Origin of the sequence: Faecalibacterium faecis, from assembly GCF_040096475.1 — a bacterium.
Classification (GTDB): domain Bacteria; phylum Bacillota; class Clostridia; order Oscillospirales; family Ruminococcaceae; genus Faecalibacterium; species Faecalibacterium taiwanense.
The window spans coordinates 1-57,671 of sequence record NZ_JBBMEP010000006.1; the positions used below are offsets into that span (position 1 = coordinate 1).

48 protein-coding genes and 1 CRISPR repeat array (1 of these 49 running past the window's edge) are annotated in these 57,671 nt (G+C 56.5%); of the genes, 17 read left to right on the forward strand and 31 right to left on the reverse strand.

Annotation, left to right across the window (positions count from 1 at the left end; all coding sequences use genetic code 11):
* Positions 1 to 210: 210 nt before the first annotated feature.
* The 10 genes from WMO17_RS04060 to WMO17_RS04105 all read right to left on the reverse strand — a co-directional run bounded on the left by WMO17_RS04060 (position 211) and on the right by WMO17_RS04105 (position 12,981).
* Complete coding sequence (locus tag WMO17_RS04060; protein ID WP_249235590.1) at positions 211 to 588, reverse strand: hypothetical protein; 378 nt, start codon at positions 586 to 588, stop codon at positions 211 to 213.
* A gap of 138 nt (positions 589 to 726) precedes the next feature.
* Positions 727 to 1,602 (reverse strand): ParB N-terminal domain-containing protein, encoded by an 876-nt coding sequence (locus tag WMO17_RS04065; protein WP_349137531.1) that lies wholly within the window; start codon positions 1,600 to 1,602, stop codon positions 727 to 729.
* A gap of 12 nt (positions 1,603 to 1,614) precedes the next feature.
* Positions 1,615 to 3,150 carry a relaxase/mobilization nuclease domain-containing protein gene (locus WMO17_RS04070; RefSeq protein ID WP_349137532.1) on the reverse strand — a complete coding sequence of 512 codons (1,536 nt, stop codon included), beginning with the start codon at positions 3,148 to 3,150 and terminating at the stop codon, positions 1,615 to 1,617.
* A complete protein-coding gene (locus WMO17_RS04075) occupies positions 3,122 to 3,556 on the reverse strand; it encodes a plasmid mobilization protein (protein WP_349137533.1) in 435 nt (144 codons plus the stop codon). The genes WMO17_RS04070 and WMO17_RS04075 overlap by 29 nt, the downstream gene beginning before the upstream one ends.
* A 731-nt stretch (positions 3,557 to 4,287) precedes the next feature.
* Positions 4,288 to 5,979 (reverse strand): sensor histidine kinase, encoded by a 1,692-nt coding sequence (locus tag WMO17_RS04080; RefSeq protein WP_181573340.1) that lies wholly within the window; start codon positions 5,977 to 5,979, stop codon positions 4,288 to 4,290.
* Positions 5,980 to 6,095: 116 nt separating this feature from the next.
* The gene (locus WMO17_RS04085) at positions 6,096 to 8,102 is read right to left on the reverse strand and encodes a glycosyl hydrolase 115 family protein (RefSeq protein WP_349137534.1); all 2,007 of its coding nucleotides are present in this window, start codon (positions 8,100 to 8,102) and stop codon (positions 6,096 to 6,098) included.
* A 64-nt stretch (positions 8,103 to 8,166) separates the two neighbouring features.
* Complete coding sequence (locus WMO17_RS04090) at positions 8,167 to 9,018, reverse strand: carbohydrate ABC transporter permease (protein ID WP_112122121.1); 852 nt, start codon at positions 9,016 to 9,018, stop codon at positions 8,167 to 8,169.
* 12 nt (positions 9,019 to 9,030) lie between these two features.
* Positions 9,031 to 9,942, reverse strand: a complete 912-nt coding sequence (locus WMO17_RS04095; RefSeq protein ID WP_353963377.1) for a carbohydrate ABC transporter permease — start codon at positions 9,940 to 9,942, stop codon at positions 9,031 to 9,033.
* Between the two features lie 66 nt (positions 9,943 to 10,008).
* Positions 10,009 to 11,355: an ABC transporter substrate-binding protein gene (locus WMO17_RS04100; RefSeq protein WP_242983661.1), complete on the reverse strand. Its 1,347-nt coding sequence runs from the start codon at positions 11,353 to 11,355 to the stop codon at positions 10,009 to 10,011.
* A gap of 165 nt (positions 11,356 to 11,520) precedes the next feature.
* A complete protein-coding gene (locus WMO17_RS04105) occupies positions 11,521 to 12,981 on the reverse strand; it encodes a response regulator transcription factor (RefSeq protein ID WP_112122123.1) in 1,461 nt (486 codons plus the stop codon).
* Between the two features lie 353 nt (positions 12,982 to 13,334).
* Between WMO17_RS04105 and WMO17_RS04110 the strand changes: the two genes are divergently transcribed.
* From WMO17_RS04110 to WMO17_RS04140, 7 genes are all read left to right on the forward strand, one after another.
* Complete coding sequence (locus WMO17_RS04110) at positions 13,335 to 14,075, forward strand: sialate O-acetylesterase (protein ID WP_249234042.1); 741 nt, start codon at positions 13,335 to 13,337, stop codon at positions 14,073 to 14,075.
* 11 nt (positions 14,076 to 14,086) lie between these two features.
* Positions 14,087 to 15,616, forward strand: a complete 1,530-nt coding sequence (locus WMO17_RS04115) for a glycosyl hydrolase family 28 protein (protein WP_112122125.1) — start codon at positions 14,087 to 14,089, stop codon at positions 15,614 to 15,616.
* A 101-nt stretch (positions 15,617 to 15,717) separates the two neighbouring features.
* Positions 15,718 to 16,485, forward strand: a complete 768-nt coding sequence (locus WMO17_RS04120) for a DUF624 domain-containing protein (RefSeq protein WP_349137535.1) — start codon at positions 15,718 to 15,720, stop codon at positions 16,483 to 16,485.
* A gap of 64 nt (positions 16,486 to 16,549) precedes the next feature.
* A complete protein-coding gene (gene lacZ / locus WMO17_RS04125; protein WP_112122127.1) occupies positions 16,550 to 19,567 on the forward strand; it encodes a beta-galactosidase, LacZ type in 3,018 nt (1,005 codons plus the stop codon).
* A gap of 173 nt (positions 19,568 to 19,740) precedes the next feature.
* Complete coding sequence (locus WMO17_RS04130; protein ID WP_349137536.1) at positions 19,741 to 21,237, forward strand: recombinase family protein; 1,497 nt, start codon at positions 19,741 to 19,743, stop codon at positions 21,235 to 21,237.
* Positions 21,238 to 21,657: 420 nt separating this feature from the next.
* Positions 21,658 to 23,016, forward strand: coding sequence for a citrate/2-methylcitrate synthase (locus WMO17_RS04135; protein WP_349137537.1), 1,359 nt, complete (start codon positions 21,658 to 21,660; stop codon positions 23,014 to 23,016).
* 12 nt (positions 23,017 to 23,028) lie between these two features.
* Positions 23,029 to 23,478, forward strand: a complete 450-nt coding sequence (locus tag WMO17_RS04140) for a winged helix DNA-binding protein (RefSeq protein ID WP_097774461.1) — start codon at positions 23,029 to 23,031, stop codon at positions 23,476 to 23,478.
* 134 nt (positions 23,479 to 23,612) lie between these two features.
* Here WMO17_RS04140 and WMO17_RS04145 read toward each other — a convergent pair whose 3' ends face one another.
* The 3 genes from WMO17_RS04145 to WMO17_RS04155 all read right to left on the reverse strand — a co-directional run bounded on the left by WMO17_RS04145 (position 23,613) and on the right by WMO17_RS04155 (position 25,296).
* Positions 23,613 to 24,320, reverse strand: coding sequence for an LrgB family protein (locus tag WMO17_RS04145; protein ID WP_097774460.1), 708 nt, complete (start codon positions 24,318 to 24,320; stop codon positions 23,613 to 23,615).
* On the reverse strand, positions 24,301 to 24,633 hold the full coding sequence (locus WMO17_RS04150) for a CidA/LrgA family protein (RefSeq protein WP_242702883.1): 333 nt from the start codon (positions 24,631 to 24,633) through the stop codon (positions 24,301 to 24,303). Before WMO17_RS04150 ends, WMO17_RS04145 begins: the two co-directional genes overlap by 20 nt.
* A 231-nt stretch (positions 24,634 to 24,864) precedes the next feature.
* On the reverse strand, positions 24,865 to 25,296 hold the full coding sequence (locus tag WMO17_RS04155) for an RrF2 family transcriptional regulator (protein ID WP_005942625.1): 432 nt from the start codon (positions 25,294 to 25,296) through the stop codon (positions 24,865 to 24,867).
* Between the two features lie 222 nt (positions 25,297 to 25,518).
* On the opposite strand from WMO17_RS04155, the gene cysK reads away from it, so the two are divergent.
* Both cysK and WMO17_RS04165 read left to right on the forward strand, forming a co-directional pair.
* Positions 25,519 to 26,451: a cysteine synthase A gene (cysK, locus tag WMO17_RS04160; protein WP_349137538.1), complete on the forward strand. Its 933-nt coding sequence runs from the start codon at positions 25,519 to 25,521 to the stop codon at positions 26,449 to 26,451.
* A 93-nt stretch (positions 26,452 to 26,544) separates the two neighbouring features.
* On the forward strand, positions 26,545 to 27,489 hold the full coding sequence (locus WMO17_RS04165; RefSeq protein ID WP_349137539.1) for a tRNA dihydrouridine synthase: 945 nt from the start codon (positions 26,545 to 26,547) through the stop codon (positions 27,487 to 27,489).
* A gap of 198 nt (positions 27,490 to 27,687) precedes the next feature.
* Here the strand turns inward: WMO17_RS04165 and WMO17_RS04170 are convergent, their stop codons facing one another.
* Positions 27,688 to 27,933 carry an IreB family regulatory phosphoprotein gene (locus tag WMO17_RS04170; RefSeq protein WP_097774456.1) on the reverse strand — a complete coding sequence of 82 codons (246 nt, stop codon included), beginning with the start codon at positions 27,931 to 27,933 and terminating at the stop codon, positions 27,688 to 27,690.
* 161 nt (positions 27,934 to 28,094) lie between these two features.
* On the opposite strand from WMO17_RS04170, the gene WMO17_RS04175 reads away from it, so the two are divergent.
* From WMO17_RS04175 to WMO17_RS04190, 4 genes are all read left to right on the forward strand, one after another.
* Positions 28,095 to 28,502: a holo-ACP synthase gene (locus WMO17_RS04175; RefSeq protein WP_097774455.1), complete on the forward strand. Its 408-nt coding sequence runs from the start codon at positions 28,095 to 28,097 to the stop codon at positions 28,500 to 28,502.
* A gap of 136 nt (positions 28,503 to 28,638) precedes the next feature.
* A complete protein-coding gene (locus WMO17_RS04180; protein WP_005942608.1) occupies positions 28,639 to 28,989 on the forward strand; it encodes a type II toxin-antitoxin system PemK/MazF family toxin in 351 nt (116 codons plus the stop codon).
* A gap of 273 nt (positions 28,990 to 29,262) precedes the next feature.
* Entirely contained in the window at positions 29,263 to 30,399 is a 1,137-nt protein-coding gene (gene nagA / locus WMO17_RS04185; protein ID WP_097777211.1) for an N-acetylglucosamine-6-phosphate deacetylase, read from the forward strand.
* Between the two features lie 132 nt (positions 30,400 to 30,531).
* Complete coding sequence (locus WMO17_RS04190; RefSeq protein WP_349137577.1) at positions 30,532 to 31,062, forward strand: LytR/AlgR family response regulator transcription factor; 531 nt, start codon at positions 30,532 to 30,534, stop codon at positions 31,060 to 31,062.
* A gap of 511 nt (positions 31,063 to 31,573) precedes the next feature.
* Positions 31,574 to 32,029: direct repeats of the CRISPR family, unit length 28 nt; unit sequence GGATCACCCCCGCGTATGCGGGGAAAAG.
* A 35-nt stretch (positions 32,030 to 32,064) separates the two neighbouring features.
* Here WMO17_RS04190 and WMO17_RS04195 read toward each other — a convergent pair.
* The 9 genes from WMO17_RS04195 to ppdK form a co-directional block, all read right to left on the reverse strand.
* Positions 32,065 to 32,457: a 3'-5' exonuclease gene (locus WMO17_RS04195; RefSeq protein ID WP_349137540.1), complete on the reverse strand. Its 393-nt coding sequence runs from the start codon at positions 32,455 to 32,457 to the stop codon at positions 32,065 to 32,067.
* Positions 32,458 to 32,504: 47 nt separating this feature from the next.
* Complete coding sequence (cas1e, locus tag WMO17_RS04200) at positions 32,505 to 33,455, reverse strand: type I-E CRISPR-associated endonuclease Cas1e (protein ID WP_349137541.1); 951 nt, start codon at positions 33,453 to 33,455, stop codon at positions 32,505 to 32,507.
* A gap of 1 nt (position 33,456) precedes the next feature.
* Positions 33,457 to 34,089 carry a type I-E CRISPR-associated protein Cas6/Cse3/CasE gene (gene cas6e, locus WMO17_RS04205; RefSeq protein ID WP_349137542.1) on the reverse strand — a complete coding sequence of 211 codons (633 nt, stop codon included), beginning with the start codon at positions 34,087 to 34,089 and terminating at the stop codon, positions 33,457 to 33,459.
* Between the two features lie 15 nt (positions 34,090 to 34,104).
* Positions 34,105 to 34,767: a type I-E CRISPR-associated protein Cas5/CasD gene (gene cas5e / locus WMO17_RS04210; RefSeq protein WP_349137543.1), complete on the reverse strand. Its 663-nt coding sequence runs from the start codon at positions 34,765 to 34,767 to the stop codon at positions 34,105 to 34,107.
* Entirely contained in the window at positions 34,767 to 35,843 is a 1,077-nt protein-coding gene (gene cas7e / locus WMO17_RS04215) for a type I-E CRISPR-associated protein Cas7/Cse4/CasC (protein WP_349137544.1), read from the reverse strand. Before cas7e ends, cas5e begins: the two co-directional genes overlap by 1 nt.
* A gap of 2 nt (positions 35,844 to 35,845) precedes the next feature.
* Complete coding sequence (gene casB / locus WMO17_RS04220) at positions 35,846 to 36,460, reverse strand: type I-E CRISPR-associated protein Cse2/CasB (RefSeq protein WP_005942572.1); 615 nt, start codon at positions 36,458 to 36,460, stop codon at positions 35,846 to 35,848.
* A gap of 12 nt (positions 36,461 to 36,472) precedes the next feature.
* Positions 36,473 to 38,107: a type I-E CRISPR-associated protein Cse1/CasA gene (gene casA, locus WMO17_RS04225; protein WP_349137545.1), complete on the reverse strand. Its 1,635-nt coding sequence runs from the start codon at positions 38,105 to 38,107 to the stop codon at positions 36,473 to 36,475.
* On the reverse strand, positions 38,088 to 40,808 hold the full coding sequence (gene cas3, locus WMO17_RS04230) for a CRISPR-associated helicase Cas3' (RefSeq protein ID WP_349137546.1): 2,721 nt from the start codon (positions 40,806 to 40,808) through the stop codon (positions 38,088 to 38,090). Before cas3 ends, casA begins: the two co-directional genes overlap by 20 nt.
* 353 nt (positions 40,809 to 41,161) lie before the next feature.
* Positions 41,162 to 43,828: a pyruvate, phosphate dikinase gene (ppdK, locus tag WMO17_RS04235; protein ID WP_349137547.1), complete on the reverse strand. Its 2,667-nt coding sequence runs from the start codon at positions 43,826 to 43,828 to the stop codon at positions 41,162 to 41,164.
* A 423-nt stretch (positions 43,829 to 44,251) separates the two neighbouring features.
* Between ppdK and WMO17_RS04240 the strand changes: the two genes are divergently transcribed.
* From WMO17_RS04240 to WMO17_RS04255, 4 genes are all read left to right on the forward strand, one after another.
* On the forward strand, positions 44,252 to 45,010 hold the full coding sequence (locus tag WMO17_RS04240; RefSeq protein ID WP_154256356.1) for a UDP-N-acetylglucosamine diphosphorylase: 759 nt from the start codon (positions 44,252 to 44,254) through the stop codon (positions 45,008 to 45,010).
* Between the two features lie 167 nt (positions 45,011 to 45,177).
* A complete protein-coding gene (pth, locus tag WMO17_RS04245; protein WP_097774427.1) occupies positions 45,178 to 45,756 on the forward strand; it encodes an aminoacyl-tRNA hydrolase in 579 nt (192 codons plus the stop codon).
* A gap of 418 nt (positions 45,757 to 46,174) precedes the next feature.
* Positions 46,175 to 49,648 carry a transcription-repair coupling factor gene (gene mfd / locus WMO17_RS04250; RefSeq protein ID WP_349137548.1) on the forward strand — a complete coding sequence of 1,158 codons (3,474 nt, stop codon included), beginning with the start codon at positions 46,175 to 46,177 and terminating at the stop codon, positions 49,646 to 49,648.
* A 19-nt stretch (positions 49,649 to 49,667) separates the two neighbouring features.
* Positions 49,668 to 50,786 (forward strand): foldase, encoded by a 1,119-nt coding sequence (locus tag WMO17_RS04255; protein WP_097774425.1) that lies wholly within the window; start codon positions 49,668 to 49,670, stop codon positions 50,784 to 50,786.
* A gap of 63 nt (positions 50,787 to 50,849) precedes the next feature.
* Here the strand turns inward: WMO17_RS04255 and WMO17_RS04260 are convergent, their stop codons facing one another.
* The 8 genes from WMO17_RS04260 to WMO17_RS04295 form a co-directional block, all read right to left on the reverse strand.
* Positions 50,850 to 52,619, reverse strand: a complete 1,770-nt coding sequence (locus tag WMO17_RS04260; RefSeq protein WP_349137549.1) for a glycoside hydrolase family 2 protein — start codon at positions 52,617 to 52,619, stop codon at positions 50,850 to 50,852.
* Between the two features lie 284 nt (positions 52,620 to 52,903).
* On the reverse strand, positions 52,904 to 53,707 hold the full coding sequence (gene tatC / locus WMO17_RS04265; RefSeq protein WP_097774423.1) for a twin-arginine translocase subunit TatC: 804 nt from the start codon (positions 53,705 to 53,707) through the stop codon (positions 52,904 to 52,906).
* A 2-nt stretch (positions 53,708 to 53,709) separates the two neighbouring features.
* Positions 53,710 to 53,913 (reverse strand): twin-arginine translocase TatA/TatE family subunit, encoded by a 204-nt coding sequence (tatA, locus tag WMO17_RS04270; protein WP_005937852.1) that lies wholly within the window; start codon positions 53,911 to 53,913, stop codon positions 53,710 to 53,712.
* Positions 53,914 to 54,004: 91 nt separating this feature from the next.
* Positions 54,005 to 54,613 (reverse strand): Sec-independent protein translocase subunit TatA/TatB, encoded by a 609-nt coding sequence (locus WMO17_RS04275; protein ID WP_097781274.1) that lies wholly within the window; start codon positions 54,611 to 54,613, stop codon positions 54,005 to 54,007.
* A gap of 317 nt (positions 54,614 to 54,930) precedes the next feature.
* Positions 54,931 to 55,698 carry a hypothetical protein gene (locus WMO17_RS04280; protein WP_349137550.1) on the reverse strand — a complete coding sequence of 256 codons (768 nt, stop codon included), beginning with the start codon at positions 55,696 to 55,698 and terminating at the stop codon, positions 54,931 to 54,933.
* Positions 55,699 to 55,714: 16 nt separating this feature from the next.
* Positions 55,715 to 56,512 (reverse strand): hypothetical protein, encoded by a 798-nt coding sequence (locus WMO17_RS04285; protein ID WP_349137551.1) that lies wholly within the window; start codon positions 56,510 to 56,512, stop codon positions 55,715 to 55,717.
* Positions 56,513 to 56,652: 140 nt separating this feature from the next.
* Positions 56,653 to 57,096 (reverse strand): Fe-S cluster assembly scaffold protein NifU, encoded by a 444-nt coding sequence (gene nifU, locus WMO17_RS04290; protein ID WP_005937858.1) that lies wholly within the window; start codon positions 57,094 to 57,096, stop codon positions 56,653 to 56,655.
* A 2-nt stretch (positions 57,097 to 57,098) separates the two neighbouring features.
* A protein-coding gene (locus tag WMO17_RS04295) for a cysteine desulfurase family protein (RefSeq protein ID WP_005937861.1) crosses the window boundary here: on the reverse strand, positions 57,099 to 57,671 show its end. It continues 645 nt past the right edge of the window; only the last 573 of its 1,218 coding nucleotides appear in the window; its start codon lies off the right edge, out of view; the stop codon is at positions 57,099 to 57,101.

Consider the following 57,671-nt stretch of genomic DNA (forward strand, 5'->3'; position numbering starts at 1 on the left):
GGAGAGCCCACTACACTTTGCAGACCGCAGGGCTGAAAGCGTCATAGTGGGTTATTACACTTCCGCAGAAGTGCCTTCTCCTCGCCGCAGACAGCCGGGTGTGCCTTTTGTGAGAGCTTTCTGTGCGGCGAATCTACATCGCCCACAGGCGATGTAAGCAGGGATTCCAAAGGGGCGCAGCACCCTTGGCACACGACTTTGGTACAAAGTCTAGTGTGTTACACCTTTCCAGAGGTGTATACGTTCCTGAAATGCAAAAAGCCCCATACCCAACACCTTAACGGTGCGGACATGGGACTTGATGCTTCCTCGGCCTAGCCGGGTACTCCGTAACCAATCCTGACAGGCAGTTGCCGTGTCATTTTTCGAAAACTGTTTTACGGATACCCAGCAGTCGGGAACGCTCTGTTTCTCTTTGCTGGGGGCATGATGAGCCTGCTCCGCCTGCCATGCAGCAAACTCCCGCTGGCCTTCCTCGCTGTTCCAGCAGGCAAGGATGGCCGGGTAGAATGCCCGTGCCAGACGGTCGATGACTTCATCGGGGTAAGGGGAAGTGTTTGTGGACTTTTTCTTTTTGTTCAAACGCACGCTCCTTTGACTGTCCCACCGTGGCAAAGCCGGGCAAGAAAATCAAAGTTCCAATTTCATGTCAGGCGCAAGGGCGCGGATGCTTTCCGCCCTGCTCTTGCGGCTGGTGACTCGTTGATGGCTTACAAGTGCCTGTCGTTATGCGATTTTTTCATCGTTCAGCAGTTCTTCAAACTGTGCCATATATGCCTTATGCTGTTTGAGAATCTTCGTGGTCTCCACTTTCACATAGGCATCATCAGGCACCTTAGGGAGATACTTCATCAGGAAATCAACATCCTGCTGGATTCGCCGGACGGCAGCTTCCAGCGCAGAATAGTTGATTCCGTAGATGCGTTTCTGCGGAGCAGGGCGCTCCTCCGGGTGCAGAATTTCGTGCACGATCTGCTTGCGGTTCGGAAAATCTGCCCTGGCAAGACGGTGCATATCGGCATCACGGACTTTGAACTGCCCGGACAGAATTTTCTCCTGCATACCGGGTATCATCTGATCCATGATTTGAACGCCCCGCATGAACTTTTCCGAGCGGACAACATAGGATTCGCTGACGTTGTTCCGCTCTGCAATCTGCTTGCGGACGCTTGTATCTGTGGCAGTGGGAGGAATTGTGTCAATTTGACACAATTCCTCCGGGGCGGTTTTCTTGGAAGACGTCGTGTGCTGGTTGTTGCCGTTTCCACCGGGCTTTCGATGTTCCACACTGTACTGCTTTCCAATGAGGAACTTCTTCTGCTCCGGTGTAAGGTTGCGCCGCCCCAACTGGTTTTTGCAGATCCATGCGAGGACTTCTTCTCTGCTTTCAAACGGGAGCGGCATCGTGGAGAAGGAGATTTCGGGATGTTCCTGAACGATTTCATAACGGTTGTGACCATCAACAAGGGTGTTATTCCAAACAATCAAAGGAGAGAGCAGCTTGCCCTCTTTCAGGATATTTTCTTCAAGCTGCTTGAATTCATCATCGGTCAGTGGAGGGATCTGGGACTGGAACTCCGGGTCAATTTTCAAGTTGATCATACGCACACTCCTTTATCTCTCCTGCTGCGCCTGTTCTTCCTCCCGGAAAAAGGACGCAACGTTCTGCTTTGCGGTTTTCAGCTTGAGCAGTTCTTCCTTGGCTTCTTTGTACTGCTCATAGAACTTTGCCTTTTCGGATGCCAACTGTGCATACTCGGCTTCCAGCTTTTTCGGGCTGGGCAGCTTTGTGGTGTTGTTTGCCTTGAAATAGGCTGCTGCCGCTCGGTACGCTGTCAGCTCTGCACGATGCTGTTCCTCAAAGGCTGCGGGGCACTTGGCGGTCTTTAACTGCTGGGCGATGTTCTTGGTGCTGGCGTAGGCTGCGACGTGATAGCGCAGCTCTTTGTTGAATTTCATGCGACCTTCGATATCTTTCACCACCGCCAGTGCGTCGTGATACTTGGTTTCCAGTTCGGTGATGCGCTGGTTCAGATCATCCTCGTTGAGCAAATCTTTCTCCTGCAAGAGGATCAGAGTTTGCGACATGGCTTTGAGGTTGAACTTCTTTGCCCAACATTCGTAGCCAATGCCCTTGCCTTCGGTCAGCTTTGCCTGAATATCGATCAGCTTTGCAAGGTTGGTCGGTTTGGACTGTACCTTGGGTTTGCGCTCTGCGTTTGCCTGCAACGTGGCAAGCACTGCCGCCTTATCGAACTTGTCACCGAGATGTTTCGCTCGGATAAACTTGGTTCTGCCAGCAGGCAGATAGCTGAGCCGCCCACGGCTTTCCTTGACGGCAATGCCGTACTGCTGCATGAGCCTGTCAGAAAATTCTTCAAAACTCGTTGTGCGGTACAGCACTGAAGAAATCTGTTTCCGTAAAGTGTCTTTCACGGTTTCAAACTTCTTCTGCTTGGGCGGCTGTCCGGCTGCGGTGAGGGCTGCGTTTGCAAGATCAAGTTTCTGTTGCCCACGCCGCCTTGCCCAATATTCGGCCTCGCTGACACGCTCCTTCGAGCCGTTGAGCAGGTCGATCTGGTACAATCCGGCACCCTCGCACAGCTCCATGACCTCGACACGGAGGTGCCGCATGGTCTGGGCGGTGCTGGAGTGCTTCATGCCCTCGCGCCAATCGCGGGGCTTCTGCATATAGGGCTTGCGCTCCACTTCTCGTGTTCGGATGCTGCCAATCACGATGTGGACATGGATGTTTCCCGAATGGTTGTGCCCATCGGGGTGAGTGCAGACGATGGCGGGATGACCGGGGAAGTTTTCTTCGCAGAATTTCAGGCCAAGGGTCTGTGCCTTTTCCATGGTCAAGCCGTTGTCGGCTGCATCTCGTGGGTCAAAGCTGATGATATATTGATGGCTCTTAATATCACCATGCTGGGTGTTCTTGCCATACCTGCGGTTTGCCAGCAGACAGGCCGTTGCAAACGAGAAATCGCCACACTCAAGGGTGTCGAGCAGGTACGAATCCCGCAGCTTTGGTCTGCCTTGTTCGTCCAGAAGTTGCTTTCCGGTGAACGAATCGTGCTGGTAAATGAGGTACGCTTCGATGGCGGTGTAGTCCGAGTTTTTAGAGGCGATATGCTTGAGCGTTACCATACAGTTCACCCAGAACTTTCTCGGCGTGCAGCCGGAATGCGGTCAGGTCTGCAAGTTCGTCAAGGAGTTTCGCCCGGATCTGCTCGGTGTCTGCACCGCCGGAATTGAAGTGCCTTGCAAGCTGGTTGAGGTTGCCGCCCACCTTGTTGCACTGGGCAAGCAGGGTGGAAACGGCGGTCAGAGTTTCTTCGCCACCACTGGCAACGATGACCGTTTTCTCGATCTTGGCGTTGTGGATGGCACGGCGGATAAAAGTGGAGAGGGAGAGATTCAGGAGTTTGCAAGTGAGTTCCAGTGACGCTTTTTCCTCCGCTGTCACACGGAACTTGATAACGTGCGTTTTGTTGTTCGGCGTGTCGTGGTGCTGGGAATTGCTGGGAATCGGTTGAACATTCGTTTTGGTCATTGTACCTCCTGTCTGTTCGATAACTCCTCGGTGAAGTTATGTAAGCACGACACGCCGTTCCATTCGTGCCGCAAGGCACGAATGATGAGCAGGGTTTGGGGTTGGACCGCGTTTGCGCAGCGCAGCAATGAAAGCCCCAGTGGGGCTTTTAAGCGGCAGCGCGGTCTGCGACAGCAGATGGAGGGGCGTTGCCCCGACAAGCGCTACCCCAACAAGATCACTTCGGAAATGCAGACGCATTGAAGAAGTGAAGTCCCAGTGGAGCACAACATTTTCAAGAATTGAAAATTTGTGGCCACGGGACGGTTCTTGCCCTCTACCGCTGCGCTCAAAACGCATTTTCAACAAATGTTTCCGAATTGTTAAGACGCAAAAAATAAGTAGAGGTTGTGCTGCTCATGTAATGGGGTCGCCGTTTGCTCCGAACGAAGTTCCTGCCCCTGTTTAGGCAGCGGCGTTGACGAAAAGTCGGTATCACGTCCGGTCGGCTCATGAAATTTTCAAGGTGCGTTTCCCATAAAAGAAAAATACCGCCCACGCAGCGCAGCGATGATTTTGTCGGGTGAATCGGCGGCAAAATGAATCGGGTGTGTTGCGGGCGGTACGTTCTTTCTGGGCAATCGTCCACTGAAAGTGGTGGTTATCACGGTGAGAACCACCACTTTTGTCAGCAGGATTTGGAATAAAGGGTATCATGAAAGTGTAGGTGCGTCAATATTGTTTTGCGAAATTTATTGCGGTAAAGCGGTAGAAGTATCACTAATATCTTCCGAAACGGCCAGATTTTCCTGCTTCAGTACAATTTTGACCGTCGTGCCGGATTCATCACTGTCAAAATCAAACCCAAAGGCCTTGTAAAGCATAGACAGCCGCTCGTAGATGTTTTTCAAGCCAATGCCGTGTCCCTGCGGTTTGACTGTGAAGGTTCGTATCTTAGTTAGCTTCTCTGGTTTGACAGGCTTTCCAGTATTGTGAACAATCAATGTCAAGGTATCATCCTCTGCTTGCACGATCACATCGATTTTGCAAACTTCATCACTGTCCTCCACGCCATAATGGATTGCGTTTTCTACAAGCGGCTGCAAGGTAAAGTGCGGCAAGGACCATTGCTCCAGTTCACCGGATGCCGTCAGCGTAAACTCCGCACGGCTCTTATAGCGAAGTTGCTGAATGGCGATGTAACTGCCTGCCAGCTGTACATCTGCTGCCGCGGTAGAATTCTGGCGCGGGCTGAGGGCGGCACGGAGAATGTCGCCCAGACTGACGATCATCTTACAGGCATCTTCCCGGTTGCCTGCTTTGACCAGCCAGTTCAGCGTTCCGAGGGTGTTGTATAAGAAGTGCGGGTTGATCTGTGCCTGCAGCATCTTATACCGGGTTTCCTGCAGGAGAATCTGTTTTTCGTAATTCTCATGGATCAGTGTGTCGATCTTGCCCAGCATGGAATCAAATTCTTTTGTCAATGTGCCAATTTCATCTGCCGAGATGTCTTTCGGCAACAGGGCGCGGGCTGCTGCAAAGTTACCCTCCTGCTGGTCAACCGTCTGCACCGCTTCGCCCAGAGTATGGATTGGCTTTGTGACAAGGCGCGCCATATGCAGAAGCACCCATGCAAACAGAAGCAGAATCGCACATTCACCGAATATCAGGGCATTTCGAGCCGCATTGATTTGGCCATAGATTTCATGGTAGTCAAATACACTGCATAGCCGAAGTCCAGTAAGTGAACTGGTTTGCCAGCAGATGAATTTTTTCTTGCCGCTCAAGGTCTGGATCTTATAACCCTGTGCGCTGTCCGGCAGCACAACGGCATCCGCCGCCTTACCGCTGTGATAAACCAGCGTCTGACAATTGTACAGATACAGTTCAGATGGTTTGCTGGAAAGGCGGTGAATCTCATTGTCCAGCAATTTCCCGACATTCAGTGCTACCACAACGGTGCCCAGTTTTTTCAGGCTCATGTCCTGACTGCGCAAGATTCTCCGCCCACAGAGGATGTACGGATAGTCTGCACTGTCGGATGACACCAGTGTAAAGCCGCCGGGGGTCTGGTTCAGCGACATTTCAAGGGCGGTCAACCGGGCCGCACCGGGGTCGGGCATATCCTGCCCGATGGTCAGTGTATGTCCATACAGATCGGTATATTGCAGGCTGCTGATTTGCCCGTCCTGATAGATTTTTTCCAGCAGGAGCGGGCGGATGCCTGTGAGCAGATAATAGTAATTTGCTGTCTCCGGGTCTGCGTTTGAAAGGGCGTTCATCTGCTGCTGAATCGTGGAATCCACGGCGATGCTGCGGGTCAGGGTGTCAATGCCCTGAATATCATCGTCCACCTTCTGCACGAAAAAATCCAGTTCCTGCAGGGATTTCTCATAGAACTTTTCCTCAAAGACTGAAAGTCCCAAATGCAGTGCGCCGATCATCAGCGCACCGCTGAGCAGGGTCAGTACCGCAAAGATACCGACAAATTTCTGTGCCAGCGGTAAATCAAGAAACTGTTTTTTGGCTCGGTGGAACATGGCCTTTCCTCACATTTCGTTTACTGCCCCCAGTGCTGCTCCATAAGCCGCCAAAGGGTGTCATCATCCGGGTGATTGTCCGTGTTCAGGATCAGCATCACACGGCGGTCCGCTTCGCTGTCGTTAAACTCCCGCATCCATTCGTAAAAATGCGGGCCTTCGCCCATTGTACGTGCAAAGCTCATCAGGTAACCACAAAGCTGTGCCGACTGTTTAACATCAGTTTGACACTCGTTGGCGTAAAAGTCAATCCATTTTCCATGTTCCCGGTTCCGCATGGCAGCATTTGCGGCAGTGTAGGCATTTTTTGCCCGGCCTGCCTGATAGAAGCAATGCTTCCAGTCGCCCACGAAACCGGCCTCCAGTGCTGCGCATACGTCCTCGCCGCCCTCTGCCCAGAATGTGTAGAGCTGTGCCTGCATCAAAAGCGTATCCTGAAAAAGTGTCCGTGCGGCACCAGTCAGAGTGGCAGCAGTAGCTTCGCATTGGCGAAGATACTGCTCATAGTTTTGCATGGCTTCTCGGAATTTTTCACCGCACCATGCTGCCTGCCCGCTCAGAGCCGGACGGTCACATAGCCAGTTCAGGTCCTCGCTGGGCTGGGTGCGGTCACGGAGGAACTGGGTAATAAGCATCCTGGGCACATGGTTGTAAAATTGATCACCTGCATGGTCGTCCGGGTGTTCCCCGTACGATACGGCATGGTCCGCATATCCGGCAAGGCATTTTGCCACGGGCAGGGCATTGGCTTTGCCGTAGTAAGCCTGTGCATAAGCGATGCGGTGACCCTCCGGGTCGGCAGTGCCGCTCTGCCAGAGCTGGGCGATGCAGTCCAGCAGATACGCATGGGGCTTGACGTTGGAGCAGTTGATGAGCCAGTAATCATCCACACCGTGGCGGAGAGCATTGGTCAGCTCCTCGCAGACAAACTCCGTGCTGTTGGGCAGCATGGTAATGTGACTTGCCGCCTGCAAATCATAAAAGGATGCGTGATAATACAGACCGTGTGCGCCGGTATCGCCCTGCGGTGGCAGTGCCTTCACACGTGGATTGCTGTTGCCCTGCCGGCGGCTGACCATCTTGCCGAAGCCATTATCTGCCCAGATTTTGATCACCTCGTCCGGCAGATCAAGGCAGCCCTGCTGGTACAGTTCCATAGTCTCCCCATACAGATTGGTGCAGCAGACGGCATGCGGGTCGCTGTGCTTGACCAGATCATACTGTTCCCGGATGAGGGAGGAAATCAGTGCGCCCCGCTTTTCCGGGGTGTCGTACTGGGGGTCGTCCTCCCAGAAGGGTTTATCGCCCTGCCCCCGGAACCCGATGTTCCAGACGGTGGGTGTATTTTTTTGCCGGTCAATGGCCTGCTGCCAGAGCGCGCGGAACTTTTCCGGGTAGAGACTGAACTTTGGTTCCAGCTCCGGGTACGCCTGCACAAACATTTCGGCTCCCAGCGGCTCGGCATGGTGGTGGGTGATGATGAGGCCCATATCCGCTGCAAGATCATGGTAGCGGTGGCCGTTTTTGCCCGTGCCGGGAATCACCAGATTGCCGCCCAGCCGCAGCAGCGTCTCAAAGACCATCACAAAGGGCATCTCGCTGCGGCGTTCCACCTTCCAGTGGGAAATCAGAGTTTCATCGTTGACGAACCAGCCGCGGTACCGTACCCGTGCGGGCTTGCTTTCATATGTGAAATTCTGCGGCACAGTCACGCCATCGGTCTGGATAAATTTCTGATCGTTCCAGAACCAGAAGGGCTGCACACCCAGAAAACGGCGACTGATTTCAAACAGACCGTATACAAAGCCGAGGGCATCGGCGGCGGTCAGCATCAGTCTGTCCTCATGCACCTGCAGGCAGAAACACTCCGGCGGAAGGTCACTATCCTTTGCAAGAACGATATCGCCGCCGGGCATTCCGGTCTCTGTGAATACAGCTTTCTTATCTCTCTGCAAGGCAGAGATGGCATACTGTACGGGCTTTGGCGGCTCCGTAGCAACGATCTGACTATTCCGGTTGAGAATCATACACAAAAACCTCTCTTTTGAAAAAAGGCACTGTACGCGCCGCACAGTGCCTTGATGAATGAACTTAACCCTTGATGCCGTCAGTGGCGATACCTTCAACGATATATTTCTGGAACAGGATGAACACGATGATGACCGGCAGCAACGACAGCACCGACATAGCGAACAGACCGCCGTAGTTGTTGTAGCTATTGGGGTCGGTGTAGAGCTTCAGTGCCAGCGGGATGGTATAATTCTTCGGGCTGGAAACGAAGATCAGCGGCTGGAAGAAGTCCTGCCAGATCCAGTAGAAGGCGAAGATGGCTGCGGTCACGATGGCGGGCTTGACGATGGGAATCATAATTTTGAACAGGATGCCGGGCTTGGAACAGCCGTCCAGCATGGCAGCCTCGTCCAGATCACGGGGAATGCCGCGCATATACTGGGCGATGAGGAAGATGAAGAAGCCGTAGCCGAACACCCACGGCAGGGTCATAGAAACCAGCGTATCGGAAAGTCCCAGCTTTTTCAGGATGATGTACTGGGGCACTACCATGACCTGCGAAGGAATCATCATAGTCATGACGATGCAGCCGAACCAGAAGTTTGCACCCTTGAATTTCAGGCGGGAAACCGCATAGGCGGCGAGCAGGGAACAGAAGATAGTGCCTGCAACCGAGACCACAGTAACGATGACGCTGTTCAATGTAAACCGCCAGAACGGAATGCCCGCGATACCCTTCCAGCCGGAAAGGTAGTTTGTGAGAATATCCCACTTTTCCGGGATGAGCGACCATGCGTTGTGGAACATGGTGTCGTTGGACTTGAAAGAGCTCATCAGCAGCCACAGCAGCGGATACACCATGATAAAGCCCAGAACACAGGAAAAAATGTGGAAGAACACGGATTGTGCCTTTGTACTTTTCTGACCAACCATTTTTCTTTCTCCTTACCCTTCGTAATGAACCCAGCTGTTCTGGCTCTTGAACAGGATCAGGGTCATAACTCCGATGATGGCAACCAGAATCCATGCCAGTGCGCAGGAGTAACCCATGTGGAAGTTTGCAAATGCCGAGCGGTACAGGTACAGCACATAGGTCAGAGTGCTGTTCATGGGGCCGCCATCCGTGATAACGTAACTCTCGGTAAAGACGCGGAAACCGTTGATGATCTGCTGGATGAGGTTGAAGAAGATAGTCGGGGTCAGCATCGGCATGGTGATTTTCCAGAATTGCTGCATCTTGGAAGCACCATCCAGCGAAGCAGATTCATACAGGGAATTCGGAATCTGCTTCAGCCCGGAGAGGAACACCAGCATACAGGAACCGAACTGCCACACACCCATCAGGACGATGACGAACAGAGCAGTTTTGGGGTTGCCCAGCAGGGAGAATTTCTGTTCGATGCCAATGGCAGACAGCAGGCTCATAAGAACACCCTTGTTGCCGAAAATCTGCTTCCAGACCACGGAAACAGCGATAGAGCCGCCGACGATGGACGGGATGTAATACAGAACACGATAAAACGCCATGCCCATGTGCTTTTTGTTCAGCAACGTTGCCACGAACAGCGCAAAGGCCAGACGGAGCGGCACCATGATAAAGACATAGCTGAACGTAACGACCAACGCCTTGCGAAAGGTCTTATCGGTTGTAAAAATAGTGATATAGTTTTTCAGTCCGACCCAGTTGGGGGCGGACAGCAGGTTATAATCCGTAAAGGAATAGTAGATGGACATCGCAGCCGGGATCACATACATGAAGATGAATCCAAACAGCCACGGAGCCAGCAGCAGATAGCCGACTTTGGTATCATCGCCAAAATTGTGCTTTTTCAGCGCAACAGCTTTTGTGTTTGACACAGCGAGGCCTCCTTTTCACAAAAAGGCGGGAGGGGTCTGTGGAGTGACCCCTCCCGCATGGTTTCATTAGTTGTTGGTGGCGAGGATGTTGTTGGCCTCGTCATAGAACTGCTGTGCAGCCTCGGCGGGAGTGGCCTGACCGTAGAACACGCTGTAGGCAATGTTCTTGAACTGGGTGTTGATCTCGGAAATACCGGAGGGGTCCGGTGCCGGGGTATCGCCGCAGTAATCAGCGGCATCGGAAACGAAGTCGAACATTTCAACCTGCTTCTGGGTCAGCGCGCCGCTGCTGGTCAGATGATCACGGGAGTTGCTTGCGGAGGGAGTGCCGCGCTCGCCCAGCATGATGTCGTTGGCTTCGTCGCTGTTCAGGAACCAGCTGATGAAAGCGGCAGCAGCATCCTTGACCTTGGAAGTCTCGGACACGGAGAAGAACATGCCGGGCTTGTACCAAAGAGCTTTCTCTCCGGCCTTCTTCACCGGGGGAACCAGCAGCTCCAGCGTGTCGTTGCCGGCATTTGCACCGATGGTGCCAAAGTTGTTCCAGGACTGGTGGAATGCTGCATCGCCGGTGATGACCGGGCTTGCGTCATTGCCCAGGGTCGCGATCTGCTCGTACTCATCGGGGTTCGGTGCGGCACCGGCATCGATCAGTTCTTTCCAAAGCTGGAAGTAATCGGTCAGGATCTGCACATCATCAAAGCCCAGGCTCTTGTTGTCCTCTGCGAACAGGGAGACACCATGCTCACGCACCCAGTAGTTCAGCAGGTTGGTGTCGATGAACGCAGAGCCGCCGAAGCCGTACTTGCCGGTCTTTTCCTTGACGGTCTTGCAGATGGAAACAAAGTCGTCCCAGGTCCAGCCGTTCTGAGGAGCGGTGACACCGGCCTCTTCCAGCACAGAGGGGTTGTAGATGAAGGAGACCAGCGAGGTGGACAGCGGGATACCCACCATCTTGCCGCCAATGGTGCCTGCATCGATCAGGGCATCGTCCACGTTGGAAATATCCAGCGTGCCGTCCGAAGCATAAGAGGACAGGTCTGCCAGAGAGCCGTTCTTGGCGTAGGTGGAGATGTACATATAGTCCATCTGGACGATATCAGCCATGCCGCCGGTGGCTGTGTCGGTAGCCAGCTTCTCAAAGTAGCCATCCCAGCCGGAGGGGGTGGTCTCAAAATGCACATTGGGGTTCAGCTCGGTGTACTTGTCCAGCACTTTCTGGGTCAGGTCGTGACGGGTCTGGCCGCCCCACCATGTAAAGCGAATGGTCACATCGCCGTTTACGGCAGATGCGCTGCCGGATGCGGCAGAAGAAGCAGCGGTGGAGCTGGATGCGCCGCCGCAGGCGGCCAGTGCGGATGCCACACCGGCAGCACCGGCGACCTTCAGAAAGTTTCTGCGAGAGATCTTCATGAGAATTTCCTCCATTTTCCTTCGTGTTTTCTGTTACGGGGGAGCCGTCGCTCCCTGTATGGTACGCACCCTTTTGTTGCTTTTATTGTATCGCTTTTTTTCAAAAACAAAATGGAAAATGTCGGTCTTTCTCTTGGAAAAAACCGACATTCAAAAGCAGCCTGTTCAATGATGGTTCCGGTATTCCGTCGGTGTCACGCCGCAGATCTTACGGAATACTTTGGAAAAATACTGTCCGTCCAGCGGGTAGCCCACCAGTTCCGCCAGACGGCTGATCTTCATATCCGGCTGAAATTCCAGCAGCCGCCGGGCCTGTGTGATGCGGCAGTGTTCCAGATACGCCGAGAACCGGTTGCCGGTCATCTGGGAGAAGATGCGCCGCAGGTGATCTTCGCTCATGAAAAGCCGCTGCTGTGCAATGGTCTGCAAGCTGAACTCCGGCTCCGGGAGGTTTTCGTAGATGGCAAGAAAGATCTCCCGGCTCCGAGCATCGGGCTGGGGGTGGTTCCATGCGGCGGTCAGAGCATCTGCCCATGCCGGGAGCGAATCCTCCGGGGCAGCCTTGTCCTCGAACAGCAGCTTCCACGCCAGCTCGCAGAGCTTTTGCCGCTGCTGCGGGCGATAGTCCTTTGCCTCCATTTTGGCAAAGGAAAACGCAAGCTCCTGCAAAAGCTCCTCATAGCTGCCGGTCTGCCGCAGTGCTTCCAGATCAAAGATCTCGTTCACCGTTTCCGGCAATGCCGCATTCCGGGAAGGGCGCAGAAGGGCGGGCTCGTTTTCATCCATGTTCAGCTGCAAAAGCTCCTGCGCCTGCCGGAACAGCACGGAAAGCTCTGCAAGCGTTCCTGTCCGGCTGGCAGAAGAAAGCATTGGAAGCGTTTCAAACCGCTTGAATTCTTTTTTGAGCACCTGAACCGCTGTTTCCACACTGGATTCCGCCATAGCATCTGCCAGAACCAGAACATCCCGGTCCACACCGGTGGTCATGAGCAGGGTGCCGTCCGGCAAAAGGTCGCCCAGCATATTGCCCACGACATACCGTTCCAGCGAGTCGAATCCGCATTTGAGGCGGAAATCCAACAGCAGGACCATGCGCTGTTCGCCGCCCAGTTCGTCCACAAGCTGCCGTGCGCCGGAAGATGCCTGCGCCTTTCCCAACAGCAGATCCCGGAACAGCTGCTCCCGTGCATAGGGCTTCAGCAGCCGGGCTTCGGTCTCCAGCTTTTCGGAGCGTGCATTCTTTTTGCGGGCTTCTTCCAGTTCCGCAAACGCCTTGTTCAGCACCGGGATCATTTTGGATTCATCGCAGGGCTTGAGGATGTAATGCCGCACCCCCAGCTCCATGGCCTGACTGGTAAATTCGTAGTCACCATAGCCGGAAAGCACCACAAAGGTCATATCCGGGTACTGCTCCTTTGCCTGCCGGATCATCTCAATGCCGTTCATCACCGGCATCTTGATGTCCACGATGGCGAGGTCAGGCCGGAATTTTGCGATTTTTTCCAACCCCTCGGCACCGTTCCGAGCGGTGGAAACGACCTTTATCTCATAGGAATCCCACGGTATGAACTGTGCCATTCCTTCACGCTCGATCTCCTCATCGTCCACGATCAACAGTGTATACAAGTTGCTCTCTCCTTCACCATTTTCTCCTGCCTATAAAATAATATACTTTATTATAATTTGCAAGATTTGCCCGCAGAATGTCGCTCCGGTTCAAGAAGAATGCCGGATTTGTACAGGCAGAACCGGGCAGAATGTGATATTCTGAAGCCACAGGAAATCCGCATCGTGCAACCTGCATCCATTGATTGCCACCGGCATCTGCCGCCGATGGAGGTGGGAGCGGTATTCCTCCCAAGACTTTTTGCTTGGTTTTCTCCTTCTTCATCATTTTCACAGCATAGAAGCAGCCGTTCGTGAATGTCGGCTGCTTTTGTGCTATACTGAGTTAAAAAACACGCAGGAGGCGTTTTGTTATGGCATTATGGATCAACGATGGGCTGCATGAAGCGGCAGCAGATATCCATTCTTTTCTGCTGGTGGGGCAGTCTAACATGGCCGGGCGCGGCGACCTGACAAAGGAAAACGCCATCACTGCACCGGACTGCTTTATGCTGCGGATGGGCCGCTGGCAGGAGATGAGCGAACCAATCAATGTGGACCGGGCCGTGGTGGAAGGGGCAGTTCCCCGCAGCGGGGCAAACCTTGCAGCCAGCTTTGCGGCGCAGCTGCAAAAAGAGACCGGAGCAAAAATCGGCCTGATTCCATGTGCAGACGGCGGCACCCGCATTTCCCAGTGGCAGCCGGGCGAGGTGCTGTTTGACCATGCCGTGTTTCAGGCAAGGCTGGCACAGCGTACTTCTGCGCTTACGGCGATTTTATGGCATCAGGGTGAGAGCGACTGCCTTGCACCGGAACAGCTGGAAGCCTACCCCGAACAGTTTCAGCGCACGATGCAGGCGTTCCGGAAAGAACTCGGCGATCTGCCCATCGTGGTGGGCGAACTGGGCTGGCCGGAAAACGGCTTTCACGGAACACCCGCAGAACTGCTGCACGAATTCAACCGTCGTCTGCCGGAGTGGGCAGCGCAGCTGCCCCGGTGTGCCGTAGTCTCGGCAAAAGGCCTGACAGCACGCCCGGATGGACTGCACTTTACCACCGAAGCCCTGCGCACATTGGGGCTGCGGTATCTGGAAGCTTATCAGAGTCTGTTATAAGGAGAGCTTTTATGCCGAACCATTTCTTTTCACAGAACGGCCTGACCGCCTGCTGCACCGATACAAGCATTACCTTGTTCTGGGATAAGCCCGCCGCTGCCGGTGCGGTCGAAACCTATACCGTCCTGCTGGACGATGCCGCTGCTGCTCATACCCAAAAGACCCACTGTACATTGGAGAATCTGCGTCCGGAAACGACCTATTCGCTGTTCGTTCAGTGGCGGAGCGGCAGCATTGGGGAATTGACTATCCGGACAACACCGACCAAACGCTGTTTGGATGTGACTGCATCTCCTTATTCTGCTGTGGGCGATGGAAAGGCCATGAATACTGCCGCCCTGCAAAAAGCCATCGACGACTGCGGCGAGCGTGAACAAATCTATTTTCCGGCAGGTGTTTACTGCACAGGCACATTGCGTCTGCACAGCAATATGGAACTTTACCTTGAAGAAGGAGCTGTGCTGCAAGGCACAGCAGACCCAGAGGATTATCTGCCGCGCATTTCCAGCCGCTTTGAGGGCACTGAGATGGAGTGCTACAGCAGCCTGTTGAACCTCGGTACGCTTGACCATACTGCCGGGCCAAACTGTGAAAACGTAATTCTGCGCGGCAAGGGAACGATTGCATCCGGCGGAAAACTGCTGGCAGAGCGCATCATTGCAAGCGAGCGGGAAAGGCTGAAGGACTACCTTGCCCAAAATGCCACTCTTGTTTCTACCTGCGAAAATGCCGATACGATTCCGGGGCGCGTCCGGCCGAGACTTGTCAACATGAGCAACTGCCGGAACATCTGGATGGAAGGGCTGACATTTGCAAACGGCGCAAGCTGGAATCTGCATATGGTCTACTCCGACCAAATCGTGACCGACCACTGTACCATCCGGTCGGATGGTGTCTGGAACGGGGACGGCTGGGACCCGGATTCTTCCACAAACTGTACGATCTTCGCCTGCGAGTTTTTTACCGGAGACGATGCCGTTGCCATCAAGTCCGGCAAGAACCCGGAGGGGAATATCATCGACCGCCCGACGAAACACATCCGCGTGTTCGACTGCCACAGCGGTTTCGGACACGGTATCTGCATCGGAAGCGAGATGAGCGGCGGTGTGGAGGATGTGAAGATCTGGGACTGTGATATGGCAGTATCCACCTCCGGGCTGGAGATCAAGGTTACGAAAAAGCGGGGCGGCTATGTCCGGAATGTGGAAGTACGGGACTGCACCCTCTCTCATGTCATGGTGCATTCGGTCGGGTACAACGATGACGGCATCGGTGCACCTGTGCCGCCTGTGCTGGAAGATTTCCGCTATAATCGGGTGACGCTGCTTGGACGATACATTGACCACGACCATGTATGGCACACCTGTCCTGCCATCGAGCTGAAGGGCTTTGATGTGCCGGGCTATGAGGTGAAGAACATTTGCTTCAAGGATGTGGTGTTAGAGGACAACGGCGGCCCGGAGCAAAACATCCGGATGCAGTACTGCCGGAATGTCAGTTTTGAAAATATTACCGTCCGGTCAGGGGTGCAGCCGGAATGATGCCGTTTTTCTCCAAAAAAGCAGCCTCTTTTCTACAACCCGTTTTCTCTCTGACTGTGGTACAATAAAACTGTAAAACGAACCGCAATGGAGGAAGCAGAATGATGTTTGAACAGAACTTTATGCCGGAAGGTGCAGAAATCAACCCGGATACGCCCCGCAAAAAAGGGCTGGCGCGGTTGTTTGAAATTCTGAGCCGGGATCTGGACGGCATTTTCCTGTCCGGGGCACTGGCGATGTTAGTCTGCGTCCCGGCAGCAATTCTGGCAGGCATTGCCCTCTGGCTGGGCAGCCTGCCGCTGTGCCTGCTGGCGGCGGTCGCCGCCGGGTGGCTGGTGGGTCCGGCTCTGACCGGACTGTACGATACCATCCTGCGTGCCTTGCGGGATGAGCCGGGATTCTGGTGGCACACCTACAAGCGGGCATGGAAGCAGAACTTCCGAAGCAGTCTTGTTCCCGGCATCGTGTTTACCGTGTTGTGGGCACTGCTTGCATGGTCGGCATTCGTGCTGCCGCAGATTACAGAAATCTCCCTGAGCTTTGCGCTGATTCTGCTGCTGGATGCCGTTCTTCTCTTGACGCTGGGCAACTACTTCTGGATGCAGAACGCACTGTTTTATGGCTCGATTTTTCAAAAGTCGTCCAATTGCATCCGGATGTTCTTCGGCTTCCTACCGCAGACTGCCCTCTCTGCAATCGTGCAGGTTGGATACTGGCTGCTGATAGCATTCTTGATTCCACGATGTGCGTTTATGTTTCTGCTCACTGGATTATGGGTCCCCAGTCTGTTAGCAGCATTCTCTGTGTATTCCACAATGGAAAAGAATCTGCATCTGGAAGAACGGATTCAGGATATCAAAAATTATTGAATATTTTCCCGCAGCGTAACTCAAGGTTCGTCTGTGTCATTTTCTCCCTTGGAGGTAACATATCATGCCATTGAATCATCCTATGATCCCGGCACTGTTGGCTGACCCGGAGATCTTCCAGCAGAATCGCCTGCCGCCCCATGCGTATTTTTCCGACCAGACCAGCCCGGCCATGCCGTTGACGGTCAGTTTGAATGGTGAGTGGGCGTTCCGCTACGCAGAGAATCTGACAGCACCTTTTTCAAACTGGGATACCCTGACCGTGCCGGGGATTATCCAGATGCAGAGCCTGCAAAAGCCGGGCCGGCCCTACGGCACGCCCCATTATGTCAACACCCAGTACCCCTGGGACGGCCACGAAAAACTGCACCCCGGGCAGATCCCGCAGGAGTATAACCCCATCGGGGAATACAAGCGCAGCTTCACCCTGCCGGAAGAGTGGGCAAACTGCTATCTGCGCCTGAACGGGGCTGACAGTGCCGCCGCTGTCTGGTGCAACGGGGTCTATATCGGCTATACCGAGGATACCTTTACCCCGGCAGAATTTGATATGACGGAAGCCGTCCAGCCCGGCGAAAATGAGGTGACGATTCAGGTTTACCGTTTCTGCTCCGGCAGCTGGCTGGAAGATCAGGATTTCTGGCGGATGAGCGGTCTGTTCCGCTCGGTGGAGTTGTTCACAAAACCTGAGATTCATCTGGAAGATGTGTTCGTCAGGCAGAACTTTGCGCCGGACTTTTCCAGCGTGAAAGTGACGTTCGACTGCAAGGTCAGCGGCGCGGGCCGGGTGTCGGTGGTGTTCAACGGGCAACAGCAGTCCGCTGAGGTGGGCGAGCCGGTCGAATACGGCAGCGGCGTGGTCTTTGGCAAGGGCGAAGCCGACCCGGATGTGGAACCGGACGTGCAGGATGTTTCCTTTGCCTTTAAGGTAGAACAACCGGAATTGTGGAGCGCAGAACAGCCGACCCTTTATGAGGCAGAGATCGCCCTATTGAATGGGAAAACACTGGTGGAGCGCACCGGACTGAAAGTCGGTCTGCGCAGGTTTGAACTGAAAGACCGCCAGATACTGCTGAACGGCAAGCGCATCGTGTTCAAAGGGGTCAACCGCCACGAGTGGAGCTGCAAGACCGGCCGCACTGTCAGCCGGGAAGAAATGCTCTGGGATGTGAAAAATCTCAAGGCGCACAACGTCAACGCTGTGCGCACCAGCCATTACCCCAACGATTCGTATTTCCTCTCTTTGTGCGATGAGTACGGCCTGTATGTCATCGAGGAAACGAATCTGGAAACGCATGGTACCTGGCAGAAGCTGGGGGCCGACGGCTCGGACGAATGGACTTTGCCCGGCGACCGCCCGGAGTGGCGGGAAAATGTGCTTGCCCGTGCCGAAGCCATGCTGGAACGGGACAAAAATCACCCGGCCATCCTGATCTGGTCCTGCGGCAACGAGAGCCACGGCGGGAAAACGCTGTGGGAGATGAGCGAGTATTTTCGCCGCACCGACCCCGGCCGCCTTGTGCACTACGAGGGCATTTTCTGGAACCGGGAATACCCCGCCACCTCCGACATGGAGAGCCAGATGTACACCCCGGTGGTGGACATCAAAAAGTTCCTCACTGAACACCCGGAAAAGCCCTTTATCATGTGCGAGTACAGCCACGCCATGGGCAACAGCTGCGGCGGCATCACGGATTACACCGAGTACGCCTACGAAGAGCCGCTCTATCAGGGTGGGTTCATCTGGGAGTACATCGACCACGGCATTGCAGTCACCGGCCCGGACGGCAAACTGAGCTTTGCCTACGGCGGCGACTTCGGCGACCGCCCCACCGACCGGGAATTCTGCATCGATGGCCTTGTTCTGCCCGACCGCCGCAACACCCCCAAGATGGATGCGGTCAAGGTGGCCTATACGCCGTTCAAGATCACCCTGACCGAGACCGAAGCCGTGGTGGAAAACCGTACCCTCTTCACCGATCTGAACGCCTATGATCTGGTGTTCGCATCTTCCATCAACGGCAAACCGGAGCGCCGGGCTGTCTTGCGGGCAGACTGTGCCCCCGGTGAAAGCGTCCGTATTCCGTTCCCGTTTGCAATGCCGGAAACGGGCCTTGCCTGCATGACGGTAACAGTCATCCTGCGCAGCGCCCTGCCGGGTCTACCTGCCGGGTATGAAGCGGCGTTCGGACAGATCTGGAAGAAACACGCCGAAGCCCGGTTGACCGTCCCGGCTCCGCAGCTGGTGGAGATGGACTGCAACATCGGCGTAAGGGGCGAAGGCTATGAATACATTTTCAGCCGGGGCAAGGGGCTGACCTCCATCCGTTTTGACGGGGTGCAGCTGCTGGATGATACGGTGCGCCCCAGCTTCTGGCGCGCGCCCACCAACAACGATGACGGCTGCGCCGAGCCATTCGAGTTTGCCTTCTGGAAAACGGCGGGCCTGTATGCCCGGTGCGACAACCTGACCGTAGAAGCCGGAACGGAGACCGTGACCGTACACGCCGTTTACACCCTGCCGGATGGACGGACCCTGCCCATTGATTTTACAGTGGACGGCACAGGCCGGTGTGAGGTGGCCATGACATGGCAGGGCGAAAGAGCGGAATTGCCGGAGTTCGGCCTGTTGCTGCCGCTGCGGCGGGAGCTGACAGGCGTTTCCTATCTGGGCCTTGGCCCCCGTGAAACCGTAGCCGACCGCACCGTGGGCGGAAAAATGGGCGCATGGAACTATAATATCCGGGAAGATTTTGCCCAGAACAGCCCGGTCTATCCGCAGGAATGCGGAAGCCGCACCGGGGTATACTGCGCCGAAGTGACCGGTAGCATTCCGGGCATCTGCTTTGAGAGTGATCCCGGCATGGTCTTCTCCGCCTTGCCTTATACACCCCATGAGCTGGAAAACGCCCGGCACCTCTACGAACTGCCCCGGGACGACTGCAAAACCATCGTGCGGTGCGCAGCCTTCCAACGTGGTGTGGGTGGCGACAGCAGCTGGGGCGCAAAGCCCCATGAAAATGTCTGCTTTGCGGCAGAAAAGGGTATGCAGTTCAAATTTACGCTGAACAAGCTGAATTGAGCGATTCACAAGCGACAGAAGAGGTGGTGTCCAAAATGAACACCACCTCTTCTGCCTATAATAGTGTAAATATATCTTGCAATCCATCGTATATTATGGTATATACATTATACGAAACAATTTTTGAATGAACGCTTTAGCGTGCAACGATGTATAAAAGTGAGGTGCTTGCCATGAATGCTGTGATCTACGCTCGCTATTCCAGTGATAACCAGCGTGAAGAATCCATCGAGGGTCAGATTCGTGAATGCACAGCCTATGCCGAAAGAAACGGCATCACAGTGGTCAGGCACTACATTGACCGTGCACTTTCTGCCAAAACGGATAATCGACCGGATTTCCAGCAAATGATTCGGGACAGTAATAAGAAGCTGTTTGAAATTGTGCTGGTCTGGAAGTTTGACCGCTTTGCCCGGAATCGTTTTGACAGTGCAAACTACAAGATGATTCTGAAAAAGAATAATGTCCACTTGATTTCGGTCATGGAACCAATTGCTGAAGGTTCGCAGGGCATTCTGGTGGAAACGTTGCTGGAGGGCATGGCAGAATACTATTCGGCTGAACTTTCCGAAAAGGTCATTCGAGGTCAGACCGAAAACGCCCTGAAAGGGAAATGCACAGGCGGCACCGGAACGATTGGATATAAAATCGACGAAGAAAAGTTCTATCGCATCGACCCGCTTGTTGCTCCATTTGTATTAGAGGCTTTTCAGCGGTACGACAATGGTGAAAAAATCGTTGAGATTCTGAACTATCTCAACGAAAAAGGCGTTCGTAATATGCTGGGTGGAAAACTGACGTGCAGCAGCATGAACACCATGTTGAAGAATCGCCGTTACATTGGAGAGCTTTCTTTCCGAGATACCGTTGTGCCAGATGCGATTCCTGCCATCGTCCCGAAAGACCTGTTTGACCGTGTTCAGAAGCGTCTGGAGAAAAACAAGCGCGCACCAGCTCGCGGAAAGGCAGATGAGGAATACTTATTGACCACCAAGCTGTTCTGTGGCAAGTGTGGAGCATTGATGTTTGGCGAAAGCGGAACAAGTGCCACCGGACGAACCTACTATTACTATAAATGTGCTACTGCCAAGCGGCGCAAAGGCTGCAATAAGAAAACCGTACAGAAAGACTGGCTCGAAAGTTTGGTCGTCCAAGAGACGATGAAGCTGATTCAGGATGATGCCATGATTGAACGGATCGTTCAACTGGTTATGGATTTTCAGAACCAAGAGAACACCACGATTCCGCTCTTGGAAAAGCAGCTCCGAGAGGTGGACAGGAAACTGGACAACCTGATGAAAGCAATCGAGGAGGGCTTATTTACCCGGACGACCAAGGAGCGTCTGGATGCCTTGGAAGCTCAGAAGGATGAACTGACTGCCAAAATTGCTGACGAGAAGTTAAGAAAGCCATCCTTCAATGCCGATTTCATCCGGTTCTGGCTGATGAAATTCAGAAAGTTCGATATATCGCAGCAAAAACAGCGCAAAGCACTGATTGAGATTTTTGTGAACGCGATTTTCCTGTATGATGACCGGATGCTGATTACGTTCAACTACAAGGATGGTTCTCAAACCATCCGCTTTGAGGATGCCTTGACTGCTGCTGAAGCAGTGGGAAATAGTTCGGATTTGTCCAGCTCTGCTCGATATGACAAAAAGCCACGATGAACCGTTTACAAATGCGGTTTCGTCGTGGCTTTATTTGTTGCCAGTCCCCTGAGATCCGGCTGGAAGATGCCTTATTTGTGCGTTACCGTCTCAAAAACTGTCCCTGCGCTAAAGGGCAAATGCGCACCCGGCAGCTTTCCGATTTTGTTCTTTTTTTATTTACAAACAGTACCTTGACACCGAAATATCCTTTTTGTAATCTTAAAGAGTATTCTGAATGTAAGTGAATGCCGTCCCGAATCAATACGGTTTTTTCGGGCAGGACGGCAGGAAGTTTCTCCAGCGAATGTCCTGGGGGTGGTACCCTGCTGCCACAGGCAGTAGGGCGGGACCGAAGTTCCGGGCTGTTCGCAGAGAAAACTTCCTGATGGCCTGCCAAGTGAGCGCAAGCTGACGGCAATGGGAAAGGAGCAACTACCAATGGATCATCTGCAGAACGTAATGGGATACTTCGACCAGCAGCAGCCGCTGTGCGCCGAACACGACCGCATCAGCAAGGACCTGTACAAGGAGTTTGGCGTTAAAGCGGGCCTGCGCGACGAAAACGGCAAGGGCGTGCTGGCGGGCCTGACCAATATCTCCGATATCCGCGCCTTCCAGTATGTGGATGGGGTGAAAAAGCCTGCCGACGGTCAGCTGCTCTACCGCGGCTACGACGTGAAAGACCTGATCCGCGGGTCGTCCGGCAGCCGCTTTGCCTTTGAGGAAGCGGGCTATCTGCTACTGTTTGGTGAGCTGCCCACGCAGGAAAAGCTGGAAGAGTTCTGCCGCGTGCTGGGCGAGTGCCGCACCATGCCCACCAACTTTACCCGTGATGTGATCATGAAGGCCCCCAGCCACGATATCATGAACTCCATGGCCCGCAGCGTGCTCACACTGGCATCCTACGACCCCAAGGCCGGTGATCTGGAAATTTCCAATGTGCTGCGCCAGAGCATCCAGCTGGCCGGCATCTTCCCCATGCTGGCCGTGTACAGCTACCATGCCTATAACCACTACGAAAAAGACGGCAGCATGTACATCCACCGGCCGGACCCGGAGCTTTCCACCTCAGAGAACTTTTTGCGGATGCTGCGCCCGGATATGAAGTACACCGAACTGGAAGCCCGCGTACTGGATGTGGCATTGCTGCTGCACGCCGAGCACGGCGGCGGCAACAACTCCACCTTTACCACCCGCGTGGTCACTTCGTCTGGCACCGATACCTACTCGGCCATGGCGGCTGCCCTGTGCTCCCTCAAAGGCCCGCGCCACGGCGGTGCCAACCTGATGGTGATGCAGATGATGCAGAACATCCGCGAAAACCTGCACGACACCGAGGACGATGAAGAGCTGGAAGCCTACCTGAAAAAGCTGCTGCACGGCGAAGCATTTGACCGCAAAGGCCTGATCTACGGCATGGGCCACGCGGTGTACTCCCTCAGTGACCCCCGTGAGGTGGTATTCAAGGGCTATGTGGAACAGCTGGCCCACGAGAAGGGCCGCGACAAGGACCTCGCCCTTTACAACAAGATCGAGCACATGGCCCCGCAGCTGATCGCGGAGGAGCGCAAAATTTTTAAGGGTGTCAGCCCCAATGTGGACTTCTACAGCGGCTTTGTGTACGATATGCTGGGCATCCCCATGGAGCTGTACACGCCGCTGTTCGCCGTGGCCCGCGTGATGGGCTGGAGCGCCCACCGCATTGAAGAGCTGCTCAGCGCAAACAAGATCATCCGCCCGGCCTACAAGAGCCTTGGCGGCACCCACGAATATATCCGCCGCAATGAGCGGGAATAACAGGGAGGATGCATGATGAGCGTGGAACTGAAACATCACCCGGAAGAATGGTTCTTCCTGCACAATTTTGATATCGACAAGGTGTTCAGCACCATCCAACGGGCGGATTACCTGATCTTATATTACATTAAGATGCAGGCCGAACAGCACCCGGACAGTAAGGTTTATCTGGCTGACCTTGCTGCCGTGATGGGCCTGAAGGTGACAGAGCTTTCCAAGGCCGTTGAAAAGCTGCAGGACAAGGGTTTTGTGGCATGGAAGACCGACCGTGAAGCGGGCCGCACCTATGTGGAGCTTTCCAGCAAGGCTGTGGAGCTGATGGCGGAGGAGCGCGCGTTCATGCAGCGCTGTTACGCCCGCCTGCGTGCAGAGCTTGGCGACGAAGAACTGCATCGTGCAGTAAGCACCATGCAGAGCGTGACGGCCATCCTGAAGGATGAACGGGAACACAGCGGCGTATAAAAACAGCCTCAACGAAAAAATGAGATAGACTTCCCCGAAAGGGGTTGCCTATCTCATTTTTTGTTGTAAACTGAGGTTCCCGGATCAGCAAATAAATTCTACTGAAAAAAGCCAGAGCGGCTATTTTAAATCGTTTACCGGATCAGGTTTACAAACACCGGGCAGAGCACTGCGGTCAGCACACCGGCCACCGCAATGGAAAGGCCGCTCATGGCACCTTCTACCTCGCCCATCTGCAGGGCTTTGCTGGTGCCCACGGCATGGGCCGAAGTTCCGATGCCCACGCCCTTGGCGATGGGGTCGGTGATGTGGAACATCTTGCACACCGTCTCAGCCAGCAGCGCTCCCACGATGCCGGTAACAATGACGATCGCACCGGTCAGGGCAGCAATGCCGCCCAGCTCAGCGGCCACATCCATGCTGATGGCGGTGGTCACGGACTTGGGCAGCAGGGTGGCATACTGCTCACGGGTCAGGTCCAGCGCCAGTGCCAGCGCCAGTGCGCTGCCAAGGCTCACCAGCGTGCCCACCGAGATACCAGCAATGATGGCGGCGGCATTCTCTTTCAGCAGGTCGATCTTTTCATACAGCGGAATGGCCAGTGCCACGGTGGCGGGCAGCAGCAGATAGTTCACCGGTGCCGCGCTGGCCTTGTAGTCCGCATACGGGATGCTGCACACCGACAGAAAGATGATCACAAAGATGCTGCCCAGCAGCAGCGGGTTAAAAATGGCTTTGCCTGTCACCTTATTGATAAGGGTGCCCAGTGCAAACGCGGCCAGCGTAAGCAGAACGCCCCATGCTGCGGAGCCGGACAAAAAATCATTCAGCAGCTGCGTCATTGTCAGCCTCCTTTTTCTTGCGGCCGGTCAGGGCCTGCGTGGTCTTGCCTGCACTCACCATCACCAGCACAGTGACCGGGATAATGGCAACGAGGATGGGCAGCAGCATCTCGCCCATCTCTGCCCACAGTTCCATCACACCGGCGGCAGCGGGCACGAACAACAGCGGGAAGATGCCTGTGAGATAGGTTCCCACCTCTTTCACATCGTCCAGCTTTACCAGCTTGAAGTTCAGCGCTGCCAGCAGCAGCACCAGACCGTAGACGCTGGCCGGGACCGGCAGCGGCAGCACTACATGAAGGATCTCGCCCAAAAAACAAAACGCAAGAATGCGCGCAAACTGAAAAATATATTTCGTAGTAAAGTTCCCCTTTCCTCGATCAAAAGCGTAAATGGACACATCAAGGGTAAAGTATACCGCAGGAGCCCCAATCCATCAACCGTGATTCTGGATAAGAAAAATTGCACATTTCGCCGAGAACTGTGCAAAAAAAGGCGCACCGGTCAAGCCGGTGCGCCTTTTTGCATGTTATCAGAAATACCGTCAGATCACATAATCATTCCCAGCCTGATCAGGCCGGGCGAGATCGGCCAGTGTGATATTGCCGAAATAATTGGAGATCAGATCGTCCAGCCCCTTCCACATCTCGTAGGTGCGGCAGTTTGCCATGCGGGAGCAGGGGGTCGCATTGGGGGTCAGGCAGCTCACCGGCGCAAGGCTGCCCTCGGTCAGCATCAGGATCTCGCCCACGGTGTACTGATCCGGGCTGCGGGTGAGCCGGTAGCCGCCGCCCTTGCCGCGCAAGCCCTCCAGAAAGCCGTTCTGCACCAGCACCTTAAGGATGTTTTCCAGATATTTTTCCGAGATCTCCTGCCGGGCAGCGATCTCCTTGAGAGGGACATATTTTTCAGACTGATGCTCGGAAAGGTCGATCATCACGCGCAGTGCATAGCGCCCTTTGGTGGACACGATCATAATAGTGTACTTCCTTTGTTGGTTATAGATTGAGTTTTTAACCTATTATACAACAGGGTAAATAATATTTCAATCCCACTTTTTTCAAAAAATCCATTGACAACCGCACAGAACGGGTCTATAATACCATCAAACCCACAAATGATGTTGGTATAAAGGTTTTAGAATCGGGTCGTCCAGCAGGGCACATGTGCCCATAACTGTATCAGAGAGGAAACTACAATGAGCAAGATTTATACTGCCGCAGATCAGCTGATCGGTCATACTCCGTTGCTGGAGCTGACCCACATTGAAAAGGAGCAGGAGCTGCCTGCCCACATCATTGCCAAGCTGGAATACTTCAATCCGGCCGGTTCTGTCAAGGATCGCATCGCCAAAAAGATGATCGATGATGCCGAGGAAAAGGGCCTGCTGAAGGAAGGTTCCGTGATCATTGAGCCTACCTCCGGCAATACTGGCATCGGTCTGGCCGCTGTGGCAGCCGCCAAGGGCTACCGCATCATCATCGTGATGCCCGAGACCATGAGCGTGGAGCGCCGCCAGCTGATGAAGGCTTACGGTGCAGAGCTGGTGCTGAGCGAGGGTGCCAAAGGCATGAAGGGTGCCATTGCCAAGGCCGACGAGCTGGCAAAGGAGATCCCGAATTCCTTCATCCCCGGCCAGTTCGTGAACCCGGCCAACCCTCAGGCCCACATCGAGACCACCGGCCCCGAGATCTGGGAGGACACCGACGGCAAGGTGGATATCTTTGTGGCAGGCGTGGGCACCGGCGGCACCGTGACCGGCGTGGGCCAGTACCTGAAGAGCAAGGATCCGAACGTCAAGGTGGTGGCTGTAGAGCCTGCTTCCTCTCCTGTGCTGAGCAAGGGCACCGCAGGCGCACACAAGATCCAGGGCATCGGCGCGGGCTTTGTGCCGGACGTACTGGACACCAAGGTGTATGACGAAATCATCGCCGTGGAGAACGACGATGCCTTTGCCACCGGCCGTCTGATCGGCCACAAGGAAGGCGTGCTGGTGGGTATCTCCTCCGGTGCTGCTGTTTATGCTGCCCTGCAGCTGGCAAAGCGCCCGGAGAATGCCGGTAAGAACATCGTGGTCCTGCTGCCCGATACCGGTGACCGCTACCTGTCCACCCCGCTGTTTGCAGACTGATCTTTCAAAAAGCTCACTTCTCCCGTTCTGTGACTTCACAGGATGGGAGTTTTTTGTTACAATATCCCTATCAAACACTTTGGAGATTTGCCCATGAATTACTATGCTGCCCCCATGGAGGGCCTGACCGACCGGGTGTGGCGGCAGGCACACCAGAAATGGTTCGGCCCTGCTGGCAATGCCGACCGCTACTATGCCCCTTTCATCTCCCCGCCGGAGAACCGGGTTCTCATTAAAAAGAAGATGGCCGAGCTTGCCCCTGCGGCAAACCCCGGCGCACCGGTGATCCCGCAGCTGCTGGCAAAGGACGGCGAACTTGCCGCATGGATGATCGGCGAGCTGCGCGGCCTTGGCTACACCGAGGTGAACCTGAACCTCGGCTGTCCTTCCGGCACCGTCACCGCCAAAGGCAAGGGTTCCGGGATGCTGCGCGACCCCGTCAAGCTGGACGCTTTTCTTGCCGCCGTATTTGCCAATGCGGAAGGGCCTATCTCGGTCAAGACCCGGCTGGGCGTGGAAAAGCCGGCAGAATTTGCTGCCATTCTGGACATCTATAACCGGTATCCCATCTGTGAGCTGACCATCCACCCGCGTGTGATGCGCCAGCTCTACCGCGGGCAGGCCGACCGTGCCGCTTTTGCTGCCTCCCTGCCCGGGTGCCGGATGCCCGTGTGCTACAACGGCGATGTGACCACCGCTGCGGACCTGCACACGTTGGAAGCGCAGTATCCGCAGCTGTCCGGCATCATGGTGGGGCGCGGCATCATTGCGGACCCGGCGCTCTTCCGTGAAGCACGCGGCGGCGCACCGGCCGCACGGGAAGAGCTGCGCGGATACCTTGACGACCTCTACCACGGATACTCCGAACTGTTCGGCAGCGCCGGGTGCGCGGTGAGCCGCATGAAGGGACACTGGTTCTACCTCATCCACAAGTTTGAGGGGGCCGAAAAGCTGGAAAAGCAGCTGCGCAAGGCGCGGGAACCGTGGGAATATGAGGTCGTCGTAAACCAGATCTTTACGCTGCCGTTCCGGCCGTGACGGTTGGAATGGCCTCCGTTTCGCTCTGGCCATCTTCAGCGAAAATTTTATTTTATATAGTTGCAATTCAGAAAGATCTGCGGATTTTTCTGAATTGCGTTTTCACCGGAGGGGCTGTAACGGTAAACGGCATCTGCATTCTATTATGAAAAAGCCCCGCCATCATAGCGACGGCGGGGCATGAGCAGACAAGCGATATCAGACGTTCAGATAACTGCGCAGCATGGCCTGCAGCAGATCGTCACGATCCACCTTGCGGATCATGGAACGGGCATTTTTATAGGTCGTGATGTAGGTGGGGTCTTCGGACAAGATATAGCCCACCAGCTGATTGACCGGATTATAGCCTTTTTCCTTTAAAGCATCGTACACCTGCTGTACGATCTCATGGATCTCATAGTCCTTTTTGTCGTGGATCGAAAAAATAGCGGTCTCGCCACTCACGGAATACACCCCCTTAGGAAGAACTACATTCATTGTACACGAATTGCGAGGAAACTTCAAGCTAAACAGACCGGATTTGCACAGTTTGCATAAAATTTCCGGTCCTGATTTTGCAGGCTGACGGCCTGCACCGCCGCAAATGCGGCAGAAGGAGGGCCTTTATGCTGTATGGCATCGGCTGCGACCTGTGCGAGATCGCGCATCTGGAAAAAAGCCTTACCGGCGCACACGCTGCAGCCTTTATCCGCCGGGTGTACGGCGAGGCCGAACGCGCTGCGCTGAGCCTTGACGAACCACTGCCCGCCGGGCGCAGCGCCGCCCACCGGCTTGCCAGCGCCGCAGCCAACTTTGCCGCCAAGGAAGCCTTTTTAAAGGCGGCAGGCACCGGCCTGCGGGAGCCGTTCTCCCTGTGTGAGATCGAGGCTGTCCGGCTGGAAAGCGGTGCACCTGCCTATCATTTTTCCGGCCAAACGGCGGAATGGATGCAGGCCCATGGCCTTGCCGCCCGGCTTTCTCTGAGCCACGAGGGCGGCATGGCGCTGGCCTTCTGCATACTGGAAACTCTATAAGCCTTTGTGCATACAATGGAATATCCCCTGCGCTGCATAACCGGCGCGCAGCCGGCTCATACTGAGATCAGACGAAGATGCGCCGGACGCATCACATAAGCGGGGCGCATCCTCCAAATGCAGGGAGGGAGATTCCATGGAGGTACACAGAGGAGAAGTTTTTTACGCAGATCTTTCGCCGGTGGTGGGGTCGGAGCAGGGCGGCGTGCGCCCGGTACTGATCGTGCAGAACGAGATCGGCAACCGGCACAGCCCTACCGTGATCGCTGCGGCCATTACATCCCGGCTGGACAAGGCCCGCCTGCCCACCCACATCAATATCCGGGCAGCGGATACCGGCCTTGCCAAGGACAGCGTGGTGCTGCTGGAGCAGATCCGCACGCTGGATAAACACCGCCTGCGGGAGCGGGCCGGGCAGATCACGCCGGAAGATCAGAAACGTGTGGATCAGGCTTTGGATGTAAGCCTGGGGCTTACTTCATATTAAGGGGCTGTTGCAAAACAGCTCTCTGAAAAGATCATGCACAAAACCCGGAACCTTTTTTCGGCCAAAACGGCTCAAAAAGGCTCCGGGTTTCTGATTTTACGCTGTTTCTTTGTGCAAGCTGCGATCGTTTTTTCATTTTCCAGCTTAATTTTTTTGAAAAGGCGCGCGAAGGCTGGTTATTCCCGCCAGAAAATGCTATACTTTTCTGTAGAATGGTTATGCTGTCGTGTGCAGCATATGCAGGTTTTATGATGATATCGGAGGGCTGATTATATGATCATCCAGAGCAAAAAAGTATGGATCGCCGACCAGTTCATTTCTGCCGCAGTCGAGCTGGAGCAGGGCAAGATCACCGGCATCTTCCCCTATGGTGAAAAGCAGGCCGATGTGGACTATGGCTCCAAGCGCATCGTGCCCGGTTTTATGGATATCCACTGCCATGGTGCCTACGAATTCGACACCAACGACGCAAAGCCGGAGGGCCTGCGCTACTGGGCAAAGCATATCGTCTCTGAGGGTGTGACCAGCTTTCTGGCCACTACCGTCACCCAGAGCGTGGAGGTGCTGACCAACGCCGTGGCCAATGTGGCCGACGTGATGGAGGGCAGCTACGAAGGTGCCGAGATCCTTGGCATCCACTTTGAAGGCCCCTACCTCGATATGAAGTACAAGGGCGCACAGCCTCCGGAGTACATCGCAAAGCCCAGCGTGGAGCAGTTCAAGCACTACCAGCAGGCAGCACGCGGCCACATCCGCTATGTGACCCTTGCACCGGAACACGACGAAGGGTTTGCACTGACCCATTACCTGACCGAGCACGGCGTGGTGGTCAGCATCGGCCATAGTGCCGCCACCTATGAGCAGGCCGTGATGGCCTATGCCAACGGTGCCCGCTCCATGACCCACGTGTACAACGGCATGTCCCCCTTCGCCCACCGCGCCAACGGTCTGGTGGGCGCAGCCTACCGCATCCGCACCATGTACGGCGAGATCATCTGCGACGGCTGCCACTCCACCCCTGCTGCCCTGAACAACTACTTCATGAGCAAAGGCCCGGATTACGCCATCATGATCTCGGATGCACTGATGGCCAAGGGCACCCCCATTGGCAGCGAGTACATCTTTGGCGGCAACCATATCACCATCTACCCGGACGGCAGTGCCCATCTGGACAACGGCACGCTGGCCGGTTCCACTTTGAACATCAACAAGGGCCTGCGCATTCTGGTGGAGGAGGCCATGGTGCCCTTCAACTATGCACTGAACGCCTGCACCATCAACCCGGCACGCTGCCTGCATCTGGACGACCGCAAGGGTTCCATCCAGATCGGCAAGGATGCCGACCTTGTGGTGCTGGACGACAACTACGATGTGCTGCAGACCTACTGCATGGGCAAGGCCCAGCTGTAATTTCTGGCTGACGCGAACAAAGGATGTGTTAAACCCGTTATGATCCAGATCGCCTTCTGCGACGATGACTAAACAGTTCTGGACCAGCTCTCTGCCCTGCTGGAAAAATATCGCGCCCAGCGCTGTGTCCAGATCCAGTGCACAGCCTTTCGCAGCCCGCTGGATCTGCTGGCCGAGATCGAAAAGGGCACCCGGTACGATATCCTGTTTCTGGATGTCATCATGCCGGCCGAAAACGGCATTACCGCCGCCAAGGAGATCCGGCAGTACGATAACGTCGTCAAGATCATCTTTCTTACTTCTTCCGCCGAGTTTGCAGTGGAATCCTATGTGGTGGGTGCCTATTTCTACCAGCTCAAGCCCATCTGGGAGGACAGCTTTTTCCGTCTGACGGATTCGGTGATCGCCGAGTGCCGCCGCGCCGACCAGCGCAGCCTGATCCTGCGCTGCAAGACCGGCATCTCCCGCATCGATCTGGACCAGCTGCTCTACTGTGAAGTGCTGGGCCGCGCTGCAGGATGCCACCGAGCTGGTCGTCACCCTGCCGCTGCTGCTGGCACTGGTGCACTGGATCGCGCCTTCGGTGCGCGCGCTGTCGCACTCTTCGCTCAAGCTGCAGCTGCAGTTCGGCGTGGACGGCAGCGCAGGTTTTTACCGCATTGAAAAGTCCGGCACCTTGCTCCGCCTGAAGGCAGAATAAAATCACAGTGCGCATTCGTTCCACCCTTAATACGCAAAATACCCCTCGGCTCCCGCAGCAGGAAACCGAGGGGTATTTGTTATGCTTTATTTGTGTTATTTGTGTCGGTTCAAGCCCTTACGCGATCACTTGCGGGGATTCTTGATCGCAGCCTGGGCGGGCGATAAAATTGCAGAGTTCTCCTTTCCAGAAATATCATTTCACTTTCCGTTGCGCCCGTGGTTCTTTTTTGTAAGCCCCGCGTATGCGGGGAAAAGGCGCACCATTCCGCGCCGGCGCTCTGCCGCTCCGGATCACCCCCGCGTATGCGGGGAAAAGTTATATCCCATCTGCTCTAGCATAGATCTCTGGGGATCACCCCCGCGTATGCGGGGAAAAGCAAAAGAAGAGCCCTACCGGCCTTGTCACCCGGGGATCACCCCCCGCATGTGCGGGGAAAAGAGCGCAGTACCGCTTGCAACGCCGGTGCGGGTGGGATCACCCCCGCATGTGCGGGGAAAAGCACCGTTCGGTGGGTTTGCCAAAGTCCCGGGTGGGATCACCCCCGCGTATGCGGGGGAAAAGATCGGCAAAGCCGCTGCACTCGTATAACTCCTGGGATCACCCCCGCGTATGCGGGGAAAAGGGGGATGGCAGCAGCGCAGCGGCTGCTGAACCAGGATCACCCCCGCGTATGCGGGGAAAAGTGCTGTTGAGCCCATTCTTTCAGCCCATGCCCGGGATCACCCCCGCGTATGCGGGGAAAAGAGTTTTTGCATCCACTCGCTTGTGTAATAGCCGGGATCACCCCCGCATGTGCGGGGAAAAGAAAAACTGCTTGGAAAGGGGAGGGGAAAAAGCAGGATCACCCCCGCATGTGCGGGGAAAAGCAAATCAAAGGCTTTAAGCATGATGGACACATGGGATCACCCCCGCATGTGCGGGGAAAAGACTAAAAAGATCCCGTAGCACCGTGTCTCCTGTTGCTATTGTACCGCTGTTTCCTTCAGTTTGCAATAAACCTGTTGTATCAGACGGCAGTCCGGCAGGGCGCGATGCTCCACTTTTTCTGCCAGCTGAAAATGCTGTGCCAGCGTCACCAGCTTATAATTTGCGATCCTTGTAAGGTTTCGGCGGGCAAGTTGTGCAAGGTCGATCTGGCGGTTGGTCGGTGCCGGAAAGCCATATCGTTTGCAGGTCATGCGCAGAAACTCCAGATCAAAGGCAATATTATGTCCCACCAGTGGGGCTTTGCCAATAAACAACAAAAAGCTATTCAGCGCTTCCCGTGGTTCTGTTCCCTGCTGCAATTCCGCAGCGCTGAGTCCTGTCAGGGCTGTGATCTCTGCCGGAACGTTTTCTTCCACGCGGACCAGCATGGACAGATCCCCGCGCAGTTTTGGCGGGCAGTTCGTCATGGTGAGAACTACGATGTTTCATCACCCTCTTCTTCAAAATAATTGATGCCGTTGGCCACAGTGCCCACTTTGTTGTCCCACAGATAAACAGCTTCCGGCTCCTGTTCCCGCTCATCCGCATTCAGGAGCAGATACCGGATATCGTGCACCATGCGCTCCAAAATATGATGCTCTACCATGGCATCCCGCACCCGGCGGCGCACTACGGCCGGCAGGTCGTCCGGAGCCTGTGCCGCCACTTCAAAGGCGATGGGAATGGTCACCTCGGCCTTGTACAGGTCGGCAATATCGTACACAAAGGAGCACTCGTGCCCCACATGAACAAAGCCAAGACCCGGGGCGCAGCCCAATGCCACGATCACCGCGTGCGCCAGACCGTACAAACAGGCGTGCCCGGCAGAAAGCGCCTGATTGACGGCATCTCCCGATGCAAAATCCTCCGGGCGGTACAGTCGGCCGCTCCACGGAACACCGGTATCCTTGGAAGCTTTGCGGTATACCTGCCGCACACGGCTGCCCTCGCGTCCCCGCAGCTGCTGCATCGTCAGCCGGGAGATATCTTCGTCCGGGAAACGGAGCTGATACATCCTGCGTACCACATCCAGGTGCTTGCGGGTGTTGCTGACAAGCTCTGCCTGCCGCAGCAACAGCTGCGAGTGGGTGGTCAGGGGACGGCCATGGGCGTAATACCGCACACCGTGCTCACCTACCCAGACAGCACCCACGCCCGTGTCACCCATAAGTTCCATGGCACGGTGGGTCACCCGTGTACCCGGTCCCAGCAGCAGCACCGAGATGCCAGCCGCCGGGATCTGAACGATTCCTTTTTCGTCTGTAACGGTGATTGCGCCGTCCTGTCGGCCAAGGGTGCAGTGTTCCAGATACAGAAAGGTCATCCGGTCTTTCACCTGCGGCAGCGCCTGCAGGTCCGGCCGGATCATGCCCGGCATCTCGTCCATCTCAGTTTTCTCCGCGCATAACGGTCATCAGTCCAAGGCCATAGGCCTTGCCGCGCCCCATGCCCTGACACAGCAGTGCCCGGAACTGCTCTGCATCGGTCACCTGCAAAATGCCCTCATAGGTCACTGCCAACAGGGTCACCGGCCGGGTGCCGTGCTTGGCAAAGTGCTGCCACTGCACCCGGGTCACGGTAAATTCCTCCTCCCGCAGGGCAAAGCCGTGCTTTGCGGCGCGCTCCAACAGCCACTGCTTCTGGTACTGTGTCGTGCAATGTGCGGCTACAGTTCCCCGCGCTGCGGGGTTTTGGGGGTCTTTGCAGCTTTTGGTGGGGTTTGCGGTCAGCCGAAACTGCCAGCAGCTGCCCGGCTCCACCCGCTGCAAAAGCGGGTCGTAGCTGCGGGTCTCCGCAGCCGCTCCGGTGCCAAACTGCTCCACCACGCCGGACAGCTCTGGCGCATCTTCGCTGAGCAGCAGCAGATACAACCGCTCTCCCAGACGATCCAACCGCCACAGTCTGCGGCGGCGCTCCCCTGCAAAAGCGCTTTCCACTGCGCCATGCAGTTTTTGCGGTGCCGACAGCGCAGCCATGGTGCTGCGGCGGGTGGGATCTAGTTCTACCCGTGATAAATACATTCTCTCGCCCCCTTTTTACACTTCCCGGAACGGATCGTGCTCCGTAGTCTCCGGGCTGTCCGGCACTTTCTGCCAAAGCTCCCGTACCGAGCGGTAACCGTACTGCCGATGATGCGGGTCAAAGCTCACCGGCACATCCCGCTGCGGAGCCGTGCCCGGCTCCAGCGGGTCGGCGTCCAACAAGATCCGGCTCTGCCGTCCCGGACACAGGGGCGGTTCCGCTTGCAGCACCTCCTGCAAGCTGCCCGGGCGTACTCCCAGACAGAGCGGCAGGGTAGGCGGGCAGCAGCGGCGGCCGAGATACAGCGGAAACGCCGGGTGCAGCAGCGCCTGCTGCAGCTGCTGCAAAAGGGCGGTATCTTCGCTTTCGATCCCAGCCAGAAACACGGCGTCCTGCAAATAATGGCGGTAGGTCACATAAGAGGTCTTTTCATCCTGCGTCTTTGCCGTGTGGTAGTCCACCAGCAGCTGCCCTTCCCGCTCCACGCGGACGCCGAACCGCAGCCCGGTCAATCGGAGCAGTGCTTCGCGCTCGTCCCGCCGCAGCCCAAGAGCTGCCGCCAAAAGGCCGACCACGCCGCTCTTGGTGGGTTCACGGCCCGTCTTGCGGGTCTCAAATTTGGAGTCCGCGCCCCACGCCTGTAAAGGCGCTGCCAGCCGAAGCAACAGCGTTGCCATTACCCCACCTCATTTCCGGCAAGTGCATCCCGGACAGCCTTTTCCAGTGCGTCCAGCATAGCCTTTGCCGTCTGCGCCGGAGCCAGTTCCTCCAGCCCGCTGCCCACGGTAAAGCTTTGCGCCGGAGCCTCGGCAAAGCTGCTGTACATCTGCTGCGCATACTGTGCCAGTGCCGCCTTGGAAGGCGCGGCATACCCCTGCGCACTGCGGGGCACGGCACGCTCGAATGCGCCGCACAGGTTCACCGGCTGATCCTCCCGCAGGGTCACATATACCGCATCCGGCAGAGTGCGGTTTGCAAAGGTGTTCTGCTTGCCGGTGGGCATGGAGAACAAAAACGCCTCACCAAAGGCCCGCACCGTTTCCGCGGTCTGCGCTGCACCCAGCTGCCCGGCCAGCTCCATCACGTTCACTGTGGCATAGCGGTACAGGGTGGAGGAGTTGTACTCCACCGTGCCCAGATGGCCTGCACCGGCGTTGTCCTCTGCTTGACAGTCATCCACGGCGGTAAAGTAATCGTACTCGTTCTGCACAGCATGAGTGGAGATGCTGTGCGCCACCTGCGCAGCGGCGTCATAGTTCAGAGAAGGGTCATCTGCCACCATGCGGCCAAACAGCGCCATGTCCATCGAGGGCGCTGCTTTCAGGGCATCCCGATACTGCTTTTTATCCGCAGAGCCCTCCACAGCCAGCTCTGCCAACGCCTTTGCCTGCGCAGTGCTCATGAAGAACAGCGCCTTGGTGACCGTATCATCCTTCTTGCTCTTTTCATCGAACTTGATGCCCGCATTCTCCAGCGCTTTCTTTGCCAGCTTGTCCGCATCCGCATCCGGAGCCAGTGGAAGGATCTGCTCCTTCACCAGATCGGCAACCTTTTTGGTGCGCTTGCCCACGTCCAGCTGAGCATTCTCCGCAAAGGCTGCGCGCATGGCATGCTTCCATGCCTGCGAGGATACCCGGGCGCGGAGCACACCGCCGTACACTGCCGTTTTTGGGCTGCCGGTATCATCCCGGTTGATGCAGCTGGGCGGGACGGTCTGCAAAATGTGGAAATCAACATACAGGCGCTTATTCATGATCAATTCTCCTTTTCTTTCTCATCCGGTGCAGGCTTCGGGTCGCGGTACAGGTCCTGTCCCCACCGCAGACGGACATTGGCGGGGGTCTGCGCATACCGCGGGTCGGTGCATTGCAATTCATACAGGTCTGCCGCAAGCTGCGGATAGTCCAGCGGAATGCCGCCATCCTTTGCCGCACTCAACAGCTGGATCATGCCCCGCAGATGGTGGCTGATCTCGGTGATTTCTTCTGCGGTGGCCAGCGCGTTGAACCGCCGGAGCACGCTAGCCTCGGTCCAGTCCTGTCCGGCACTGTTCCGCTCTGCCAGCTGCCGCACCGCACGCCCCAGCGTGTTGCCGGGGCAGTTCATAAGGCGGTCGTTCCCCTGCTGATGCATAGCATACAGGGTCAGGGCGAGGTAGACCGCCCACTCTGCCGCCGAGGGAGCACTGCGGCCCTGAAAGCTTTCCGGCATTTCCAGCAAAAAGCTTCCCCACAGTTCCGGCAGATCGCCGGGTGCGTGGCCGATGCCCCGACGCAGCTTTGCCAGTTCTGCCCGCCGCTGGTTGTCCGGCAGAGCCTGAAGCCTGTGCAGCTGCTGCGCCGCATACAGTTTGACGTCCTGTGTTTTCATACAATTCCCCCTTTATGGTTCTGTTTTGGGATAGATCTCCCAAAGCCTTGTGCGGAAACGATTATAGGCCTTTGGCGAGGTATACAGGATGGTGCACTCGGTCTTTTTATCCTTATCCACCACAATGCGGTGTCCCTTCAGGGCGGCATTTCCGGCCTCCATCACCATCTGTTTTCCCAGCTTTTCCGCGATGTTTCGCGCCTGCGCCTGCCAGCGCAGCGCTGCCTCATCCGGGTCGTCCTGCTCCGGGTCGATCGCCTGCAGCCACTGCCGGAAAGGCTGATCCACTGCAAAGTAGAATTGTGCACGGGCGTCCTCCGTTACCTTTTGCTTATCCTTGAACCCTTTCACTTTATTGTAGTCCAATCCCCCGGCAAGCTTCAGTTCCACGCACAGTGTGCCAATGTTTTTGGCAGTTTCTTCACAGCGCTGTACTTCCCGGTTTATCCGCACCGTCCATTTTCGGCCAAGATCATTTAGCGTAGCAAGTTGCATTTCCAACTGGTCAGTATACACATCCTTAACAGATGCTCCCTGATCGTCATATCGTATTCCGACCACACTAATCACGATCTGTTCTTTTTTGCTCAGAATTCGCAGACTTTGCAGCTTTTGATTCCATATCAGAACACCCGGTTTACGGCCCTCCGGGTCTAGCATGGCGGGAAGTTCTCGCCACAGCTGCTTTCCCATCTCATGCTGTTGCGGTTCATAGGTCACCTTTTCATTTTCCTTCGATGTTCTGCGCCAAAGAGTCATTTGCTCGCCAAACGCATTTTCGCTGTCCCAATAGTCTCCGCCCAACACCTCATACCCGACTACACCGGGCATTTCTTCTGAGCGTATCAGCAAAATGCGTCTGGATTGCAGGGTCAAAAGTTCTGCCTGATTTTTCGGCATCACAATCTCAACGCTCTGTTCCGTTCTGGCGTGCTCCCGCTCCCAGCAAGGCAGTTGCTTTTCCCGTAGAGCATCCTGCTCTGTCGAAAACGCCATATTCCGCAGCAGCGTTTCGTACAGATTTTTCCCCTTAACAGCCACAAACCCAATCTGCCCCAGCCAACCAACACCATGCCTTGGCTTATTGCCAGCCTTCGGGCGGCCGCCGCGTTCATCGTATCCATTTTGATAAATCAGCCATCGAGCTGCCTGTGCATAGGTGAGTACCGCACATTCTGCTTTTGAAATGTTCTGAAATAGCGGCGTTTTATTACCGCTTTCCGCTCGTTCCCCGTTCAACTTTTTTCCGTCAAACGCAATGCCATTGCTAAGGGTCGGCACCTGCCAGAAGGGGTGTGTCGGGTGGAACAGCCAGAAGCGGTCCTTCCACTGCTCCAGGTAGTCCCGGACAGGCTCTGCCGGGAAATGCCCAAGCTGCCACAGCTCGCTCCAGCGCTCCAGTGCATCATCGCTCTGTGCCAGCGGTTGGGGTTTTCCCTTTGCATCCACCCGGGAGAACACGGTGAACAGCACCGCCAGCAGCAGCCGCAGCACGGCGGCATCCTGCGTGGGCATTTCGCCTGCCAGATCCACATAATCCTGCGCATGGAGCAGTGCGTCCGTCAAAGAAACTTCCTGCACCGTATTGTCTGGCCGACGAACCCGGACCCACGGCTCCGTCAACAGGTTAAATTCGATTTCCTTCATCCGTTTCCTCCTTTTGGTAGGTCAGGCCGTTTTCACGGTCATAACAAAGCTCCATGCCCGCAAGATGGGCGGTCAGGTTTTCGTCCAGTAGCAACACCAGCTCTCCGTGCAGCAGCGGAGACAGCTGCCACGCCGCAAGGCGGCTGCGGTTATCCGCTTCCAACTCCCGGATGACCCTATCCACCTTCCACGCTTTGCCGAACACCGCCGGGAGCCGCAGCTTCTGCCGGGCAATCTTCAGTGCCGTTTCCGGCGGGGGCGGGCTGTCAGCAGCTACGGCGCTGCCACCCTCCTGCCACGGCAGAAAGTGGATGCTGCCGTCTGCCCGACACTGCATTACAAGCACCTCTACCGAGGGGTCGCCGTCCCGCACTGCTGCCCGCGCCGCCGGGTCGGAGCGGGCACCCTCGTTCTGCATCCAGTCGTCCAGCGTATTCAACTGCGCCAGCCGGTGCGTTTCCGGCTGCGGCACAAGGTACGCCTCGGCGCGCGCTTTCTTTTTCTCCTGCGTCTGCTCATATACGCAGCGCATTTCCTCCCCCTGCGCTCCACCGGGAGCTTCCCGCTCCCAGCCGTAGACCTGCTGCACCAGCGGAGAGATTTCCTCCGGCAGCCGGATGCTCCGGGGCAGAAACTTCCGGGTGCGCCAGAGCAACCACTGTCCATATACCGCCTCGCTGCCCGCATCAAAGGCATTTTCCCCGGTGTCCAGCACCGCGCAGCAGGCCTGCTGCAATGGGGCGGGGCGGCTGCGGCGGTGACGGTGCAACCGTCCGATGCGCTGCAACAGCAGATCCATGGGGCAAAGCTCTGTAACAAGAACATCCAGATCAATGTCCAGCGACTGCTCCATTACCTGCGTGCCCACCACGATCAGGTCGTTCCGGCGCTCCGGTGCAGAGCCCTTGCCAATGCGTGCCATCAGCTGGTTTTCCCGCGCTGCGCGGTCCGGCATCAGGAACTGCGCATGGAACAGCTGCACCTCTTTGTCCGGCAGGCTTTCCCGCAGCAGCTGCGCGATCTTCTGCGCTTTTTTGACTGTGTTGACGATCACTCCCGCGCAGCCGCCCTCTGCCAGCTTCCGGCGCAGCAGCGCGGGCAGCTCCGGCTCTGTGAGCGTGGTCAGCTGCACCGTTTTACCGGGTGCGTCTGGTGGGATGGCCGTCTGCTTTACCTCTGCGCCGTCCGTCCATGTCAACAGCGGATAACCGCAGCTGGTCTTCCATGGGGCGTCCGGGACAGCCTTTTTCTGCTGGTAAGCCTCGACCAGTTCCGCGCGCCGCCGGGCAGGCAGGGTGGCTGACAGCAGGATGACCGGCACCTTGTACCAGCCCAGCCATTCCAGTGCCCGGTCCAGGTAGCAGTTCATGTAGGTATCGTAGGCGTGGCACTCGTCAATAATTACCACCTTGCCTGCAAGCCCCAGATGCCGCAGCATAACGTGCTTCTGGGCAAGTGCCGCCAGCAGCAACTGATCCACTGTGCCAATCACAAAGTTTGCCAGCAGTGCCTGCTTGTTTCCCCGAAACCACTGGTGTACCTGCACCTGAAGCGCTTCCTGCGCGTCCTCCTCCAACTGCACCCCGCGCCCCTGCAGCCGCAGATAGCACTCGTTCAGTTCTGCCATGCCGTGTGCCAGCTTTATAGCCTGCGGCAGCGTCTCCTCAGACTGTGTGTCTGCCCAGCCAAGCAGCCGGGGAAAGATGCCGTTTGCCGTGGCCTGTGTGGGCAGCCCGAAAAAGACACCACCCAGCCCGAACCGGCTGGCCATGACCTCCGCAGCGGCCAGCGCTGCCTCGGTTTTACCCACGCCCATCTGTGCTTCCAAAATCAGGATGCCCGGTTCCGCTGCGGTATCCACAGCCTCCAGAACAGCCCTCTGCACCGCATTGGGCGCAAAGCCGAACCGCACCGCAAACTCCTGCGGGTCTGCGATGCCCGGCTGTGCCTCCCACGGGAAGGGCAGCGCCAGTTTTTCCCAAGCCCTGTCCACCCGCGCCGGGTAATCCTCCATGCTGCCCAACTTCTCTACCGGGATCAGGGGAAAGTATTCCGTATTGCTGGCGATCCAGTCTGCCATGATCAGAAGCCCGGTCAGAAGCACTTCCTCCTGCGGATTCAGATCATCCAACTCCGCTGTGTCGTCAAAGCCACAGTCCTGCAAAACAGTCATGAGCAGTTCTGTCCAGAAGTCCTCCCAGACCTTTTTCTGTCCCTTGGGGTAGTAGTTGCTCTCCCAACCCTCTAACTGATCATCGACCGCCGCGCAGCTCTGTGGCTTGCCGTGGTGCGCCCCCACAATGGAGGCGATCCCGCCGGGGCAGTCATCCCACAGCAGGACTGCCTCGCCCGCCCGGGCATGCGGCGACTCCCGGCGGTTCTGTTCAGGACAGTCCAGCGGCGTCAACGTTTCCAGCCGCTGCCGCGCCTCCGGCAGGGTGCGCAGGATATTTGCCTGAAAGGCTACCGTAGCCTTGCCTATATCATGGATTCCACCCAAAAACCGGGCATGCGCGAGCAACGCTTCCTCGCACTCAAAGCCCATGGCCCGTTTTACGCTTTCGGGGAGCCACTGCCGGACTAGCCGCTCCATGATGCCCGCCGTATCCCACAGATGCATCCAGAGCGGCAGCCACAGGCTGGTATTTTCTGGGTCCGTTTTACCGGCCAAAAACCTTGTTTTATTCAACGTCCTTCGCATTTTTGCTCCTTTTCCGGTGTGTGCCTTCCATGTACCGAGCATAACAGATAATGTGTACTATAATCCGTACTTTTTGTATTTTATCTCCGCAAATGAAAAAAGCGGCACACCGGGTCGTGCCTCATCACAACGAAAGTGTCCTCGCAAGGTAAAGAAACATGCTATTTATAGCCCGGTTCCGTTTTCTGTTTCAAAGATACGCTTCTGCCCTTCTGCTGTCAATGACTCTGCGCCAATTCATCAAAGCTACAAAAAAACGATTTCTTTTTTGTATAAAAAACCGCCCCGGCTTCCATTGCGGAAACCGGGGCGGTTCGTTTGTTTTATTGGTGCTTTTTCAAGCGCTCACGCAATCACTTGCGGGGATTCTTGATCGCAGCCTGAGCGGCGGCCAGACGTGCGATGGGCACACGGAAGGGAGAGCAGCTGACGTAGTCCAGGCCGACGTTGTGGCAGAACTCCACGCTCGTGGGGTCGCCGCCGTGCTCGCCGCAGATACCCAGACCCAGATCGGGACGGGTCTCGCGGCCGTCGTGGGCAGCCATCTTGACCAGCTTGCCAACGCCGATCTGGTCCAGATGCTGGAACGGATCGCTCTCGTAGATCTTGTTCTCGTAGTATGCGCCCAGGAACTTGGCGGCATCATCACGGCTGAAGCCGAAGGTCATCTGGGTCAGGTCGTTGGTGCCGAAGCTGAAGAACTCGGCTTCCTTGGCGATCTCGCCGGCAGTCAGGGCTGCACGGGGGATCTCGATCATGGTACCGACCTGATACTTCATCTCAACGCCTGCAGCAGCGATCAGCTCGTCTGCGACCTTGACCACAACGTCCTTGACGAACTTCAGCTCCTTGACCTCGCCGACCAGCGGGATCATGATGTGCGGGGTGATCATATGGCCGGTCTCAGCAGAGACGTTCAGAGCAGCCTTGATCACAGCGCGGGTCTGCATCGCAGCGATCTCAGGGTAGGTAACAGCCAGACGGCAGCCACGGTGACCCATCATGGGGTTGAACTCGTGCAGAGAAGTAACCACGTTCTTCAGATCATCGAAGGTCATGCCCATATCGGCAGCCAGCTCCTTGATGTCCTCGTCCTTGGTGGGCAGGAACTCGTGCAGAGGCGGATCCAGATAACGAATGGTCATCGGGCGCTCACCCATGATGCGGTACATGGCCTCGAAGTCACCCTGCTGGAACGGCTCGACCTTGGCCAGAGCAGCTTCGCGCTCTTCCACGGTACGTGCGCAGATCATCTCACGCACAGCCTTGATGCGATCCTCTGCGAAGAACATGTGCTCGGTACGGCACAGGCCGATGCCCTCAGCACCCAAATCCACTGCCTGCTGTGCGTCGCGCGGGTTATCAGCGTTGGTCATGACCAGCAGCTGACGAGCAGCGTCTGCCCAGCCCATGAAGCGGTTGAAGTTCTTATTGCCGGTAGCGGCCACGGTAGCGACCTGCTCGCCGTAGATGTTGCCGGTAGAGCCGTCGATGGAGATCCAGTCGCCCTCGACGAACTTGTGGCCATTGATCTCGAAGGTCTTTGCTTCCTCGTCGATCTTGACCTCGTTGTCATTGCCGCAGCCGGAGACACAGCAGGTGCCCATACCACGGGCAACAACAGCTGCGTGGCTGGTCATGCCGCCGCGGACGGTCAGGATGCCCTGAGAAACCTGCATGCCCACGATATCCTCGGGGCTGGTCTCCAGACGGACCAGAACGACCTTCTTCATCTTGCCGGACTTGACCATCTCCTCTGCCTCTTCAGCAGTAAAGACGATCTGGCCGCAGGCAGAACCGGGAGAAGCTGCCAGACCCTTGCCGACGACCTCGGCGGCCTTCAGGGCAGCGGCATCGAACTGGGGATGCAGCAGGGTATCCAGCTGCTTGGGCTCCACGCGCAGGACAGCTTCCTGCTCGGTAATCATGCCCTCGTCCACCAGATCACATGCGATCTGCAGAGCAGCCTGAGCGGTACGCTTGCCGTTACGGGTCTGCAGCATGTACAGATGGCCGTCCTCGATGGTGAACTCCATATCCTGCATATCGCGGAAGTAGTTCTCCAGACGGGTCGCGATCTCAACGAACTGATCGTACACCTCAGGCATCTGATCCTTCAGATGGCTGATGGGAGAAGGAGTGCGCACGCCGGCCACAACGTCCTCGCCCTGTGCATTGATCAGGTACTCGCCCATCAGCTTCTTAGCGCCGGTGGCGGGGTCACGGGTGAATGCAACGCCGGTGCCGGAGCGGTCGCCAGAGTTGCCGAATGCCATCTGCTGAACGTTGACAGCGGTGCCCCACTCGTAGGGGATCTCGTTCATCTTACGATAGACATTTGCGCGGGGGTTGTCCCAGCTGCGGAAGACGGCCTTGACAGCCTCGATCAGCTGATCACGGGGATCCTGCGGGAAGGGACGGCCTTCGTTCTCCTCGTAGATCTTCTTGAAGGTGCCGACCAGTTCCTTCAGGTCATCAGCAGTCAGGTCCACGTCGTTCTTGACGCCCTTGGCTTCCTTCATCTTGTCGATCTCGACCTCGAACAGGCTCTTCGGGACCATCATAACGACGTCCGCGAACATCTGCACAAAGCGGCGGTAGCAGTCGTATGCAAAACGGGCGTTGCCGGTCTTCTTTGCCAGACCTTCAACAGCCTCGTCGTTCAGGCCCAGGTTCAGGATGGTGTCCATCATGCCGGGCATGGACTGACGTGCGCCGGAACGGACGGAGACCAGCAGGGGGTTCTGGTTATCGCCGAACTTCTTGCCGGTGATCTCTTCCAGACCCTTGAGGTGCTCAAAGATATCAGCAGTGATCTCGTCATTGATCTGACGGCCGTCTGCATAATACTGGGTGCAGGCGTCGGTGGTGATGGTGAAACCCTGCGGCACCGGCATACCGGCTGCGGTCATTTCTGCCAGACCAGCACCCTTGCCGCCCAGAGTATTCTTCATGGTGACTTTGTCGCCGCCGAAAGCATCATTGCCTTCGCTGAAGTAGTACAGATACTTTTTGCTCATGCGTTGTTTACCTCCCATTCGTGACTGCAGCACAGCCGCACCGCAGTCTCATCGTTTGCCTTGTCTTAAAAACTCGACCGATGAACATTGTTTGTGAATGCTAAACTATTATACCAGAAAATCCATTCCTTTCCACCATGCAAAATCCCGAATTTGTCTGTTATTTTTTATGCAAATCCCTTGAAATTTGCCAAGTTTTAAGGTAGTATAGAATGGGAGAAAGTTCGAGAGGTTTTTCGTTTTCTGATGCGGATTATCCGTCTGTTGGATACAACTTTCTATCCCTGTAATTTCAGCTTTTTCTTTTTTGTCGGCGCAAAGCTTCTGTTGTATCCATCTTTGGATATGGATGCATCATTTTTCCGGGTCGGGCCTTATCATCCACCCGCCGGGAGCCGCCGTGCCGGAAGGGAGATCTATCGTATGGAAAATTCTGTTTCTTCTGCTGCGCTGAATGCAGCGCGTGAGCAGCTGGATGCCGCCGAAGCCGCCCGCGAGGTCATTCTGCTGCAGCACATCGCAAACGGCGTGATCATCGACAGCCGCACCGTGCAGATCGCACCGGACGTGGTCATCGCCCCGGGTGCCGTCATTCTGGCCGGTACCATCCTGCGCGGCAGAACGGTCATCGGTGCGGGCTGCATCATCGGTCCCAACACCCTCATTGAGGACAGCATCGTAGACGAGGGCAGCACCGTCAACGCCAGTCAGGTATACAGCAGCCACATCGGCCCTCACAACAACATCGGCCCCTTCACCCATGTGCGGGTGAACACCGTCACCGACTACGGCGTGCATCTGGGTGCATACGTGGAGACCAAGAACTCCAACTTTGCCCGGGGCAACACGGTGAGCCACCTGACCTATATCGGCGACAGCGATGTGGGCAAGTACTGCAACTTCGGCTGCGGCACCGTCACCTGCAACTACGACGGCAAGGATAAGTTCCGCACCCAGATCGGCGATTACTGCTTCATCGGCTGCAACACGAACCTTGTGGCCCCCGTGAAGGTGGGCAATGGTGCCTATACCGCCGCCGGCAGCACCATCACCAAGGACGTGCCCGCACAGGCACTGGGCATCGCCCGGGAGCGCCAGACCAATCTGGAGGGCTGGGCAGAGCCCAAGATGGAAGCCTACATTGCCAAAAAAAAGAAGCTGGAAGACGAGCAGAGCAAGTAAGCTGTCCGTTTTTCGCGTACAGACCGCTGCACAGGATGGCCCTGCGCGGCGGTTTTTGTTTGCAGGTGCATCTTTTTCGCTTATAATGTATATCTTTTTACACGCGCGTATGTTATACTTAGGACTTGCATCGGACAATTTATCACAAAAAGGAAAATATAACACTCATGAATACAAATGACATCTGGCTGATTGCCGGTCTTGGCAACCCGGAAACAAAATACGACGGCACCCGCCACAATGCGGGCTATGCCGCGCTGGACTATCTGGCCGACAAGTGGGGCATTTCTGTCAGCAAAACCAAATTTGAAGGCCTGTGGGGTCAGGGCGAAGTGGACGGCCACAAGGTGGTGCTGCTCAAGCCCCTGACCTACATGAACCTTTCGGGCGACTCCATCGCCCCCACGGCGGGCTTTTTCAAGATTCCTGCCGACCACGTCATCGTTCTGTGCGACGATATCACCCAGAACCCCGGCAAGCTGCGCATCCGGCCCTCCGGCTCCGCAGGCGGACATAACGGCCTGAAGAGCATCATCGCCCGCTTGGGCGGGGAGAACTTCCCCCGCATCCGCATCGGCGTGGGTGCCAAGCCCCACCCGGACTACGACCTTGCCGCGTGGGTGCTGGGCAAGTTCCCGGCAGAGGATGCCAAGGCTCTGAGCGGCCGCTACCCTGATCTGGAAGCCGCCGCAAAGCTCATCATGGACGGCAAGCTGAGTCTGGCACAGAGCAAATATAACGGGTAAGAGCCCCATTTAAAACGCCCTCCGCTTGCGCTCTGGGCATTTTCAGCGGAATTTTATTTTTATTGTTTGTGTTTGTCGCGGCCTGCGGGCCGCTCCAAACACATTTTCACCGAGTGGGGCAGCACTGGCGAACTGCATTTATGTTCTTTGATGCATTTTGAGGTCACGCCCCCTCTCGTGAGAAAGCAGCAGAGAAAAGCCCGCAGGCTTTTCTCTGCTGCAAATAAAAAATAATCATCGCCATTGCCAAAGCGCAACAGCGACGACCGCCGCCAGTGGCGGAAACAGGGAGGAGTTGTTGGGGCAGCGGCCAGCAAGATGCGAGCGCCGCTCAAGGCGTGAAGCAGATGCTGGGTGCCGCAACCCGTCTGCGGCGGCAATTTCAAATCGTCATTCCAGTAGGAAAGGAGGTTTTTCCATGTACGAAGCCTTACTCAAGGCCACACCGGAATATCAAAAGATCGCGGCCAGCTTTGCGCAGCCCGGTCCTGCCGCGCTGTTCGGTCTGCCGCCCGCAGGCCGTGCCCTGCTGTACGCCGCGCTGCAAAAAGACCTTGGCCGGGTGCTGTGCATCGTGACCCCCGGCGAGGCCGAGGCCACCCACTTTGCGGACGACCTCAAGGCACTGGGGCTTGCCGCTGCGGTGTTCCCGCCCCGGGACTTTATGCTGCGCCCAGTGGAGGGCGCGGGCCGCGAGTACGAGTACCGCCGCCTTTCGGTGCTGGGCTCCCTTGCAGGCGGGCGGCTGAACGCGGTCTGCGTGCCCGCCGAAGCGCTTTTGCAATATACCGTGCCCCGGGATGAATTTTTAAAGAACACTCTTACCCTCAAACCCGGCATGGTGTACAACCGCGAGGGTCTTGTGGCCCGGCTGTTCGCCGCCGGGTATGTGCGGCGCAGTCAGGTAGACGGCCCGGGACAGTTCAGTGTGCGCGGCGATATTGTGGATATCTATGCGCCGGATATGCGCCAGCCTGCCCGCGTGGAGTACTGGGACGACGAGATCGATTCCATTTCTTCCTTCGACCTGCTCACCCAGCGGCGGGACAGCGCACTGGAAAAGATCTATCTTTCCCCTGCCCGCGAGGTGCTGTTCGGCGATACCGCCGAGACTGCCGAGGCCTTGCGTGCCGCCATCAAAAAGGCACGCGGCCGGCACCGCACCGCACTGGAAAAGGCCACGGAAGCCGACCTTGCTCAGCTGGACTCCGGCCTGATGCCGGAAGCCATGGATAAATACTACGGCCTGCGCTATCCGAGCCCGGCCACCCTGCTGGATCATCTGGACACACCGCTGTTCATTCTGGACGAGGTGGGCGGCATCCGGGATGCCCAGAAAGCCACCGAGTTCCGTCGCAGCGAAGAGCTGACCGGCCTGTTGGAAGAGGGTGTGCTCTGCCCCGGGCTGGATGTACTCTACCAGACCATGGACGACCTTGCCGCTGCCGCCCAGAAGCAGAGCACCCTGCTGTGCGAGAACTTCCTGCGCGGCATGAACGAATTTAAGCTGAAAGACCTCATCAACGCCGAGGCCTTTGCCGCCCCCAACTGGAACGGCGACCTTGCATCCCTGCGGGAGGATCTGGACCCCCTCATTGCGCAGGGCTATGCCGTCACCCTGTTTTCCGGAACGCCCAAGGGTGCCGCCGCCCTCACCCGCGACCTTGCCGACAAGGGCTACTCCGTGAGCATGAGCCGGGATGTGCGGCCCACAAAAGGCATCGTACAGGTGCTGCCGGGCCATCTGACCGCCGGGTGCACCTTTCCCTTTGCCCATGCGGCAGTGCTGTCCAGCCGCAGGCACGGTCTGGAGGAAGAGACCTCCGCCGAGACCAAAAAGCGCAAAAAGAACAAGAACGCCCTTTCCAGCCTTTCGGACATCAAGCCCGGGGACTATGTGGTGCACCAGAGCCACGGCATTGGCATGTATGCGGGCATCCAGCGGCTGGAAGTGCAGGGTGCCACGAAAGATTACCTCAAGGTACAGTATTCCGGCTCGGATGTGCTGTATGTTCCGGTGACCCAGCTGGACCTGCTGAGCCGCTACACCGCCCCCGGCGACGAGGAAAAGGTAAAGCTGGCAAAGCTGGGCGGTGCCGAGTGGCAGCGCACCCGCGCCAAGGTAAAAAAAGCCACCGAGGAAATGGCGCAGGAACTGATCGAGCTCTACGCCCGCCGCCGTCAGGCCACGGGCTACGCCTTCCCGCCGGACGGCGACTGGCAGCGGGACTTTGAGACCCGCTTTGACTACGACGAGACCGACGACCAGCTGAACGCCACCGCCGAGATCAAGCAGGACATGGAAAAGGGCTGGCCCATGGACCGCCTGCTGTGCGGCGACGTGGGCGTGGGCAAAACCGAAGTGGCCCTGCGCGCCGCCTTCAAGTGCGTGATGGGCGGCAAGCAGTGCGCCATCCTTGCCCCCACCACCCTGCTGGCGTGGCAGCACTACAACACCATTCTTTCCCGCATGGAAGCTTTTCCCGTAAAGGTGGAGATGATGTCCCGCTTCCGCACCGCAAAACAGCAGAAGGAGACCCTCCGGGGCCTGCAGTCGGGCAGTGTGGACATCGTGGTGGGCACCCACCGGCTGCTGTCCAAGGACGTGAAGTTCCATGACCTCGGCCTTGTCATCATCGACGAAGAGCAGCGCTTCGGTGTGAAGCACAAGGAAAAGCTCAAGGAGAACTTCATCGGGGTGGACATGCTCACCCTTTCGGCCACTCCCATTCCCCGCACGCTGAACATGGCCATGAGCGGAATCCGGGACCTTTCCACCATCGAGCAGCCGCCCATCGAGCGGCAGCCCGTGGAGACCTTTGTGCTGGAATACAACGACGTGATCCTTGCCGAAGCCATGAAGAAGGAGCTTGCCCGGGGCGGGCAGGTGTACTACCTGCACAACCGGGTGGACAACATCGAAGCCTGCGCCGCCCATGTGAGCAAGCTGGTGCCCGGCGCACGCATCGGCATTGCCCACGGCAAGATGACCGAGGAAGAGCTGAACCCCGTGTGGCAGCATCTGCTGAACGGCGAGATCGATATTCTGGTGTGCACCACTCTCATCGAGACCGGCATCGACGTGCGCAACTGCAACACCCTCATCATCGAGGATGCCGACCGCATGGGCCTTGCCCAGCTGTACCAGATCAGAGGCCGGGTGGGCCGCTCCGGCCGCAAGGCCTATGCCTACTTCACCTTCCGGCGGGACAAGACCCTGACCGATATCGCCCAGAAGCGGCTCTCCGCTATCCGGGAGTTCACGGCCTTCGGCTCCGGCTTCCGCATCGCCATGCGGGATCTGCAAATTCGCGGTGCAGGCAGTCTTCTGGGCCACAGCCAGCACGGCCACATGGAGGCCGTGGGCTACGACCTCTACGTGAAGATGCTGGGGCAGGCCATCGCCCGGGCCAAGGGCGAACCTGTCCGGCGGGACAAGAGCGAATGCCTTGTGGACCTGCGGGTGGATGCCTTCATCCCGGAGAAATATATCGCAGACGGCCCGGGCCGCATTGAAGCTTATAAGCGCATTGCCGCCATCCAGACGGCAGAGGATGCCGCCGATGTGCTGGACGAGCTCATCGACCGCTACGGCGACCCGCCGCCCTCGGTGAGCGATCTGGTGAACGTGTCGCTGGTACGCGTGCAGGCCAGCACTGTGGGCGTGACCGAAGTGACCCAGAAAAAGGACACCCTCACCCTGCAGCTGGAAAGTCTGGAGCTGCCCATGATCCGGGGCCTGCTGGTGGCCTTCAATGGCCGCGTCACCGCCGGTGCAGGCAACCGGCCCTATCTCTCGGTCACGCTTCAGCCCGACGAAAAGCCGCTGGAGCTGCTGCAAAGCATCCTCAAGGCGATGGCAGAGATCCTTGCCTCCGCCGAGCAAAAATAAACATCATAGGAGCATTACCATGAAAAAGAAACTTCTCGCGCTGATCTGCGCACTTGCACTGGTGTTCAGCCTTGTGGGCTGCACCATTTCCGCCCCGGACACCGTGGGCAGCATCGGTGATTTTGAGATCACCTCCGGCATGTATCTGCTGGCACAGTACGGTGCTTACCAGCAGGCCGCCCAGCTTGCCGGCACCGATCAGGACACCACCGACGTAAAAGCCTTCCTGAAAGAGACCATCACCACCGACTCTGACAGCGGCGAGACCGCAGTTGTGAGCGACTATGTGGCCCAGAAAACGCAGGAAACGTTGGAAACGCTGGCCGCTGTGGATGCCCGCTTCAAGGCGCTGGGCGGTGAGCTGACTGCAGAGCAGCTTTCCACTGCCGACCGTTATGCCCAGCAGATGATGGACCAGTACGGCGACACCTACACCGCCAACGGCATTGGTCTGGAGACCGTCAAGGCATATGAACGTCTGCAGGTGGAGCACACCGCCCTGCTGGATATGGTCTACGGCCCGGACGGCGAGACCCCAGTGGAGGACGACGAGCTGACCAGCCATCTGGACGACAGCATGTATGAGATCTGCTACATCAGCATCCCGCTGTACAATACCAGCACCTACGCCTTTGCGGACGATGACCAGAAGGCCGAGATGCTCAAGCTGGCACAGGCCGCTGCCGACAGCGTCAACGCTGCAGGCGGCGAGACGGTCTCGGATCAGGTAAGTGCCCTGCATGAGGCCGCACAGAATGCCCTGCCGGACATCTACGCTGTGCTGGATGGCAAAACTTCCGACGACAGCGCCAGCGTCCAGACCGAGCTGCTGACCGAGAGCGATGTTGCTTCGGCCTTTACGCAGGATGGCGCAGCCGATGCTCTGCGCAGCCTTTCCTACGGCGAAGCCGCTGCCGTGCAGATCAACAGCAACACCCTGCTCCTGATGGTGCGTGTAGACCCGCTGAGCGTTTCTTCGCTGGACGACCTGCGCAGCCAGATCCTGAGCGATATGAAGGGCGGCGAGCTGGACGACGCACTGGCCGCAGGCGGTGCAGAGCTGGCACACGATCTGGACAGCTCTGCCATGAACAAGCTGCCCGCCAAAAAGATCGTGAACAACAGCGCCAACAGCTGAGAGCTGCTGTAACATAAAACTCCCTCAGTCATCGCTGCGCGATGACTGAGGGAGTTTTTTCTTTCACCGCGTCACTTTTGCGAACTCTGCGGCAAGGGCAGCATTCACCGAGCGGACGGCATTGGCATCCGGCTTGATCTCGGCCCGGTCATAGGTGAACAGACCATTCACCTCATCTTCCACATCCGTCAGCTGGGTGTACACCAGCGCCGAGAGTCCTTTTTTGAGCTGCGGCAGCACCGTGCCCAATTGCAGCTTTTTGCAGCGGGCGGTCAGGTCTGCGCGGCTCTTGGCCGTGCCGTAGCCGTAGGTTTTGCCCGGTGCTTCGTGCCCCGGCATGGGCCATGCAATGCCGCCGTATTCACTCAGGGCCACAGTGCGCTTTCCGGGCTTTACATGCAGCGGATAGAAATAGTTGTGGATGGAGCACACATCTCCGCCGCCCTGATCATACCAACCGCTGGCCTCGTCCACAAGGCGGGTATCGTCCAGCGTGCGGATGGCCTGCACTGCCCCGGCCGCATCAAACTGACCCCAGCCTTCATTGAAGGGCACCCAGCAGCCGATGCACGGATGGCAGCGCAGGGCTTCCACGGTGGCTTGCAGCTCTTTGCGGTATGTTTCCCGGCTGGATGCTTTTCCGCGGCTCAGCAGGCCCCAGAGCGGCTCTGCGTCGGGCAGGCGGCGCACAAGGGGCTGCAGCACATTGGTCAGGTAGGTGACGAACCACAGGTTGTATCTGCTGCCGCCGTTCACCATGTCCTGCCAGACCACAAGGCCGAGCCTGTCGCAGTGGTAGTACCAGCGCTGCGGCTCGATCTTGGCGTGCTTGCGCAGCAGATTGAATCCCAGCGCTTTCACCTCGCTCAGCTCCCGCTCCACCGCCGCATCGGAAGGCGGGGTATACAGGCCCTGCGGCCAGTAGCCCTGGTCCAGCAGGCCGTTGAGCAGGATGGGCTTTCCGTTCAGGCAGAAGCGCAGCACGCCCCGCGCATCCGGCTCACAGCTCCACTTGCGCAGGGCAAAGTAGCTGTGCACGGTGTCGAACTGCTCCTCCCCTCCCTGCGTGGTGCCCACGGTCAGGTCATACAAAAACGGGGTATCCGGGCTCCACGGAAAGAAATGTTCCTCCGGGATGTTCAGCGTCACCTCGCCGTCCTGGTCCGCTTCGTCGCTGCCCCAGTCCTCGGCAATGGTCACGCCCCCGGCCCGCACCACGGCCCTCAGGTTCACTGCACCTCCGGGCATGGAAGTATGGGCTTTCACGGTCACGGTGCGGGCATCGTAGTCCGGCGTGACCGTGAGCGACTGGATATAGTTTTCCGGCACACGCTCCATCCAGACCGTCTGCCAGATGCCGCTCTGGGCCGGATAGAACATGCCGCCGGGCTTCAGGGTCTGCTTGCCCCGTGCCTGCGTGCCGCCGTCCGTGGGGTCCTGCACGGCCACCCACAGGCTGTTGCGGCCCGTATCGTTGAGCTGGGCGGTGACATCCAGTGTGAAGGGCCAGTAGCCGCCCCGATGGCCGCCCACCAGATGGCCGTTCACCTGCACCGCACAGGCATCGTCCACCGCGCCGAAGTGCAGCAGCACCCGACCCCCTTCTCCCGGAGGGGGAGCAAAGGTGCAGTGGTAGTGCAGCCACTGGCCGGGCTGCAGGGTGCGGCCCACGCCGGAGGCCTTTGTTTCCGGAGAGTAGGGCACCAGAATTCTGCCGTCCCACGCAGCGGGGTATTCTGCTGTCTGAGTAATGGCGTACTTCCACAGGCCGTTCAGGTTCTCATAGCTGTCCCGGCGCATAGCCGGGCGAGGATATTCCGGGAGTGGGTGCATGGTCTCACCGCCTTTGATTTGTTGGTTTCATTCTAGCACAGGGCGGGTGGCTTGTATAGACTGAGCAGCAACGATTTGGAACTGCCGCCGCGTTCGCTTTGGACGAGTTGTGGCACCCAGCGTCTGCTGCGGCCCTTGAGCGGGCCTTGCATCCTGCTGGCCACGGCCCCACGCGATTACGCTCTGCACCGGAAGCATTTTCCACATACAAAAAGGCTGCTGCACCAAATGGCGCAGCAGCCTTTGCTTTTGCAATGATAAAACAGAAAACCTGAAGTCAGAGCTTACTCTTCGTCCTCATCCTCGTCATCCTCTTCGTCATCATCGTCCTCTTTCGGCTTATAGAAGATGCCGCTCAGGAAGATGCTGATGAAGTACAGCAGCACCATGGGGCCGGCCACCATGCACTGAGACACGATATCCGGCGGGGTAACAACGGCCGCGATGAAGAAGATGATCACGATGGCAACGCCGCGCACCTGCTTGAGCAGCTGCGGGTTGATAATGCCCATCTTGGACAGGATGATGGTGATCAGAGGCATCTCAAACACGCAGCCAAAAATGATGAACATGGTCAAGCAGAGGTTGACATAGCTCTCGATACTGGTGGTGGTCTGGATGTACTCGGCACCCTCGATGCCAGTGCTGAGGAAACGCAGCATGAAGGGCATCATGAGCTTGTAGGCGAACAGCACGCCCACGCAGAACAGGATAAGACCCAGCAGCATGACCAGCTTGAAGAAGGTGCTCTCGCTCCGTTTCAGACCCGGCCTTGCAAATGCATAGATGTGGTAGAACGCCACCGGCACAGTGACCACCACGCCTGCCAGAATGGAGACGCGGAAATACTGCATCAGCTTTTCCTGCGGGGCAATGGAAACAAACTCGTAATAGTCGCGGCCCATGGCAGTGAGCAGATCGATCAGACGGTCGGCGTATGCCAGCGAGACCACAACACCCACCACGAACACCACCGCGCAGATGATCAGCCTGTTCCGCAGTTCTTTCAGATGGCCGGTCAGCGTCATGCTGCCGTCCTCTGCCATGACTTCGGCTTTTTTCTTTTTGCGCTTAACGTTCGTAGCCACAATTACTCCTCGTCTTCGTCCTTCTTGGAAACCTGCTTCTCGGTCTTCTCCTCGGAATCATCGGAGCCTTCCTCGTCCTCCATGCCCTTCTTGAAGCCGTTGATGGTCTTGCCGAACATCTTGCCCAGCTTCGGCAGGTTCTTGGGTCCAAAGATCAGCAGAGCGACGACCAGGATGATCAGCAGTTCGTTAGTACCAATACGCATAATAAAAATCTCCTTTTTACTTTGCCGCGCCGCGTGGCGGGCTTATTGCATGTATCAGGCAACCGCGGGCGCGGGTGCATCCAGTAAGTAATCAGTCCTTCGGCAGAACATCATTCTGACGAGGGTCTTCCTCCACCGGCTCGGCCGCAGGAGCAGCCTCGGCAGCTTCCTGTGCGGGAGCCGCTTCTGCAGCAGGCTCGGCCTTTTCCTCTGCGGGTGCAGCGGCAGGCTCAGCCTTTTCAACCGGGGCGGCGGGTTCTTCAGCCTTCTCGGCAGGTGCAGCGGTCTCCTCAGCGGGAGTGCTCTCCTCTGCCTTGGCGGCAGATGCAGCGTCCTCTTCCAGCTCTTCCACCGGCTCCTCGGTCAGCTCGGTCACTTCCTCGGCGGCTTCTGCCTTGGCAGCTTCCTCCTTGCTGGTCTTGCCGATACCGGTAAAGCTCTTGGTCACATCCTTGACGCTGTTGTCGATATCCTTCTTGATATCGGTCAGCGGGGCAACAGCTTCCTTCAAGGGAGCTTGGATCTCATTCAGCGGCTCCACAACGTTCTTCTGGATCTCCTCAGAAGCAGCGCCGGTGTACTTTTTCAGTTCACGCAGCATCTTGCCGATCTTCTTTGCGTAGACAGGCAGCTGATCCGGGCCGATGAACACGAACGCCACGATCACGATGACGACAAGTTCCCAAAAACCAATTTTCATACTAACTCGTTTCCTTTCCTGTGCGGCGGGACGTTTTCCGGGGCCGACGCACCTGCATTGCAGTGCGTGCCGCGAACCGTTCTTTGCCCTGTTCTTCGTCCGCTTCCGTGGGAGTTCGGCGCTCTTTGCGCCTGTGTTGCCCTACTTATACCGAAAAGTGGTGAACTCATTCTGAACAATATATGAACTTTTCATGAACGAGTGCATATTTAGGGTATTTTTGTAAACAAATAATATTTTGCACTTGCTTTATTACATTTTGGATAGGATACAACAGTGTCGACTTTTCAAAACGGCCTGTTCTCACAGTTCAAAAGTCATGCCAGCGCTTTGCGCAATACGTCCGGGCTGACAGAGCACATAAGGTTGTAGGCATTCAGCACATCCGTGATAGCCTGACGATTTTGCTGCGTTAATACATAGTCATAGTTCTGATATCCGCTAAATCGGAAAATTGCTTCCTGTGAACTTAATGCATCCCGCAGCAGTTCAATATCGAAATCTTCTGCTCTTGTTACAAAATCCTCCACCCATTTGAGTTTACCCGTATTGATTTTACAAACATCTCGGCCGATCACACTAAAGGCATCTTGATTATAAGTATATTTGTTATCCCCTGCTCGCACGATGACCCTATTTGCATTTAGGAGTTCATCTCCAACATAGACAAAAGAAATCATTAAAGCCAGTTCGTCCCTGTCACCATAAACACGAATGCTCGGTGCAATCATACATAGCCCTGTATTCAGCGTACTCTCAACATAAGAATCCGATATTGTGTAATTATTTTCTACTCTGTCGTGTTCGACATTCAATTTCGCCAGCGCGTCCTTGATGCCAAGAATCTGCTGTGCTTCGGCCAGCACATCAAAATTTGACACGCCCGCTTTAGAAGCATCGTCTAACTGGTTATAAGCATTGACAGCCTTTTCAACTGCACTGCGGTTCTCGCGCGTGACTGTCCCGATCTGTGCAATCAGCGTTTCCACTTCCTGCACCGAAGGCACTGCCGCAAAAGCCCCCATTGGCATTACCATCAGCATTATCAGCGCTGTTACAAGGATCGCTGAAATTTTTCTCCGCATTCTTATCTCCTCCTATTCACGATTCAACTTCTGTATACGAAATATCTGCTAGCGCTTTTGCACGCACCTTCTCGCTGGCATTCAGATACAGGTAATACGCATTCAATACATCTGTGATAGCCTGTCTATCTCCTTCCGGCATTTCGCATTCTACGAAAACCGGCTTTGCGGTGTTGTATTTTGCGAATGTCAGACCAACTTCATCCGATTCCACAATATCCACTAATGCATCCAAGTCATCTTCTGTCGCAAGGCGAAATGCAGCCTCTTCTGTTTTTTCATCGCCGTTCGGAGATATTGTCAGCTTGTCCTTCTGAACATCAGTTATAAATGTTGTGTTTCCATAGGTATATCTATAATTATCCGTATCAATTTCAACCGTATCCATATCCAGATACGTATCACCTATGTAATCAAACCCTATACATGCTATTGGGTCCACCGACGGACCAAAAACATAAACAACTGGGACAATGCAGCTTTTTCCCTGTTTTTCGTTATTTTCGCAATTGGGGCTTACCCCCATCAGAGCATCACCGCCGTCAAATTCTTCATAATAGAAATTAACTGCATTCAGCGCATCTTGAAGTTCTTTTACCTGCTGTTCTTCGTCTGCCGCAATCTGTTTTGTTTCATCTTCTTTCTCACGAAGTATCTCATAGGGCTGTTTTTCTTCCGCTGTGCTTTCGCTTACAGCCGTACTTTTTACCTCGCTAGTGGAACCAGCAGACACCCCCGCAGAATTGCCACAGGAAGTAAACAGAACAATACATACACTTAACCATGCCATCGCCGCAAGTTTGCATTTTTTCATATTTCCTCCTTTTTTGAAAAGGCAACAATCTTTTCTCTATTATATCATTTTTCAATATGCTGTAAAGGATTCCCATTTCCACAAAAAAGAAGCCTGCCATCGGGCACATTGTCCAATAGCAGGCTTCCATAATGCGGGGATCAGTGGCCGCAGCTCTCGCAGTGGTCGCAGTCCTCTTCGAGCTTACCCACGATGGGTTCCGGATCGATGCCCTGACGGCGGTAGTAGTCGGACAGAGCAGCCTTGACGGCCTGCTCGGCCAGAACAGAGCAGTGCACCTTGATGGGAGGCAGACCTTCCAGAGCTTCCACAACGGCCTTGTTGGTCAACTTGAGAGCCTCGTCGATGGTCTTGCCCTTGATGAGGTCGGTGGCCATGCTGCTGGTGGCGATGGCGGCACCGCAGCCGAAGGTGAGGAACTTGACATCCACGATCACGTTGTTCTCGATCTTCAGGTACATGCGCATGATATCGCCGCACTTGGGGTTGCCCACTTCGCCCACGCCGTTTGCATCGGGGATCTCACCCACATTGTGCGGATTTGCAAAATGCTCCATGACCTTTGCGCTATACATGCTTGCCATAATTACTGCTCTCCCTTCAGGCTGAACTGGCGGGCCGTGTTCTGGCCCTGCAGCCACATACAACTCATAGCACGGCGGCGGGGGATCACTTCCTCCAGCACGTCGCACAGATATTTTGCTTCTTCCATGGTGTTCTGCGGGCCAAAGGTGAACCGCATGGAGCCGTGGCCGATCTCCTCAGGCACGCCGATGCTCAGCAGGACGTGGCTGGGGTCCAGACTGTCGGAGTTGCAGGCAGAGCCGGTGGAGGCGCAGATGCCGTGCATATCCAGATCCAGCAGGATGGTCTCGCCTTCCAGACCCGGGAAGCTGATGTTCACATTGTTGGGCAGGCGGGGGCTGCGGCCGCCGTTCAGGCGGGCTTCCGGGATGTTCTTGAGGACGCGGTCGATGACATAATCGCGCAGCTCGCTCTCGTGGGCCATGCGCTCATCCAGATGTGCCGTGGCGATCTCCAGTGCCTTGCCCATGGCAGCAATGCCGGCCACGTTCTCGGTGCCTGCACGGTGGCGGGCCTCCTGACTGCCGCCATCGATCAGGTTCTGGGGCCATACGCCCTTGCGGCAGTACAGGGC

Excerpts from the sequence above, each read along its gene's own strand:
- WMO17_RS04065 (WP_349137531.1), bottom strand. The coding sequence starts at position 1,602 with ATGATCAACTTGAAAATTGACCCGGAGTTCCAGTCCCAGATCCCTCCA.
- WMO17_RS04070 (WP_349137532.1), bottom strand. The coding sequence starts at position 3,150 with ATGGTAACGCTCAAGCATATCGCCTCTAAAAACTCGGACTACACCGCC.
- WMO17_RS04075 (WP_349137533.1), bottom strand. The coding sequence starts at position 3,556 with ATGACCAAAACGAATGTTCAACCGATTCCCAGCAATTCCCAGCACCAC.
- WMO17_RS04080 (WP_181573340.1), bottom strand. The coding sequence starts at position 5,979 with ATGATCGGCGCACTGCATTTGGGACTTTCAGTCTTTGAGGAAAAGTTC.
- WMO17_RS04085 (WP_349137534.1), bottom strand. The coding sequence starts at position 8,102 with ATGATTCTCAACCGGAATAGTCAGATCGTTGCTACGGAGCCGCCAAAG.
- WMO17_RS04090 (WP_112122121.1), bottom strand. The coding sequence starts at position 9,018 with ATGGTTGGTCAGAAAAGTACAAAGGCACAATCCGTGTTCTTCCACATT.
- WMO17_RS04100 (WP_242983661.1), bottom strand. The coding sequence starts at position 11,355 with ATGAAGATCTCTCGCAGAAACTTTCTGAAGGTCGCCGGTGCTGCCGGT.
- WMO17_RS04110 (WP_249234042.1), top strand. The coding sequence starts at position 13,335 with ATGGCATTATGGATCAACGATGGGCTGCATGAAGCGGCAGCAGATATC.
- WMO17_RS04115 (WP_112122125.1), top strand. The coding sequence starts at position 14,087 with ATGCCGAACCATTTCTTTTCACAGAACGGCCTGACCGCCTGCTGCACC.
- WMO17_RS04120 (WP_349137535.1), top strand. The coding sequence starts at position 15,718 with ATGATGTTTGAACAGAACTTTATGCCGGAAGGTGCAGAAATCAACCCG.
- lacZ (WP_112122127.1), top strand. The coding sequence starts at position 16,550 with ATGCCATTGAATCATCCTATGATCCCGGCACTGTTGGCTGACCCGGAG.
- WMO17_RS04130 (WP_349137536.1), top strand. The coding sequence starts at position 19,741 with ATGAATGCTGTGATCTACGCTCGCTATTCCAGTGATAACCAGCGTGAA.
- WMO17_RS04135 (WP_349137537.1), top strand. The coding sequence starts at position 21,658 with ATGGATCATCTGCAGAACGTAATGGGATACTTCGACCAGCAGCAGCCG.
- WMO17_RS04140 (WP_097774461.1), top strand. The coding sequence starts at position 23,029 with ATGATGAGCGTGGAACTGAAACATCACCCGGAAGAATGGTTCTTCCTG.
- WMO17_RS04145 (WP_097774460.1), bottom strand. The coding sequence starts at position 24,320 with ATGACGCAGCTGCTGAATGATTTTTTGTCCGGCTCCGCAGCATGGGGC.
- WMO17_RS04155 (WP_005942625.1), bottom strand. The coding sequence starts at position 25,296 with ATGATCGTGTCCACCAAAGGGCGCTATGCACTGCGCGTGATGATCGAC.
- cysK (WP_349137538.1), top strand. The coding sequence starts at position 25,519 with ATGAGCAAGATTTATACTGCCGCAGATCAGCTGATCGGTCATACTCCG.
- WMO17_RS04165 (WP_349137539.1), top strand. The coding sequence starts at position 26,545 with ATGAATTACTATGCTGCCCCCATGGAGGGCCTGACCGACCGGGTGTGG.
- WMO17_RS04175 (WP_097774455.1), top strand. The coding sequence starts at position 28,095 with ATGCTGTATGGCATCGGCTGCGACCTGTGCGAGATCGCGCATCTGGAA.
- WMO17_RS04180 (WP_005942608.1), top strand. The coding sequence starts at position 28,639 with ATGGAGGTACACAGAGGAGAAGTTTTTTACGCAGATCTTTCGCCGGTG.
- nagA (WP_097777211.1), top strand. The coding sequence starts at position 29,263 with ATGATCATCCAGAGCAAAAAAGTATGGATCGCCGACCAGTTCATTTCT.
- WMO17_RS04195 (WP_349137540.1), bottom strand. The coding sequence starts at position 32,457 with ATGCTGGTCCGCGTGGAAGAAAACGTTCCGGCAGAGATCACAGCCCTG.
- cas1e (WP_349137541.1), bottom strand. The coding sequence starts at position 33,455 with ATGGACGAGATGCCGGGCATGATCCGGCCGGACCTGCAGGCGCTGCCG.
- cas6e (WP_349137542.1), bottom strand. The coding sequence starts at position 34,089 with ATGTATTTATCACGGGTAGAACTAGATCCCACCCGCCGCAGCACCATG.
- cas5e (WP_349137543.1), bottom strand. The coding sequence starts at position 34,767 with ATGGCAACGCTGTTGCTTCGGCTGGCAGCGCCTTTACAGGCGTGGGGC.
- cas7e (WP_349137544.1), bottom strand. The coding sequence starts at position 35,843 with ATGAATAAGCGCCTGTATGTTGATTTCCACATTTTGCAGACCGTCCCG.
- casB (WP_005942572.1), bottom strand. The coding sequence starts at position 36,460 with ATGAAAACACAGGACGTCAAACTGTATGCGGCGCAGCAGCTGCACAGG.
- casA (WP_349137545.1), bottom strand. The coding sequence starts at position 38,107 with ATGAAGGAAATCGAATTTAACCTGTTGACGGAGCCGTGGGTCCGGGTT.
- cas3 (WP_349137546.1), bottom strand. The coding sequence starts at position 40,808 with ATGCGAAGGACGTTGAATAAAACAAGGTTTTTGGCCGGTAAAACGGAC.
- ppdK (WP_349137547.1), bottom strand. The coding sequence starts at position 43,828 with ATGAGCAAAAAGTATCTGTACTACTTCAGCGAAGGCAATGATGCTTTC.
- WMO17_RS04240 (WP_154256356.1), top strand. The coding sequence starts at position 44,252 with ATGGAAAATTCTGTTTCTTCTGCTGCGCTGAATGCAGCGCGTGAGCAG.
- pth (WP_097774427.1), top strand. The coding sequence starts at position 45,178 with ATGAATACAAATGACATCTGGCTGATTGCCGGTCTTGGCAACCCGGAA.
- mfd (WP_349137548.1), top strand. The coding sequence starts at position 46,175 with ATGTACGAAGCCTTACTCAAGGCCACACCGGAATATCAAAAGATCGCG.
- WMO17_RS04255 (WP_097774425.1), top strand. The coding sequence starts at position 49,668 with ATGAAAAAGAAACTTCTCGCGCTGATCTGCGCACTTGCACTGGTGTTC.
- WMO17_RS04260 (WP_349137549.1), bottom strand. The coding sequence starts at position 52,619 with ATGCACCCACTCCCGGAATATCCTCGCCCGGCTATGCGCCGGGACAGC.
- tatA (WP_005937852.1), bottom strand. The coding sequence starts at position 53,913 with ATGCGTATTGGTACTAACGAACTGCTGATCATCCTGGTCGTCGCTCTG.
- WMO17_RS04275 (WP_097781274.1), bottom strand. The coding sequence starts at position 54,613 with ATGAAAATTGGTTTTTGGGAACTTGTCGTCATCGTGATCGTGGCGTTC.
- WMO17_RS04280 (WP_349137550.1), bottom strand. The coding sequence starts at position 55,698 with ATGCGGAGAAAAATTTCAGCGATCCTTGTAACAGCGCTGATAATGCTG.
- WMO17_RS04285 (WP_349137551.1), bottom strand. The coding sequence starts at position 56,512 with ATGAAAAAATGCAAACTTGCGGCGATGGCATGGTTAAGTGTATGTATT.
- nifU (WP_005937858.1), bottom strand. The coding sequence starts at position 57,096 with ATGGCAAGCATGTATAGCGCAAAGGTCATGGAGCATTTTGCAAATCCG.